This window comes from Methylorubrum rhodesianum, assembly GCF_014199985.1.
GTDB classification, from domain to species: Bacteria; Pseudomonadota; Alphaproteobacteria; order Rhizobiales; family Beijerinckiaceae; genus Methylobacterium; species Methylobacterium rhodesianum.
The window spans coordinates 57,672-113,704 of the sequence record NZ_JACHOS010000017.1 but is presented as its reverse complement, the minus strand read 5'-3'; the positions used below and the strand labels follow the sequence as shown (position 1 = coordinate 113,704).

53 protein-coding genes, 1 tRNA gene and 1 pseudogene (1 of these 55 only partly in view) are annotated in these 56,033 nt (G+C 70.0%); 35 read left to right on the top strand and 20 right to left on the bottom strand.

All coding sequences use genetic code 11. The features are described 5' to 3' along the window. Positions 1-147 precede the first annotated feature (147 nt). Complete coding sequence (locus tag HNR01_RS21885; RefSeq protein WP_183669804.1) at positions 148-447, bottom strand: PilZ domain-containing protein; 300 nt, start codon at positions 445-447, stop codon at positions 148-150. A 216-nt stretch (positions 448-663) separates the two neighbouring features. Between HNR01_RS21885 and HNR01_RS21880 the strand changes: the two genes are divergently transcribed. The 11 genes from HNR01_RS21880 (at position 664) to HNR01_RS21830 (ending at position 10,291) form a co-directional block, all read left to right on the top strand. Further along, on the top strand, positions 664-1,239 hold the full coding sequence (locus tag HNR01_RS21880; protein WP_183669802.1) for a hypothetical protein: 576 nt from the start codon (positions 664-666) through the stop codon (positions 1,237-1,239). Between the two features lie 145 nt (positions 1,240-1,384). Next, positions 1,385-2,641 (top strand): DUF1217 domain-containing protein, encoded by a 1,257-nt coding sequence (locus HNR01_RS21875; RefSeq protein ID WP_183669799.1) that lies wholly within the window; start codon positions 1,385-1,387, stop codon positions 2,639-2,641. A gap of 4 nt (positions 2,642-2,645) precedes the next feature. After that, complete coding sequence (gene flgF, locus HNR01_RS21870) at positions 2,646-3,374, top strand: flagellar basal-body rod protein FlgF (RefSeq protein WP_017487397.1); 729 nt, start codon at positions 2,646-2,648, stop codon at positions 3,372-3,374. Positions 3,375-3,381: 7 nt separating this feature from the next. Further along, entirely contained in the window at positions 3,382-4,710 is a 1,329-nt protein-coding gene (gene fliI / locus HNR01_RS21865) for a flagellar protein export ATPase FliI (RefSeq protein WP_183669797.1), read from the top strand. 82 nt (positions 4,711-4,792) lie between these two features. Further along, complete coding sequence (locus tag HNR01_RS21860; RefSeq protein WP_183669795.1) at positions 4,793-6,004, top strand: flagellar hook protein FlgE; 1,212 nt, start codon at positions 4,793-4,795, stop codon at positions 6,002-6,004. Between the two features lie 78 nt (positions 6,005-6,082). Further along, positions 6,083-7,552 carry a flagellar hook-associated protein FlgK gene (flgK, locus tag HNR01_RS21855; RefSeq protein WP_183669793.1) on the top strand — a complete coding sequence of 490 codons (1,470 nt, stop codon included), beginning with the start codon at positions 6,083-6,085 and terminating at the stop codon, positions 7,550-7,552. A 7-nt stretch (positions 7,553-7,559) separates the two neighbouring features. Further along, positions 7,560-8,612: a flagellar hook-associated family protein gene (locus tag HNR01_RS21850; protein WP_183669791.1), complete on the top strand. Its 1,053-nt coding sequence runs from the start codon at positions 7,560-7,562 to the stop codon at positions 8,610-8,612. Between the two features lie 43 nt (positions 8,613-8,655). Continuing rightward, positions 8,656-9,006 (top strand): flagellar biosynthesis regulator FlaF, encoded by a 351-nt coding sequence (flaF, locus tag HNR01_RS21845; protein ID WP_017487404.1) that lies wholly within the window; start codon positions 8,656-8,658, stop codon positions 9,004-9,006. Between the two features lie 10 nt (positions 9,007-9,016). Next, the gene (gene flbT, locus HNR01_RS21840) at positions 9,017-9,544 is read left to right on the top strand and encodes a flagellar biosynthesis repressor FlbT (RefSeq protein ID WP_183669789.1); all 528 of its coding nucleotides are present in this window, start codon (positions 9,017-9,019) and stop codon (positions 9,542-9,544) included. A gap of 6 nt (positions 9,545-9,550) precedes the next feature. After that, a complete protein-coding gene (gene flgD, locus HNR01_RS21835; protein WP_017487406.1) occupies positions 9,551-9,958 on the top strand; it encodes a flagellar hook assembly protein FlgD in 408 nt (135 codons plus the stop codon). A gap of 66 nt (positions 9,959-10,024) precedes the next feature. Further along, positions 10,025-10,291, top strand: coding sequence for a flagellar biosynthetic protein FliQ (locus tag HNR01_RS21830; protein WP_012452597.1), 267 nt, complete (start codon positions 10,025-10,027; stop codon positions 10,289-10,291). Positions 10,292-10,742: 451 nt separating this feature from the next. On the opposite strand, the gene HNR01_RS21825 is transcribed toward HNR01_RS21830, so the two are convergent. Continuing rightward, positions 10,743-12,440: a methyl-accepting chemotaxis protein gene (locus tag HNR01_RS21825; RefSeq protein ID WP_183669787.1), complete on the bottom strand. Its 1,698-nt coding sequence runs from the start codon at positions 12,438-12,440 to the stop codon at positions 10,743-10,745. A 328-nt stretch (positions 12,441-12,768) separates the two neighbouring features. On the opposite strand from HNR01_RS21825, the gene flhA reads away from it, so the two are divergent. The 8 genes from flhA (at position 12,769) to HNR01_RS21785 (ending at position 19,555) form a co-directional block, all read left to right on the top strand. Further along, positions 12,769-14,850 (top strand): flagellar biosynthesis protein FlhA, encoded by a 2,082-nt coding sequence (flhA, locus tag HNR01_RS21820; protein WP_183669785.1) that lies wholly within the window; start codon positions 12,769-12,771, stop codon positions 14,848-14,850. Beyond that, on the top strand, positions 14,847-15,617 hold the full coding sequence (fliR, locus tag HNR01_RS21815) for a flagellar biosynthesis protein FliR (protein ID WP_017487409.1): 771 nt from the start codon (positions 14,847-14,849) through the stop codon (positions 15,615-15,617). Before flhA ends, fliR begins: the two co-directional genes overlap by 4 nt. A 19-nt stretch (positions 15,618-15,636) precedes the next feature. Beyond that, on the top strand, positions 15,637-16,047 hold the full coding sequence (locus HNR01_RS21810) for a hypothetical protein (RefSeq protein ID WP_183669783.1): 411 nt from the start codon (positions 15,637-15,639) through the stop codon (positions 16,045-16,047). 71 nt (positions 16,048-16,118) lie between these two features. Continuing rightward, a complete protein-coding gene (locus HNR01_RS21805; RefSeq protein ID WP_017487411.1) occupies positions 16,119-16,589 on the top strand; it encodes a rod-binding protein in 471 nt (156 codons plus the stop codon). A gap of 6 nt (positions 16,590-16,595) precedes the next feature. Further along, a complete protein-coding gene (locus HNR01_RS21800) occupies positions 16,596-16,940 on the top strand; it encodes a flagellar protein FlgN (RefSeq protein ID WP_183669781.1) in 345 nt (114 codons plus the stop codon). A 3-nt stretch (positions 16,941-16,943) separates the two neighbouring features. Next, entirely contained in the window at positions 16,944-17,390 is a 447-nt protein-coding gene (locus HNR01_RS21795; RefSeq protein WP_017487413.1) for a hypothetical protein, read from the top strand. Between the two features lie 174 nt (positions 17,391-17,564). Beyond that, positions 17,565-18,458, top strand: a complete 894-nt coding sequence (locus HNR01_RS21790) for a dihydrodipicolinate synthase family protein (protein ID WP_183669779.1) — start codon at positions 17,565-17,567, stop codon at positions 18,456-18,458. A gap of 101 nt (positions 18,459-18,559) precedes the next feature. After that, a complete protein-coding gene (locus HNR01_RS21785) occupies positions 18,560-19,555 on the top strand; it encodes a DUF2336 domain-containing protein (RefSeq protein WP_153874722.1) in 996 nt (331 codons plus the stop codon). An 18-nt stretch (positions 19,556-19,573) separates the two neighbouring features. Here the strand turns inward: HNR01_RS21785 and HNR01_RS21780 are convergent, their stop codons facing one another. The 3 genes from HNR01_RS21780 to HNR01_RS21770 all read right to left on the bottom strand — a co-directional run bounded on the left by HNR01_RS21780 (position 19,574) and on the right by HNR01_RS21770 (position 23,006). Next, positions 19,574-19,915: a DUF1491 family protein gene (locus HNR01_RS21780; protein WP_017487416.1), complete on the bottom strand. Its 342-nt coding sequence runs from the start codon at positions 19,913-19,915 to the stop codon at positions 19,574-19,576. A 255-nt stretch (positions 19,916-20,170) separates the two neighbouring features. After that, positions 20,171-20,920, bottom strand: coding sequence for a peptidoglycan-binding domain-containing protein (locus tag HNR01_RS21775; protein WP_183669777.1), 750 nt, complete (start codon positions 20,918-20,920; stop codon positions 20,171-20,173). Between the two features lie 145 nt (positions 20,921-21,065). After that, entirely contained in the window at positions 21,066-23,006 is a 1,941-nt protein-coding gene (locus tag HNR01_RS21770) for a PAS domain-containing sensor histidine kinase (protein WP_183669775.1), read from the bottom strand. 389 nt (positions 23,007-23,395) lie between these two features. Here HNR01_RS21770 and HNR01_RS21765 point away from each other — a divergent pair, with 389 nt between their 5' ends. Together HNR01_RS21765 and cydB are read left to right on the top strand one after the other, a co-directional pair. Then, a complete protein-coding gene (locus HNR01_RS21765) occupies positions 23,396-23,764 on the top strand; it encodes a hypothetical protein (RefSeq protein ID WP_183669773.1) in 369 nt (122 codons plus the stop codon). 67 nt (positions 23,765-23,831) lie between these two features. Further along, complete coding sequence (gene cydB, locus HNR01_RS21760) at positions 23,832-24,875, top strand: cytochrome d ubiquinol oxidase subunit II (protein WP_017487420.1); 1,044 nt, start codon at positions 23,832-23,834, stop codon at positions 24,873-24,875. Between the two features lie 108 nt (positions 24,876-24,983). Here the strand turns inward: cydB and HNR01_RS27950 are convergent, their stop codons facing one another. Continuing rightward, positions 24,984-25,109: a hypothetical protein gene (locus tag HNR01_RS27950; protein WP_017487422.1), complete on the bottom strand. Its 126-nt coding sequence runs from the start codon at positions 25,107-25,109 to the stop codon at positions 24,984-24,986. After that, positions 25,106-26,341, bottom strand: coding sequence for an MFS transporter (locus HNR01_RS21755; protein WP_309236237.1), 1,236 nt, complete (start codon positions 26,339-26,341; stop codon positions 25,106-25,108). The genes HNR01_RS27950 and HNR01_RS21755 overlap by 4 nt, the downstream gene beginning before the upstream one ends. 244 nt (positions 26,342-26,585) lie before the next feature. Between HNR01_RS21755 and HNR01_RS21750 the strand changes: the two genes are divergently transcribed. Then, positions 26,586-29,090, top strand: coding sequence for a PBP1A family penicillin-binding protein (locus HNR01_RS21750; RefSeq protein ID WP_183669770.1), 2,505 nt, complete (start codon positions 26,586-26,588; stop codon positions 29,088-29,090). A 46-nt stretch (positions 29,091-29,136) separates the two neighbouring features. On the opposite strand, the gene HNR01_RS21745 is transcribed toward HNR01_RS21750, so the two are convergent. Then, positions 29,137-30,006, bottom strand: coding sequence for a LysR family transcriptional regulator (locus HNR01_RS21745; RefSeq protein ID WP_183669834.1), 870 nt, complete (start codon positions 30,004-30,006; stop codon positions 29,137-29,139). Positions 30,007-30,122: 116 nt separating this feature from the next. Here HNR01_RS21745 and HNR01_RS21740 point away from each other — a divergent pair, with 116 nt between their 5' ends. Both HNR01_RS21740 and HNR01_RS21735 read left to right on the top strand, forming a co-directional pair. Next, the gene (locus HNR01_RS21740) at positions 30,123-30,317 is read left to right on the top strand and encodes a hypothetical protein (protein WP_017487426.1); all 195 of its coding nucleotides are present in this window, start codon (positions 30,123-30,125) and stop codon (positions 30,315-30,317) included. A gap of 43 nt (positions 30,318-30,360) precedes the next feature. Further along, complete coding sequence (locus tag HNR01_RS21735; protein ID WP_183669768.1) at positions 30,361-31,065, top strand: YoaK family protein; 705 nt, start codon at positions 30,361-30,363, stop codon at positions 31,063-31,065. Between the two features lie 129 nt (positions 31,066-31,194). Here HNR01_RS21735 and HNR01_RS21730 read toward each other — a convergent pair whose 3' ends face one another. Then, the gene (locus HNR01_RS21730; protein ID WP_017487428.1) at positions 31,195-32,682 is read right to left on the bottom strand and encodes an AMP nucleosidase; all 1,488 of its coding nucleotides are present in this window, start codon (positions 32,680-32,682) and stop codon (positions 31,195-31,197) included. Positions 32,683-32,852: 170 nt separating this feature from the next. On the opposite strand from HNR01_RS21730, the gene tsaA reads away from it, so the two are divergent. After that, a complete protein-coding gene (tsaA, locus tag HNR01_RS21725; protein ID WP_183669766.1) occupies positions 32,853-33,359 on the top strand; it encodes a tRNA (N6-threonylcarbamoyladenosine(37)-N6)-methyltransferase TrmO in 507 nt (168 codons plus the stop codon). 24 nt (positions 33,360-33,383) lie between these two features. Here tsaA and HNR01_RS21720 read toward each other — a convergent pair whose 3' ends face one another. The 4 genes from HNR01_RS21720 to HNR01_RS21705 form a co-directional block, all read right to left on the bottom strand. After that, positions 33,384-34,805 carry a GNAT family N-acetyltransferase gene (locus HNR01_RS21720; protein ID WP_183669764.1) on the bottom strand — a complete coding sequence of 474 codons (1,422 nt, stop codon included), beginning with the start codon at positions 34,803-34,805 and terminating at the stop codon, positions 33,384-33,386. A gap of 159 nt (positions 34,806-34,964) precedes the next feature. Next, complete coding sequence (locus HNR01_RS21715) at positions 34,965-36,035, bottom strand: ATP-grasp domain-containing protein (protein WP_183669762.1); 1,071 nt, start codon at positions 36,033-36,035, stop codon at positions 34,965-34,967. A 243-nt stretch (positions 36,036-36,278) separates the two neighbouring features. After that, positions 36,279-36,707, bottom strand: a complete 429-nt coding sequence (locus tag HNR01_RS21710) for a DUF1810 domain-containing protein (RefSeq protein WP_183669760.1) — start codon at positions 36,705-36,707, stop codon at positions 36,279-36,281. A 99-nt stretch (positions 36,708-36,806) separates the two neighbouring features. Further along, on the bottom strand, positions 36,807-37,703 hold the full coding sequence (locus HNR01_RS21705; protein ID WP_183669758.1) for a histone deacetylase family protein: 897 nt from the start codon (positions 37,701-37,703) through the stop codon (positions 36,807-36,809). A gap of 125 nt (positions 37,704-37,828) precedes the next feature. On the opposite strand from HNR01_RS21705, the gene HNR01_RS21700 reads away from it, so the two are divergent. The 4 genes from HNR01_RS21700 (at position 37,829) to HNR01_RS21685 (ending at position 43,732) form a co-directional block, all read left to right on the top strand. After that, a complete protein-coding gene (locus tag HNR01_RS21700; RefSeq protein ID WP_183669756.1) occupies positions 37,829-38,989 on the top strand; it encodes a ceramide glucosyltransferase in 1,161 nt (386 codons plus the stop codon). Positions 38,990-39,235: 246 nt separating this feature from the next. Next, the gene (gene eat, locus HNR01_RS21695; protein ID WP_183669754.1) at positions 39,236-40,600 is read left to right on the top strand and encodes an ethanolamine permease; all 1,365 of its coding nucleotides are present in this window, start codon (positions 39,236-39,238) and stop codon (positions 40,598-40,600) included. A 217-nt stretch (positions 40,601-40,817) separates the two neighbouring features. After that, positions 40,818-42,851 (top strand): hypothetical protein, encoded by a 2,034-nt coding sequence (locus HNR01_RS21690; protein WP_183669752.1) that lies wholly within the window; start codon positions 40,818-40,820, stop codon positions 42,849-42,851. A 188-nt stretch (positions 42,852-43,039) separates the two neighbouring features. After that, positions 43,040-43,732 carry a glutamine amidotransferase-related protein gene (locus tag HNR01_RS21685; RefSeq protein WP_183669750.1) on the top strand — a complete coding sequence of 231 codons (693 nt, stop codon included), beginning with the start codon at positions 43,040-43,042 and terminating at the stop codon, positions 43,730-43,732. Here the strand turns inward: HNR01_RS21685 and HNR01_RS21680 are convergent, their stop codons facing one another. Further along, positions 43,733-44,758 carry an aldo/keto reductase gene (locus HNR01_RS21680; protein ID WP_183669748.1) on the bottom strand — a complete coding sequence of 342 codons (1,026 nt, stop codon included), beginning with the start codon at positions 44,756-44,758 and terminating at the stop codon, positions 43,733-43,735. A 149-nt stretch (positions 44,759-44,907) separates the two neighbouring features. Between HNR01_RS21680 and HNR01_RS21675 the strand changes: the two genes are divergently transcribed. Further along, entirely contained in the window at positions 44,908-45,819 is a 912-nt protein-coding gene (locus HNR01_RS21675) for an AraC family transcriptional regulator (protein WP_183669746.1), read from the top strand. A 23-nt stretch (positions 45,820-45,842) separates the two neighbouring features. Here the strand turns inward: HNR01_RS21675 and HNR01_RS21670 are convergent. Beyond that, positions 45,843-45,927, bottom strand: a tRNA-Leu gene (locus tag HNR01_RS21670). Between the two features lie 150 nt (positions 45,928-46,077). Continuing rightward, positions 46,078-47,300: pseudogene (locus HNR01_RS28065) on the bottom strand (FAD-dependent monooxygenase). 221 nt (positions 47,301-47,521) lie between these two features. Here HNR01_RS28065 and HNR01_RS21660 point away from each other — a divergent pair. Together HNR01_RS21660 and HNR01_RS21655 are read left to right on the top strand one after the other, a co-directional pair. Next, on the top strand, positions 47,522-48,103 hold the full coding sequence (locus tag HNR01_RS21660; protein ID WP_017487441.1) for a YqaA family protein: 582 nt from the start codon (positions 47,522-47,524) through the stop codon (positions 48,101-48,103). After that, positions 48,100-48,615: a disulfide bond formation protein B gene (locus HNR01_RS21655; RefSeq protein ID WP_183669744.1), complete on the top strand. Its 516-nt coding sequence runs from the start codon at positions 48,100-48,102 to the stop codon at positions 48,613-48,615. The genes HNR01_RS21660 and HNR01_RS21655 overlap by 4 nt, the downstream gene beginning before the upstream one ends. Here the strand turns inward: HNR01_RS21655 and HNR01_RS21650 are convergent. Continuing rightward, positions 48,579-49,196 (bottom strand): ParB-like protein, encoded by a 618-nt coding sequence (locus tag HNR01_RS21650; protein ID WP_183669742.1) that lies wholly within the window; start codon positions 49,194-49,196, stop codon positions 48,579-48,581. The two genes, HNR01_RS21655 and HNR01_RS21650, sit on opposite strands and share 37 nt — an antisense overlap. Before the next feature lie 361 nt (positions 49,197-49,557). Here HNR01_RS21650 and HNR01_RS21645 point away from each other — a divergent pair, with 361 nt between their 5' ends. Further along, entirely contained in the window at positions 49,558-50,748 is a 1,191-nt protein-coding gene (locus HNR01_RS21645) for an acyltransferase family protein (protein ID WP_183669740.1), read from the top strand. A gap of 43 nt (positions 50,749-50,791) precedes the next feature. Here the strand turns inward: HNR01_RS21645 and HNR01_RS21640 are convergent, their stop codons facing one another. Next, positions 50,792-51,214 carry an EVE domain-containing protein gene (locus tag HNR01_RS21640; RefSeq protein WP_183669738.1) on the bottom strand — a complete coding sequence of 141 codons (423 nt, stop codon included), beginning with the start codon at positions 51,212-51,214 and terminating at the stop codon, positions 50,792-50,794. Positions 51,215-51,332: 118 nt separating this feature from the next. Beyond that, complete coding sequence (locus tag HNR01_RS21635) at positions 51,333-52,358, bottom strand: NAD(P)H-dependent glycerol-3-phosphate dehydrogenase (RefSeq protein WP_017487446.1); 1,026 nt, start codon at positions 52,356-52,358, stop codon at positions 51,333-51,335. A gap of 543 nt (positions 52,359-52,901) precedes the next feature. Here HNR01_RS21635 and HNR01_RS21630 point away from each other — a divergent pair. Continuing rightward, positions 52,902-54,377: a methyl-accepting chemotaxis protein gene (locus HNR01_RS21630; RefSeq protein WP_017487447.1), complete on the top strand. Its 1,476-nt coding sequence runs from the start codon at positions 52,902-52,904 to the stop codon at positions 54,375-54,377. Positions 54,378-54,394: 17 nt separating this feature from the next. Here HNR01_RS21630 and tsaD read toward each other — a convergent pair whose 3' ends face one another. Further along, complete coding sequence (gene tsaD, locus HNR01_RS21625) at positions 54,395-55,438, bottom strand: tRNA (adenosine(37)-N6)-threonylcarbamoyltransferase complex transferase subunit TsaD (protein WP_183669832.1); 1,044 nt, start codon at positions 55,436-55,438, stop codon at positions 54,395-54,397. Positions 55,439-55,630: 192 nt separating this feature from the next. Between tsaD and HNR01_RS21620 the strand changes: the two genes are divergently transcribed. After that, positions 55,631-56,033: the 5' portion of a uroporphyrinogen-III synthase gene (locus HNR01_RS21620; RefSeq protein WP_183669735.1), read on the top strand. The gene runs 311 nt beyond the window's last position; only the first 403 of its 714 coding nucleotides appear in the window; it begins with the start codon at positions 55,631-55,633; its stop codon lies beyond the right edge, outside the window.

Below are 56,033 nucleotides of genomic sequence, written 5' to 3'. Positions count from 1 at the left end.
CGATGGGGCGAGAATGGCAGGGACCTGTTACGAACCGATTAAGCCGGTCGGGGCGGCACCGTCCCAACGAGCGCCCTCTACGGGCTGGGGTCGGGTCTGTGGACAAGCGGCGGAAAGGCGCGCCCTCGCGACGCAACCGATACGGTTCTACGCGGCCGGCTCGCCCTCGAAAGTGACGCCGATGAAGTCGCCTCGGCGCCAGCACAGCCGGGCGGTCACGGTGCGCAGATCGTGCGCGGCGATCACCAGGGGAAACGTCTCCGGCAGGACGTGCTCGGGCGCGATGCGGATCTTGGCGCCCTCGGGCGAGAGATCGCGCACGGTGCACGCGATCAGCCGCTCGGGACCGAGGACGATGCGGCCCTGCTGGACCACGCGGTGACGCTTGCTCGCACGGGCGATCGGAATGGCCGAGTTCGGCAAAACAGCATCTTGCGCATCAGCCATGCTTGCCCCCGGCTGCCCTCTCCTGCCCCGGATTAACGACGGTTCGGAACGCTGTCGATCAAACCCGTGAGCCGGCGCGCCCCCCTCGCGCCGCGTCGTTAACCGGGCGTCAAGCATAACCGTTCACGGATCAGGAACCCGACGACCTCGCCCCTGAGGCATCGCCGCGAAGACCATTCCTCCGCAGCGCCCCGGGACCGATCCATCGAGATCCGCATGACGCTCGATCCCGCACGGCGATCCTCCCCCCGCAGCGCGGCACGCCCCCCGAGGCTTCCATCGCGGCCGCTGGCGGGAAGTGTCGTTGCCCGCCGTGCCAGGGAGGCAGCGGGCGAGCGCACCGTGCTCGCCGGCCTCGTCCTGCTCGCCCTGACCGCGAGCGGATTTGCCGGTTACGCCATCTCGACCGGCACCCACGGCTACGATGTACAGGCCGTTCTGCCGGCTGCCACCGCACCCTTCGCCTGGAAGAAGACGCTGGCGCAGGGCCGACTGGCCGATCCGGACTTCGATCCCGTCACCACCGGCTCGCTACCCGACCGTCCCGTGGCCGCCGCCGGCCGTCAGGGCTTGGCGGAGCCGCCAATGCCTCCCCTTATCGGCTCGTCAGCCGGCACTTACGCCCTGCGCGGGGTGGCCGACGGCGTCGCCACCCTGGAGGGCCGCGAGGGGCGACTCACGGTCTCGCTCGGCAGCGTCCTGCCCGGCGCCGGCCGCGTGCTGTCGATCCGCCGGACCGGTGCAGGCTGGATCGTGATCACGACCGAGACGATCATCGGGCCCGGCTCGTGACGCGCCTTCGCATCCCGGCCGGGCGGCGCGGCGCCGACGGGCAAGCCTGGAGCAAGCGTGCCGGCCTAGAGGCGGCATCGGAGGCTGCTCTCGCCCTCGCGCCGATCGGCGCCCTCCCCCCGCGCTCCTACCCAGGCGCCCGCCCGTGACCGACACTCTCACCAGCTACCGCCTGATCGCCAAGGACCTCACCGCCTCCCTCAAGCGGAAGGCGGCGGAGCCCAGCGTGGCCCGGGAGACCGCCTATTACGAGGCCAATATCGGCCGGGTGAAGACGGTCGACGACTTTCTCGGAGATCAGCGCCTCTACGCCTACGCCATGAAGGCCTACGGTCTGGAGGAGATGACCTACGCCAAGGCGTTCATGCGCAAGGTGCTGGAGGAAGGCGCCGCCAGTTCGGCGAGCTTCGCCAACCGGCTGGCGGACGACCGCTACACCGCCTTCGCCAAGGCGTTCAGCTTCGGCCAGGGCGTCACGGCCAGGGGGACCGATCCCGCGAGCTTCGGCACGCCGGGTGGTGCCGCCTTCCTCAGCGCGCCGAAGCGGCTGGCCGACGCCTACGACTTCAGCGGCAGGGCCGAAACGAGCTTTCTCGTGGAATCCCGGATCGACGCCGCGACCACACAATCGGTGACGATCCGGCTCGATGCCAAGACGCTGGCCGGGCAAGTGGCAGACCTCTCGAAGGTGACGCCCTCCGAGATCGCCGCAGCGGTGGCAGCGCAGATCGATGCCTCTGCCCTCAAGGGCAAGGTCCAGGCGGGGCTGGCCGCCGATGGCAGCCTTTTCTTCCAGACCATCGCCCTGACCGATCTCGGCGCCGACGGGCTCGCCGGCGGCACGGGCCTCGATGCCGACACGCTGGTGAACGCGGGCGGGTCGAACCGCACTCTGACGATCCGCAACGCGCCGCTCTCCGCCGCGGACAAGGTTGCCGCGGATGTCGGCTTCGGCACCGATCTCGGACCGGACGCGCTGGCGCAGACCGTGACGCAGGCCTATCTGCGCCAATCGCTGGAGAGCGATGCGGGCGACGCCGACACGGGCGTACGCCTCGCCCTCTACTTCGCCCGCAAGGCGCCGACACTGACCGGCGCCTACGAGATCCTCGGCGATGCCGCGCTGAGCCAAGTGGCCAACACCGTGATCGGCCTGCCGGCGACGAGCGGTGCCGCGACCAGCGAGGCGCTGGCCCGGCGCGCCGACCTGATCGCCAAGAAGATCGACATCGAGAGCCTGAAGGACCCAGCCAAGCTCGACGCCTTCGTGCGGCGCTTCGCGGCGATCTGGGACGCACAGAACAACACCGCCAGCGCGCCTGTACTGGCCCTTTTCACCGGCTCGGGCGGCATCGACGCGGAGATGCTGATGAAGCGGCAAGCGGCTCGGAACGGAGGCTGAGGCCATGCAGAGCAGCCTCTACGTCGCCCTGTCGAGCCAGATCGCCCTCGAGAAGCGGCTGACCACGACCGCCAACAACGTCGCCAACATGGCGACCGTCGGCTTCCGGGCGGAGGAAGTGACCTTCTCGGAACTGCTCGCCCGCTCGAACCGCGGCGAGGTCGCCTTCGTCGGCCCCGGCAAGAACTCCCTCTCGCGGGCCGCCGGTCCGACGACGAAGACCGATTCCGCCCTCGACGTCGCCGTCCAGGGCGATGCGTGGCTCGGGGTCAAGGGACCGAAGGGCGAGACGCTCTACACCCGCGACGGCCGCCTGACGATGGATGCCAACGGGCAGTTGCGCACGGTAGGCGGCCTGCCGGTCGTCGATCCTGGCGGCGGTGCCCTGCTGCTCGATCCGCAGGCCGGCCCGCCGAAGATCGGCCGCGACGGCAGCATCCACCAGGGCGTCAACCAAGTCGGCGCGCTCGGCCTGTTCGCCCTCGATCCGAAGGCGACGCTGACGCGCTCGGGCGAGAACGCGGTCGGCGCGAGCATCCCCGGCCGGCCGGTGCAGGACTTCACCAGGGTCGGCCTGGTTCAGGGCTACGTCGAGGGCGCCAACGTCAACCCGATCCTGGAGATGACCCGGCTCATCGCGATTCAGCGCGCCTTCGAGAGCGCGGCGACGATGACCTCCGAGGCCGACAACACCCTCACCGGCGCCGTCAAGACGCTGGGTCCGCAGGGCTAGCCGGGCGATGACCGTGAACGCCATCGAGCGCCTGGAGAGGGCGATGGAGGCCGGGCGCCGCGACCTGCCGCTGGTGCGGATCGGCGGCCCGGTGCGCGAGGTCACCGCCAGCGCCGCGCGGGTCGCGGGCGTGTCCGCCTTCGTGCGGCTCGGCGACCGCATGGGCTTTTCCGCGGACGGCCGGATGCAGATCGGAGAAGTCGTGCGCGTCGACGCGACCGGCGCCACCGTGAAGCCGTTCGAGAGCCGGATCGAGGCCGGTATCGGTAGCCTCGCCCATTGCATCGGCCCGGCGCAGCTGCGTCCGGACCCGCGCTGGAAAGGCCGTGTGATCGACGCGCTCGGTCGCCCCGTCGACGGGCTCGGCCCCCTGGCCGAAGGCTCCGACAGCGTCCCGCTCGACGCCGACCCGCCCGCGGCGATGACCCGCGCGCGGGTGAAGACGCCGCTACCCACGGGTGTGCGGGCGGTCGACCTGTTCACGCCGCTCTGCGCCGGCCAGCGCATCGGCATCTTCGCCGGCTCCGGCGTCGGAAAATCGACCCTGCTGGCGATGCTGGCAGGCGCGCAGGGCTTCGACAGCGTGGTGGTGGCGCTGGTGGGCGAGCGCGGGCGCGAGGTGCGCGAGTTCCTCGAAGGCCCCATCGCCGCCGCGCGCGAGCGCGCTGTGATCGTCGTCTCGACCGGCGACGAGAGCCCGATGATGCGCCGTCAGGCACCGAAAGTGGCGCTCGCGGTGGCCGAATCCTTCCGCGACCGGGGCGAATCCGTCCTGCTCATCGTCGATTCCGTCACCCGCTACGCCCATGCCGCCCGCGACGTGGCGCTGGCGGCCGGCGAACCGGCGGTGGCCCGCGGCTACCCGCCGAGCGTCTTTTCGGACCTGCCGCGGCTCTTGGAGCGCGCCGGCCCGGGCGCCGAGGGGACGGGCACGATCACCGGCATCTTCTCGGTGCTGGTCGATGGCGACGACCACAACGACCCGGTCGCCGACTCGATCCGCGGCACCCTCGACGGCCACGTGGTGCTCGACCGCGCCATCGCCGACCAGGGCCGGTATCCGGCGATCGACCTGCTCGGCTCCATCTCGCGGCTCTCGGGCGAGGTCTGGACCGGCGATCAGCGCGAACTGGTGCGCAAGCTCAGGAGCATGATGGCCCGCTTCGAGGAGACGCGGGACCTGCGCCTGATGGGCGGTTATCGCGCCGGCAGCGATCCCGACCTCGATCAGGCCGTGACCCTGGTGCCGCGAATTTACGAGGCCTTGCGCCAGGAGCCGGATCAGCCCCCGAGCCGCGACGCCTTCCTCGAACTCGCCCAATCCCTGCGGGGCTGAGCCTGCCCCGCCGAACCTTCAGCCCCGCGCAAGCGACACCCTGTCCACTGCGCCAGATTGTGAAAGTCAACGAGGTGTCCGCATGAGTCTCATCGGCGTGCTCCGCACCGGCGTCTCCGGCATGAACGCTCAGTCGAACCGCATCTCGACGGTGGCTGAGAACATCCAGAACGCCAGCACCACCGGCTACAAGCGCACCTCGGCCGAGTTCTCCTCGCTGCTGCTGGAGTCGGGCGATACCGGCAACTACAACTCCGGCGCGGTCGAGACCACGCTACGCCGGTCTGTGAGCGAGGGCGGCCCGATCGCCTCGACCAATTCCGACAAGGATCTCGCGATCCAGGGCAACGGCTTCTTCGTGGTGAGCGATGCCGGCGGCGCCCCCTACATGACGCGGGCCGGCAACTTCGTGGTCGACGGCAAGACCGGCAACCTCGTCAATGCCGGCGGCTTCACCCTGATGGGCTACAGCCTCGCCAACGGCACGCCGACCCCCATCCTCAACGGCGTGGCCGACCTCAAGCCGGTCAATGTCAGCATCATGGGACAGGAGGCGCGCCCCTCCACCACCGCCACGATCAGCGGCAATCTCTCCTTCGAGACGCCGGTCTACGATCCGACCGCCCCCGGCGCCATCGGCTACTCGAAGAAGAACTCGCTCAAGGTCTACGACAATGTCGGCCAGCCGGTGACCCTCGACGTGCAGATGACCAAGACCGCCGCCAACACGTGGTCGGTGAACTTCTTCAACCCGGCGGCGCCGGCCACTTCGATCGGCTCGACCACCGTGACCTTCGACGGCAACGGCAAGATCAGCGGCGGAGGGTCGGACCTCGTGACCGTGCCGAACGGCCGCAGCGTCACGGTCAACCTGAGCAGCCTCACGCAGCTTTCCGGCGACCACAACCTGTCCGGCACGGCCGACGGCTCGTCGCCGACCGCGGTGAGCGGAACCGCCTTCGGCGAGGACGGCACCGTCTACGCGGTCTATTCCGACGGCACCCGGAAGGCTGCCTTCAAGGTGCCGCTCGCGGACGTGGCGAGCCCCAACAACCTGACACCCCGGGCGGGCAACGTCTTCACGACGAGCGCCGAGTCCGGCGACATCCAGATCGGCTTCGCCGGCCAGGGCGGACGGGGCACCCTGAAGGCCGGGGCGCTCGAACAATCCAACGTCGACGTCAGCACAGAGCTGACGACGATGATCGAGTCGCAGACGGTCTACACCGCCAATTCCAAGGTGTTCATGACCGGCAACGAGCTGCTCGAAACCTTGATGAACCTGAAGCGCTGACGAGGAACGTCGCCGCATCCGGGGGCGCCGGCCTGATCCCGGCGCCCCCACCTCCTCCCGCGTCCCAGGAATCGACCGATGGGTCTCACCCTCGCGCTCAACACCGCGCGCGCCTCGCTGCTCGCGACCTCAAGCCAGATCGCCGTGTCCGCGCGCAACGTCGCGGGCGCGAACGATCCCGGCTACGCGCGCAAGATCGCGACGCTGGTCGCCGGAAGCACGGGCGGCGCCACGGTGACGATCACCCGCGCGGGCGATCCGGCGCTCTATGCCCGCACGCTCGCGGCCTCGGCCGACGCCGCCCGTAGCGACGCGCTGCTGACCGGTCTGACAAAGCTCGCACAGACCGTCGGCGACACGGACGACGCCACCGCGCCGGCCGCGCGGCTCTCGGCCTTCCACGCTGCCCTCCAGTCCGTCGCCAACCAGCCCGACAACACGCAGCTCGCTCGCGACGCGGTCGAGGCGGCCAAGGCGCTCGCCGGAAGCCTGAACCAAGCCGCGGACACGGTCCACGCGGTGCGGGCGGAAGCCGATGCCGGCATCGCGGACTCGGTGGCGCGCATCAACGACCTCCTCGGGCGGTTCGACGCGGCGAACCGCGCCGTCGTCAAGCTGACGGCTTTGGGCGGTGATGCCACAGACGCGCTCGACGACCGCGACCGGATCCTGACCGCACTCTCGCAGGAAATCGGCGTCACCGCCGTGAACCGCGCGGGCGGCGACGTGGCGCTCTACACCGATGGCGGCGTCACGCTGTTCGAGCGCGGTCCCCGCACGGTCGCCTTCTCCCCCACCTCCACCTTCGCCGCCGGCACGGTCGGCGGCACCGTGACGATCGACGGCGTGCCGGTGACCGGGGCCGCCTCCCCGATGCCGCTCAGCTCCGGGCGGATCGCTGGGCTCGCGAGTCTGCGCGACGGGGCCGCACGGACCTACGAGGCGCAGCTCGATGCCCTGGCCGGCGGCCTGATCGGCGCCTTCGCCGAGAGCGATACCGTGGCGCCCGACGACGGTCGGCTGGCGGGTCTGTTCACGGCGGGCGGCGGCGCAGCCCTGCCGGCCGCCACATCCGCCGGACGCACCGGCCTCGCGGCCTCGATCGCGATCAACGCCGCCGTGGATCCGGCGCGGGGCGGCTCCGTCGCCCTGCTGCGCAGCGGCGGCATGAACGGCAGCGACTACGCCGACCCGCAGGCGGGCGGCGACGCGGCCTATGCCGGCCGCCTGCAAGATCTCCTCAAGGCGCTCTCGGCACCGCAGCCCGTCAATCCGGCGCTCGGCCTCGGCACGGCCTCGAGCCTGCCCGATCTCGCAGCCGCCTCCGCGGGGTGGCTCGAGGCGCAGCGCAAGGACGCTTCGACCGACGCCTCCTACCAGAAGACACTGCTGAGCCGCGCCAACGAGGCGCTCTCCAACACGGCGGGCGTGAACGGCGACGACGAGACCGCCCTCGCCCTGCAGCTGGAGCGCTCCTACAGCGCCTCGGCCAAGCTCATCACGGTGGTCAACGACCTCCTCAAGACCCTCCTCGACGTGGTGCGGTGATACGGCAATGATGACGACAGGCTTCATCTCGAGCCTCAATCTCTGGAACGCGCCGCGCACCGGCCTCCCGCGTCTCCAAACCGAGCTCGCCTCCGCGACCAAGGAGATCGGCACCGGCCGCTTCGCCGATATCGGTGCGACGCTCGGCGGCGGCGTGGCCGGAGCCTTCGGCCTGCGCGGGCAGAGCGCGGTTCTCGCCTCTCTGACCCAGAGCAACACCGCGGCCTCGCTTCGGCTTCAGGCCACGCAGGGCGCGCTCCAAGAGATCCAGTCCGCCGCCGAGGCGACGCTCAACGAACTCATCGCGCTGCCCGCCGAGCAGCGTGGGAGCGTGGCCACGGAATCCGCGCGCGGTCGCCTGGCCGCGCTCGCCGGCGCCCTCAACACCAATGCGGGCGGCCAGTTCGTGTTCGGCGGTACGAACAGCGCGACCCCGCCGCTGACGCCCTACGAGGGCAGCCCGACCTCGGCGGCGAAGACGGCGGTGGACGATGCCTTCACGCGCTTCTTCGGCTTCGCCCCCGGCAGTCCTGCGTCGTCCGGCATCACGCCGAGCGAGATCAAGGGCTTCATCGACGGAATGCTCACCGGACGATTCACGGAGGTGAACTGGAACCGGACGTGGTCGGCGGCCTCGAGCCGGACGATCGACAGCCGGATCTCGCTCAGCGAGACCGTCACAACCTCCGTGAGCGCCAATGCCGAGCCGTTCCGCACGCTCGGAATGGCCTACGTCATCGCCTCGAGCCTCGGCGTTTCCGGCCTCTCGCAGGAGGCGCAGGCTGTGGCGACCGGCAAGGTCATGGACCTGCTCGGTCAGGCCACCCGGAGCCTGACGACGATGCGGGCCGATCTCGGCCGCGCCCAGAGCCAGATCACGGAGGCGAATGCGCGCATGGCCAAGCAGACCGCGCTGCTGACCGGGCAGATCCGGGATCTGGAAAGCGTCGATCCGGCGGAGGCCAAATCCCGGGTCGATGCCATCACGACCCAGATGCAGATGTCCTACGGCCTGACCGCGCAGCTGCGCAGCCTCAGCCTGATCAACTTCATCTCCTGAACGCCCGCCCTTCTGCGCAACCGAGTACGGAGCTTAGGCGCCGATGTATCGCCTATCCTATGCCGAGATCATGGAAGACGCGCCCGACCTCGGCCGCGAGCGCGAGCGCGCGGCGTTCGACCGGGCGCTCGGCCTGCTGCGCGCGGCCGAGGCGCGCGGATCTGAGGCCGGTCCGGAGCGGAACGCCGCGGTCGGATCGATCCAGGATCTGTGGAACGTGCTGATCGCCGACCTTCTCGACTCCGAGAACGCCCTGCCGGAGGCCCTGCGCGCCGATCTCGTCGCCATTGGCCTGTGGAACATGCGTGAGGCCGGAGCGGTGCTGAGCACGCCCGAGCGCAGCCTCGCGGCCTTGATCGAGGTCAACACCTCGATCCGCGACGGTTTGCGGTAAGGGACGGGTCATGACGCGCGAGACCGGCCGGGCCGCCGCCCGCACCATGCATCTGAGCCTGAAGGCGGGCGAGCGCGTGTTCATCAACGGCGCGGTGGTGCGCGTCGATCGCAAGGTCGCGCTCGAACTGATGAATGACGCGACCTTTCTGCTGGAGGGTCACGTGCTCCAGGCGGAGGAGGCGACGACGCCACTGCGCCAGCTGTACTTCGCGGCGCAGACCATGCTGATCACGCCCGCGCAGGCCGAACCGGCCCGGACGCTCTACGCCCGCATCGAGGAGGGCATCCTCGCCGCCACGACGGAGCCCGTCATCCGCGAGGGGTTGGCGACAGCGCACACCCTCGTCGAGGCCGGTCGCGCCTTCGAGGCGCTCAAGCTCATCCGCGGTCTCTACCCGGCGGAGGCCAACCTGCTCGGCGCAGGCCAGCCCCTTCCCGAGGTGCCGCCGGCCGCCCTCGTTCCGCCGACCCGATCCGGCTCCCGCCGCCGGTCCCCGCCCCGGGCCCGGCCGGCCCTCCCCTCCGACAAGGCCTGAACGCTCATGGACGTCACCAGCACCGGCACGAGCGCCGGCACCAACACCGCCGCCGCGGCGAAGGCGGCGACGTCGGTCGCCGCCAAGATGAACGCCGATACCTTCCTGAAGCTGCTGATGGCCCAGCTTCAGAACCAGGATCCGACGAAGCCGATGGACTCGACGGAATATGTCGGCCAGCTCGCCACCTTCTCGCAGGTCGAGCAGGCCACCAAGACCAATCAGAAGCTCGATTCGCTGCTGACCTCCAGCTTCCTGAACCAGGCCGACGCGATCATCGGGCGGACCCTCACCTCGGCGGACGGGCTGACGACCGGCACGGTGCAGTCGGTGCGGGTCACCGGCGACGGCGTCATGGCCAAGCTCGCCGACGGTCGTGAGATGCTGCTCGCCTCCGGCATCTCGATCAGCTAGCGCATCGTTCCGGACGGTGGGTTCCGGCTTTCTGACAACGGCGATGCGCCCTTCGAAGACACCATCATGAACGAGGTCGACGCCCTCGAACTCGTCCGCTCCGCGATCTGGACGGTGCTGGTCGCCGCCGGCCCCTCCGTCGGCGCGGCGATGCTGGTCGGCATCGCGGTCGCCCTGCTGCAGGCGCTGACGCAGGTTCAGGAGGTGACCCTCACCTTCGTCCCGAAGATCGTCGCCATCCTGCTGGTGATGCTGGTGACGGGGACCTTCGTCGGCTCGCAGATCTACGCGTTCGCCGAGATGACCTACGGGCGGATCGCGACGGGGTTCTGAAACCACCTCGGCGCCGTAACGCCGATCCCTGCCGACTCTACCGTAACCGGCTCCGATCCTCGTCGCGGAGGCCTTCGCCGCCGACCCTCCCGGCGGGCGGGCTCTCTCCGATGTCGCTCGCAAGGGCGCCGGCCCGCAGCTCGGAACGGCCGTGTTCGGGAATGGGAGACAAGAGGCGGGACCGGACGGAGGAAGCTGTCGAGACTTGACCGCCCGGTCCCTCGCGAGAGCCTTGACCTTGGGAAGGACGAAAGCTTCTGCGATCGGATCCTAGCATCGGTGTTGCCATTTGGCAGCACGGTGCGCGATGGCCTGCCATGCGTCGGTTAACAGTGAACAGGCCGCTGTCACCGGTTGCATATGACAGTGAAATCGATCGGGCGCGGTGCGATATCGCGGCTCCGCGCCCGTAGCCTTTCAGGTTCCGCTCCGCATCCGGCAAGGAGCGGGATCAGGCCGCCCGGACGTTGGCCAGGAAGCGATCGACCTCGCTGGTGAGATGCTCCGACTCGCGCGACAGCTCGGAGGCCGCCGCGAGCACCTGGCTCGCCGCCGCCCCGGCCTCCTCCGAGGCCTGCGCCAGTCCCACGACGTTGCGCGTCACCTCGGTCGTCCCGGTCGAGGCCTGGGAGACGTTGCGCACGATCTCCTGGGTGGCCGCGCCCTGCTGCTCGACCGCGGCCGCGATGGTCGCGGCGACGGCGTTGATCTCGCCGATGCGCCCGGTGATCGAACCGATGGCCGAGACGGCGCGTTCGGTGACGCCCTGGATCTCGCCGATCTGGCCGGCGATCTCCTCCGTTGCGCGGGCGGTCTGGCTGGCGAGTTCCTTCACCTCCGTCGCCACGACGGCGAAGCCGCGTCCCGCCTCGCCCGCGCGCGCCGCCTCGATCGTGGCGTTGAGGGCGAGTAGGTTCGTCTGCGAGGCGATGTTGGAGATCATGCTCACCATGTCGCCGATACGGGCGGAGGTGCGGCTGAGTTCGCGCACGAGCTGTCCGGTCTGGTCCGCCTCCGCGACGGCGTTCTGCGCGAGCCCGGCGGACCCCTGGACCTGCCGTCCGATCTCCTGGACGGAGGCGCCGAGTTCCTCGGCCGCGGCCGCCACGGTGCCGACGTTGCTCGCAGCCTCTTCCGCCGCCGCGGCGACGGTGCCAGACTGGTTCGCCGTCTCCGTGGCGGTCGAGGACATCTGCTGCGCGGTGGCCTGAAGCTCGGTTGCCGAGGACGACACCCGGCCGACGATACCGCCGACCGCGCGCTCGAAGCCGTCGGCAAGTTCGATCATGGTGCGGCGGCGCTCGGCAGCGGCGGCCTCGTCGGCGATGCGGCGCATCTCGGCCTGCTCCGCCGCCTTCTGCGCGACCATCGTCTTGATCCCCTCGACGGCCCGGCCGACCGCGCCGATCTCGTCGCCCCGCGCCGCTTCCCGGATCGTCGCATCGATCTCCCCCTGGGCCATGCGCTGAAGCACGGCGACGAGGCTGGCCAGGGGTCGGGTGATGCCGAAGATCGTGATGATGCCCGCAAGTATCAGGGTGGCGAGGATGCCGATCGCCGACGCGATGCTGAGGATCATGCTCGACCGGCTCGCGGCCTGCTCGGCCCCGTCCCGTGCCTCGGCGAGCTCCGCCGTCAGCAGATCGATCCGCGATGCGATGGCGTCGCGCAGCGTGGCACGGGCCACCGATGCATCGGTGAACAGGATCTTCGTTGCCGCTTCGTTCTCGTTCTTGAGACCGAGTTGGATGACGCGATCATTGGCGGAGCGCAGGGTCTCGGAGATCCGACGAAGCTCCTCATTCGCCCTTCGCCGCTCGGGACTGCCGGACAGGGCAAGCAGCTGATCCACAATCTTCGATTGCGCCTCGACGGCCGCGTCATATCGCTTCTTATAGCCGTCCATTTCCGCTTGGCGCGTCTCAAGGATGATGTTGCGGATCACAATACTGGCTTCGTTGGCATAGACTCGCAGCGACAGGATGCCTTCGAGCCGCTTGACTTGGACATCGACGATCTGCTTCGTCTGCACGGACAGGCCGCTGATCGTCGTATAGGCGTAGAAAATCAAACCGATCGATACTGAAATAGCAAGGATGATGGGTGCGGCCGCTTTGAAGATCAGTCGCGCATTGTCTAAAATTCGCATGTGCCGCTCCAGGGCTTGCTTGAGACGAGCGAGTCAGCCCCCGTCGCACCACCCTTGCGAGAAACACCTTATCAAAGGATAAAAACTTCGTGACAGGTCAAACATTTGTGTGAATCGACAGATCATTGAAGAAGCTGGATATTCTCAGCTCGGACTGCCGCTCCGGGTGAGGGCCTGTCGCTTGACGGAGCCCGGCGGCAGCCGGCTACCGCCCTCCATGTGATCGCAACGGTTGTATCGTGCGTTTCGTCCGGCAAGGCTGCCGCTCCATCCCCGCGCAAGCTTGCCGGTTCACAAGCGCTGCCACCTGAGGGGAATGGTCCACGTCATGGCGGTGAGCGAAGCGCTCGTCCTGGAAAAGCGGTCGCGGCGCGACTTCGGCTTCGCCGCCGGCATCGTCGCGATCCTGGCGGTGCTGTTCCTGCCGGTCCCGGCGGTGCTGATCGATGTCGGGCTCGCCTTCTCGATCGCGCTGTCGGTGCTGATCCTGATGGTGGCGCTCTGGATCCAGAAGCCGCTCGAATTCTCCGCCTTCCCCACGGTGCTCCTGATCGCCACGCTGCTGCGGCTCGCCCTCGGCATCGCCACGACGCGGCTGATCCTGGCCAACGGTCAGAAGGGCGTGGACGCCGCCGGCCACGTCATCCAGGGCTTCTCGCAATTCGTGATGAGCGGCGATTTCGTGATCGGAATCGTCGTGTTCGTGATCCTGATCACGGTCAACTTCCTCGTCATCACCAAGGGTGCGACCCGCATCGCCGAGGTCGGCGCCCGCTTCACCCTCGACGCCATCCCCGGCAAGCAGATGGCGATCGACGCCGATCTCAATGCCGGGCTGATCGACGACAAGGAGGCGCAGCGCCGCCGCCGGGAGCTGGAGGAGGAGAGCGCGTTCTTCGGTTCGATGGACGGCGCCTCGAAATTCGTGCGCGGCGAGGCGGTGGCCTCGCTCATCGTCATCGCCGTCAACGTGTTCGGCGGCGTCATCATCGGCACCACCCGCCACGGCATGCCGCTCGGCCAGGCGGCGGACGTCTTCGTCAAGCTGTCGGTGGGCGACGGCCTTGTCTCGCAGATCCCGGCGCTGATCGTCTCGCTCGCCGCCGGCCTCCTCGTGTCCAAGGGCGGCACCCGCGGCGCGGCGGAAGAGGCGGTGCTCGGCCAGCTCAGCGCCTATCCCCGTGCGCTCCTCGTCGCCGCGGCCCTGATGCTGATGTTCGCGGTCGTCCCGGGCCTGCCGTTTCTGCCCTTCGTCGCGCTCTCGGGCCTGATGGGCTTCGTCGCCATCACCATCCCGAAGCGCCGCGCCGCCCAGGCCGCCCTCGCCGCGGCGAAGGTCAAGCGCGAGGAGGAGGTCAAGCAGGCCGAGGTCAAGGAATCGGTCAAGGAACAGCTGCGGACGCCGGAGATCGAGCTGTGCCTCGGCCGTCAGGTCGCCGCGCAGATCCAGGGCAGCCACGCCGAACTGCACCATCGTGTCGCCAAGATGCGCCGGAAGTTCGCGCGCCAGTACGGCTTCGTGGTGCCCGACATCAAGCTCACCGACAGCCTCAACCTGCCGCCCAAGACCTACCAGATCCGCATTCACGGCACGGTCGCCGCGACCCAGGAGATGCGGCCGGGCGAACTCTTGGTCGTGGTCGGCGACGGGCCGCGCCCCGACGTGCCGGCCGAGGAGGTGCGCGAGCCCGCCTTCGGCATGAAGGCGCTGTGGGTGGTCGACGCCTATGCCGGCGAGATCCGCCGCTCCGGCTTCGAGGCGATCGACGGCGCCTCGGTGCTGCTCACCCATCTCTCCGAAGTGATCCGCAACAACCTGCCCCAGTTTCTGTCCTACAAGGACATGCGGGCGCTGCTCGACCGGCTCGATCCTGAGTACAAGCGGCTCATCGACGAGATCTGCCCGTCGCAGATCTCGTATTCCGGCCTGCAGGCGGTGCTGAAGCTCCTGCTCTCGGAGCGGGTCTCGATCCGTAACCTGCACCTGATCCTGGAGGCGGTGGCCGAGATCACCCCGCATGCCCGCCGGGCCGAGCAAATCGCCGAGCACGTGCGCATGCGCGTCGCCCAGCAGATCTGCGGCGATCTTGCCGAGGACGGGGTTCTGCACGTGCTCAGACTCGGCGCCAACTGGGACCTCACCTTCCACCAGAGCCTCAAGCGCGACGCCAAGGGCGAGGTCATCGAGTTCGACATCGACCCGCGCCTCGTCGAGCAGTTCGGCACGGAGGCCGGGGAGGCGATCCGCGAGCGGATGCGGCAGGTTCACGGCTTCGCCCTCGTCACCGCCCCCGACGCCCGGCCCTACGTGCGGATGATCATCGAGCGCATCTTCCCGACGCTGCCGGTCCTGTCGCACCTGGAGATCGCGCGGGGCGTCGAGATCAAGTCGCTGGGCACCATCTCGTGATTCCGGGCTTCGGCAGCCTGTTCGGCGGCGACGCCTTCCTTGCCACCTTCCTGATCTTCTGCCGCATCGGCGGCTGCCTGCTGATCGTGCCCGGCTTCTCCAGTCCGCGCGTCCCGGCGCAGGTGCGGCTCCTCATCGCCGGCGGCATCTCGCTCGCCGTCACGCCGCTCTTGCTGCCCCTGTTCCAGGGCCGGCTTCCGGGACAGGCACCGACGGAGTCGCTCGTCTGGATCGCCAGCGAGACGGTCACCGGGCTCCTCATCGGCCTGCTCGGGCGCATCTTCGTCTTTGTCCTGGAGACGGTGATGAACGCGGTCTCGACCATGGTCGGCTTCGGCTCGATGCCGGGGACCCCGGTCGAGGGCACCGACGCGATCCCCGCGGTCGAGTCGCTGATCGTCCTGTCCGCGATCGCACTGATGTTCGCCGCCGACCTGCACTGGGAGCTGTTCCGCGGGCTGGTCGATTCCTATGCCCGCATCCCGCCGGGCGAGGGCTTCGGCACGCAAACCGCGCTGGTGCGGATCGCCGATCAGATCGGCGAGGCCTTCAGCCTGGCCCTGCGCATCGCCGGGCCCTTCATCATCTACGCGGTGGCGGTGAACCTCGCCGCCGGTTTCATCAACAAGCTAACGCCGACGATCCCCGTCTACTTCATCGCCACGCCGTTCGTGATGTTCGGCGCGCTGATCCTGCTCTACTACCTCTCCAGCGAGTTCATGACGCAGTTCCTCGCCGGCTATCTCGCCTGGCTGCGCAAGGGCTGAGTGGAAGGGGCTGAACGCCGTGTCCGCCGCCGACATCGCCAAACGTCTGAAGCGGGCCGAACGGCTCACTGCCGTGCAGGAGCAGATGCGCCGCGCCGCCGAGTGGCAGCTCGCCCAGACCCGGCGCGACGCCGAGGCCGTCGAGGCGGACCGGGCGGCGCTTCTGGCGGCGGTCGGTGCGTCAGCCCACGGGCACCTGTTTCTCGAAGCGGCCACCCGTCGCCTGCGCGGGCTGGCCGTGCGGGCGACCGAACTCGAACGGATCGCAGCGGCCCAGAACGACGCGGTGCGCGAGCAGGGCCTCGCCCTCAAGCGCGCCGAACTGAATGCCGAGCGGATCGAGACGCTGCTCGGCCGCGAGCGCGAGCGGGTCGAGGCGATGGAGCGGCTCGACGGCCTCGCGCGAGCCCGCGACGCAAGCCTCCCGTAAGCCAGCGGAGCTAGGGTTCTCCCGATTGTCAGCGGCGCCCCGGTTCGCGCCGCGTCAGGTTCGATGGCGCGATGAGCATCTCCCCCCCTTCCGACATCGTCATGGACGTGGCCCGCGCCGCCGATCCGGCCCGCTATCAGGAAGCGGCGGCCAAGCTGTCGCAGCCCGGTGACCCGGCCGCCTTCGCCAGCGCCGCCGACGAGGCGGCGCGCGAGGTGGGCCTCAGCACCCACATGCCGCTCGACGTCCACGGGACGCTCACCAGCATGAAGAACGACACCGCCCGGAGCGGCGCCGCCGACCCCTACCGGAAGTTCGAGGGGCAGGTGATCCAGCAATTCGTCGAGGCGATGCTGCCGAAGGCCGAGACCGTGTTCGGCAAGGGCAATGCCGGCGGTATCTGGAAGTCGATGCTCTCCGAGCAGATCGGCCAGCAGATCGCCAAGACCGGCGGGATCGGCATCGCCCGGATGCTGAACGCCTCTCACCCGACCGGCACGACCGCGGCCCCGACGGCCACCGGCGTCGCGGGCAAGGTCTGACCGCCGATGCTGCTCGAATCCCTCAAGCGCCTCGAAGCCACCGTCGAGGCCGAGACCGAGGCGCTCGCCGCCAACGCGCCCTTCGATCTGGAAGCCGTCAACCGCGCCAAGAGCCGGAGCCTTCTCGAACTCACTCGCCTCGCCCGCGCCGTCGATGTCACGGCCCTCGACGCCGAGACCGGCATCGTGCTGGCGCGCCTGCGCGACAAGCTGATCCTCAACCAGGAGGCGGTCGCCCTGCACCTGCGCGCGGTGGAGGAGGTCGGCGCGACGCTCGAGGCCAGCCTCCAGGCCGCCGAGTCCGACGGCACCTATTCCGCACGCCTGTCCGCGCCGTCGGGGCGCGACTGAGCGATGCGCGTCCTGTTCTCAGGCCTGTGGATCTGCGCCGTCACCATCGCCTCCTGCTACGCGGCAGTGACCTTCGGCGGCGGGTTCTTCTCGAAGTCGACCGAGCCCTATCTCGAAGGGCTGCAGTACCAGAAGCTCGCGCCCATCAACATTCCGATGGTCGCCGAGGGCAAGGTACAGGGCTACGTCATTGCCGTGCTGGTCTTCACGGCGGACGCCAAGCTGATGCACACGCTGCCCGTCGCCCCCAATGCCTTCGTCGTCGACGAGGCATTCCGCCAGATCTACGGCGACACGACGATCGATTTCCGCAAGCTTGCCCGCTACGACATCAATGGCCGCCTCGCCCAGATCCGTGCCAAGGTGAACGAGCGCCTCGGATCCGACGTGGTCAAGGACGTGCTGGTGGACGAGTTGAACTTCGTGGCCAAGCGCGAGGTGCGCTCGTAGCGAAGTCCGGTCGTCGCGAGGCGGAGCCGAAGCGAACGAAGGGGGAGACCTCGCCGGAACGATCGCGCTCCGGGCTGTCTCGTTCTGCTCCCAGTGATGGGTCGGCCCGAATGCCTCGGCCCGCATCCGCTCCGCGTTGACCGCGATCAACCGCCCGCGCACTCTGCCGCGGCCATGATCTCCTTCACGGGCCTGTCCGCCTTTCCCATCACCCCCGCCTCGCCCGACGGCCGGGTCGATCCGGCGGCCCTGCGCGCCCTGATCGCCCCGCTCGTGACCGCAGGGGTGGATTCGATCGGGCTTCTCGGCAGCACCGGAACCTACGCTTACCTGTCCCGCGAGGAGCGCCGCCGTGCCCTCGACGCCGCCCTCGACGAGGCCGGCGGCCGGGTGCCGATCATCGTCGGAATTGGCGCGCTGCGCACGGACGAGGCGGTCGCCCTGGCGCAGGATGCGCGGGCGGCGGGCGCTGCGGCGGGGCTGCTGGCCGCGATGTCCTACACGCCGTTGACCGACGAGGAGGTGTTCGAGCATTTCCTCGCCGTCGCGACGGGCAGCGGGTTGCCGATCTGCATCTACGACAATCCCGGCACCACGCATTTCCGGTTCACGCCCTCGCTGGTCGGTCGGTTGGCGCAGGTGCCCGGCATCCATGCGCTCAAGAGCCCTGCGCCGGATCCGATTTCAGTGGCCGGCCATCTCGATGCCTTGCGTCGGGCGGTGCCCGCCGATTTCCGGCTGGGCTTCAGCGGCGACTGGAACGCGGCGGAGGCGCTGCTCGCCGGCGGCGAGGCTTGGTACAGCGTCGCGGCCGGACTGTTCCCGAAACCCTGCCTCGCGATTCTGCGGGCCGCGCAGGCCGGGGATGCGGCTCGGATGCGGGCGCTCGACGCGCGGGTGCAGCCGCTCTGGGACCTTTTCAGGGAATTCACCAGCCTGCGGGTGATCTACGCGGCGGCCGAGCATCTCGGCCTGTGCCGGACCGATCCGCCCCGGCCGATCCTGCCGCTTCCGGAACCGGTCCGGCACCGCGTGGCGGAGGTCGTGGACCGTCTCGGGTTGGCCTGATCCGGCCGCTGCGGGACAGTCGCCGCCCGACGGTCTTAAAGGTCGATTCACGCAGAACTGTTTGACTCTCCCGCAGAGTAAGTTCTGCGTAATCGAGTGCCATGTCCTCATCGGTCGCCGGCGCGCCGGACCTGTCCGGCCTCATCGAGCTCTCGCGCGATCCCGCGCTGGACCTCAAGCCTGTGATCCTGCGGGTGCAGACCGACCTGTTCCTCACGGCCCCGGTCCATGACCGGGCGATCCTTCAGGCCTTCGAATCCCTGGCGACCGGTCTGATCCCGACGGTGGACGAGGACACTCTGCGCATCGTCGCCGAGAAGCTCGACGGCTGTCCCGACGTCCCGGCCGGCGTCCGCGCCGCGCTGGACGCGCGCGGCTTTCCCCTCGCGCCGCCGAGCGAGCCGGAAACGGAGGCGGAAGCCGACCGGGGGATCGCGGAGAATCCCGGCGCGCTGATCGGCACCCGCGCGCTGGAGCGCCTCCTGGCCCGCGGCCGCACCGACGCGGATCTCGCCCGCACCCTGCTCGGCCGGCCCGACATTCCGCCCGCCGATCTCGCACCGCTCTGGCTCTATGCCGAGCCGGAGCAGCGCCGCGCGATCACCGAGGCCGTCGAGGCCACCGCGGCCCTGCGCCCCTGCCCGCCCGCGCCGCGCAGATTGGCGACGAGCCTCGTCGAGCATTCCCATGCCCGCGACGTGCAGGCCTTCGTCACCGCGCTCGGAAACGGGCTCGGCCTTCCCCCGAACTACCTCAGCGCCGCCGTCGATCCGGCGGCCCGCTACGATCTGCTGACGCTCGCCCTGCGGGCTGCTGACCTGCGCGAGGGCGAGGCCGTCTTCGTCTTCCTCACGCTCAACGACAGCGTGGCGCGCTCGGTCGATCGGGTGTTCTCCCTCGTCACGCTGTTTCGCGAAACCAGCCGGGCCACCGCCCGCGACCTGCTCTGCGCGATCCTCGGCGTGCCGGTGATGGAGCGCGCGGGCGGTGAGCACCAGCCGCTGCACGGTCCCGAAGCCCGGCGCCCCACCCCGGCCGCGGCCGAGCGGGGCGGCTTGCGCACCATCCTTCCGACACGCCTGCGCCGCACGAGCTGACGCGCTTCGGGCGAGACGCTACTCCGCGAGCGGCAGGCCGTGCCGGCCCTCGCGGTCGTCGATCTCGACGATCCAGAGATCGGAATCGAAGCGGATCTCGCGGGCAAGCCGCTCCTCCACATCCGGCGACGGAGCGGCGGTGAGGATCGCCGCGAACAGGCGCTCGCCCGAATCCTCCGCCTCGATCAGCGCCTGGGGCGCCGGGCCGTAGAGGTCGGCGGTGCCGTCGAGCCGGTCGATCTTGACGAAGATCGCTCCCGCCTCCGCCGAACCGCGGCGGCGCTGCACCGCGGGGATGCCCTCGCCGTTGAGACGGCGCAGCTGCGCGGAAACCCAGAAATCCGAGCGAAGGCGTGGCATGCCCGGTTCATAGGCGCCCGCCGTGTCGATGGCGAGGGTGGCGGACCATCCTCAATGCGGGCGCAGGATGTCATCCGGGTTCCGGGTGTACTTTTCGGCCCCCGTCATCCCGGGGCCGCCTAGCGGAACCCGGGATCCACCGGTGGCGCTAGAAACGCGGCCATATCGAAACCCAGCGTGGATTCCGGGTTCGCCTTCGGCACCCAGGGATGACGGTTATGGCGCCGAACCGAACGATTTCGGCCGGACCCTGTATCACCCGTTCGCCTTGGCGGTCATCTCGCGGGTCAGGGCGCGCAGGGTCGGTCCGGCGGCCTCACCCTTCACCGGCAGCTTGCGATCGCGTTCGAACCGCTCGATCGCCGCCTTGGTGCCGGGTCCCATCAGGCCGTCATCCTTGAGCGGACCGTAGCCGAGCTTGGTCAATGCGCGCTGAACACGGATCACGGACGGATCCGGCTTCGCGGCCTCGGGCTTGCCGGCCTCCGTCTTCGCAACCTCGGTCTTCTCCTTCGCGGCCGGCTTCGGCTCGGGCCTGCGCTCGGCCCTCGGGGTGACCGAGGCGGTCGTCTCACCGGAACGGATCATGTCGGCGATCGCGTCGCGGGGCGCAGCCGCCACCTCCCGCGCGGGCGCGGGCTTCGGCGGCTCCACCGCGCGGACCTCCCGCACCGGCTGCGGCGCGGGCTTCGCCGCCACCGGCTTCGGCTCGACGGTCGGCAGGATCGGCGCCGGATGCGGCCCGGCCTGAAGGCCCATGGCGTTGACGCAGACATAAATCGCCGCCCCAGCGCCGAGCACGGTGCCGAAGACGCCGCCCGGATAGCGCAGGCAGAACCGACCGGCCCCCGTCGCCGCGGAGAGGACGGCGGCCTGCCAGCCGGCCGCGGCGGGCCCGCGCGGAGCCGACTTGCGGCGCGGGGACTTGGCCGGGCTCCGGCCGACGCGCATGTCACCGGGGACGACGATCTCGCGCTGATCCCGGCGGGCGGGCGGCTCGCGCATCATTTCGCTCCTTCAGAACATCGTCCCGAAAGCGGGCGTCCGGCTTTCGGGGAAAAGACGATGCGAAAACAGGATTCCTGGGCATGGCCCCGGATCGGACCTCCGGAGCCGGGCTCCGGAATGTTCGGGGCTCCTCGCGAACGACTCATCCGGCGCGGCGCATCGGGGTGTCCGCCGAAGGCGGCGTGGGATCGAACAGGCCGACCGGCAGGCGGATCGGCTCGGGAGCCGGCTCCGGCATCGCCGCGCCCCGCACCGATGTCCGGATCGGCGCCGGCTGGTGCTGCGCGGGGGCGACCTTCACGCCGCCGGAACCCGCCTTGCCGGCGGTCGCGGCGGCGGCCTTGGCGCGGCTGCAATCGAGCGGCAGCGTCACGGTGACGGCGGTGCCCTTGCCCGGGGCGCTCTCGACGGAGACGGCACCGCCGTGCAGCCCGGCCAGGCCGCGCACCACGGAGAGGCCGAGCCCGGTGCCCTCGTGGTTTCGACCGTAGCCGCCGCCGACCTGGAAGAAGGGGTCGCCGAGCCGCGGCAGGTCGGCCTCGGTGATGCCGATGCCGTTGTCGCTCACCACGAGGTCGAGATAGGCTCCGCCCCGGCGCACCATCACCTCGACCCGACCGCCGCGCGGCGTGAACTTCACCGCGTTGGAGATCAGGTTGATCAGCATCTGGCGGCAGGCGCGGGCATCGGCCACGAGGGCGCAGCCGGCGGGCACGGGAGCGATCACCAGGGTGACGCCCGAGGCATCGGCCTTGAGCCGCATCAGGTCGCAGCAGCCGCGAAGCAGCGCTTCGACATCGACCGGCTCGGGCTGGAAGTCGAAATGCCCGCCGCGGATGCGTGAGATGTCGAGCAGGGTGTTGACCACGTCGAGCAGGTGACGCCCGGACTGGGCGATGATCCCGGCATATTCGCGCGAGCGCTCCGGCGAGAGGCTCACCGCGCCCTCCCCGCCCAGCACGTCCGAGAAGCCGATGATGGCGTTGAGGGGCGTGCGCAACTCGTGGCTGACGGTGGCGAGGAGGTGGGTCTTCACCTCGTCGGCGCGCTCGGCCTCGGCGCGGGCGCGGTCGAGTTCCAGCGCGTGGCGACGATGCTCGGACACGTCGCGGGTGACGGCGACGACGGTCGAACCGTTGGCGCCGGCCAGCCCCGCCTCGATCCGGTGGGCGCGCATCTCGGCGAAGATGGTGCGGCTGCCGTCGGCGCGGGGCGCGTCGAGATGCAGGCGGAAGGGGACGATCGCGGGCGCACCGTGAGCGGCGACGTCGCTGATCGCCTGAAGCAGGGCCGGCCGGTCGCCGATATGCACCCGGTCGAGCAGGCCGTGGCCGCGCAGCCGGCTCGCCTCGGCGCCGATGAAGCGGGCGGCCGAGCCGCTCGCCTCCAGCACCCGGCCGTTGGCGTCGTGCCACGTCACGAGGTCGTCGATGGCCGAGAGCAGCAGGCGGTCGCGGGCCTCGTTGTCCTGCATGCGCGCGCGCCACTCGCCCTCCCGGCGCATGTGCTCCATGGCCTGAGCCGCGATGTGGCCGATGGCGGTCACGGCGAAGACCGGCATGGCGACGGCATTGGGCCAATCGAGGGCGAGGCTGCCGACGGGCAGGTAGCCGCTCAGCGCGATCGCGAAGGCGCCGGCGACGGCGATCACGGAAGCCGCGATCGTCGCCCGGCGCGAGCCGGAGATCATCGCCTCCAGCGGCACCGCCACGAGCCAGATCGCGGCGGCCGAGCTCGCACCGCCGGTCAGCGCGGCGAGGCAGACGACGATGCCGGTCAGGCCGAGCGAGGACAGGGCATGGGCAACCCACAGCGAGCCGGTGCGCGACAGGACGACGGCGGCAAACAGCGGCAGGAACAGGCTCGCGATGGCGATCGCCTCGATGCCGCTCGGGACCCCGCGCCAGACGAGGTAGGGCGGGAGACCCGCCATCATCACGACGCCAGTCGCCAGCCGCGAGATCAGGAAACGCTCGTGGCGGAAACGCACGCCCGGCTCGGCCACGACGGAGGCGTGGACCAGCCCGGCGAGGCGGGCATCGAAGAGGGAGGCAAGGGCACCGTCTTTACGCAACACCACCACGCACAGCGCGAAACTCGACCCGAAAACCGGGTGTCCCGCGCCCCTCGACTACTCGTTACGATCTTCAGGCAAACCGTCGCAGAGGCGGTTTAAGCGAGGATGAAAAGGGTCGCTCACTTGCCGCCGACCACGGCGGTGAGCGTCGCTTCTCCGGGGCCGACCGGGGTGCGGATCCCCGCTCTTCACAGCCACCGGAAACGGCGGGACCGACGCTCCGCACAGGGTAAATCGGCCGCCGAGAAGGGGAGGCACTCCGGGAAAAGGCTTCGTTCACCACGTCGGCGTTTTGCGGCCTTGCGCTTCATCCGGCGGTGCCGCGACGGTGGCAGGATCGAGCCACCGTTCCCCGCCGGCCGCGCCGGCGAAGCAGCGTCCTCGGAACCGGATCGATGTCGTTTCTCCTGCGCGCCGCCCTCGTGATCGGCGCTCTCTCCTACCTCGCGCTCCAGCGCCAGGACGGGTCATCGACCGCCCCGCCCCGGACCGTTGCGGCAGCGGTCTCAAAGGGGAGCACGGTCGGGATCGCGGAGGGCGACGCGTTGGACCGCCTGACCACCGGCGGCATCGGTGCGCTGGTGAACGCCCTGAACGCGCTGCCGCCCGAGACCCGGGAGGAGATGGTGCGGGCCGGGGCGGACGCCGTCGTCCGGCGCGTCACCGGAAACGCCATCGGAGCGGCCACGCCGCCACGTCCCTCCGCCGACACCCTCTCGGTCAGCGACCGTCAGCCGTCATGGGGCGGACCCACATCGCATTGAGTGTGGTTCTGGCCTGTTGAGGCGGTGCTCCTGTAAGACGGACGCGACTCACGAGGAAGGAGCGACGATGTTCGGCTTCGGGAACGAGTACGAGGGGCTGGCCTTTTGGCTGCCGCTCGTCTGGGCCGGCCTGCTGGCGCTCGCGGTGGCGATGTACGTCGTCATCGACGGGTTCGACCTCGGGGTCGGCATCCTCTTCACCGCCGCGCGGCCCGGCAACTGGCGCGACCGCATGATGCTTTCGGTGGCGCCGATCTGGGACGGCAACGAGACCTGGCTCGTGCTCGGCGGCGGCGGGCTGTTCGCGGTGTTCTCGGTCGCCTACGCGATCCTGCTGCCGGCGCTCTATCTGCCGATCATCCTGATGCTGATCGCGCTGATCTTCCGTGGGGTCGCCTTCGAGTTCCGCTTCAAGGCCGAGCGCTCGCAGGTGGTCTGGGACAACGCGTTCCACTACGGCTCGCTGATCGCGACCTTCGCACAGGGCATGGTGCTCGGCGCCTTCGTCCAGGGCTTCCAGACCCAGGGACGCGAATTTGCCGGCGGCACCTTCGACTGGCTGACCCCCTTCAGCATCATGACCGGCATCGGCCTCGTCTGCGGCTACGGGCTGCTCGGCGCGACATGGTGCGTGATGAAGACTTCCGGCGAGTTGGAGATCTGGTCGCGGATCAAGGCCAAGCAATTCCTGATCGGCACCGTCGTCTCGATGGCGATCGTCAGCGCCTGGGTGCCGTTCCTGGGGCTCCACATCCAGTGGCGCTGGTTCTCCTGGCCGAACCTGCTGTTCGTCGCGCCCGTGCCGCTGCTGACGGCCTTCGTCTGCTGGCGGATCTGGAAGGCGATCGAGGACGGGCGCGAGGTGGCGCCGTTCCTCCTCTCGATCGCCCTGTTCCTGCTCGGCTTCCTCGGGCTCGCCATCAGCCTGTTCCCCTACATCGTGCCGCCGAAGCTCACGATCTGGCAGGCGGCCAACGCGACCTCGGCCCTGCAATTCGCCCTCGTCGGCTACGCCGTGGTGATGCCGCTGACGCTGGCCTACACGGCCTATGCCTACTGGGTCTTCCGGGGGAAGATCGAGGAGAACCCGAACGCGGCGAGCTATCATTGAGCGCCCGGCGCATCCTCTGGTTCGTCGTCCTCTACGGCCTGAGCCTCATCGCCTTCACGGCGCTCGTCTACTTCATCCGCGCCATCGCGCGGTGAGATGGGCGCCGGCTCAGAGGCAGAGCGTCAGGGCGGCGTGAAGCCAGAGCGTCACCCCCTCCCGGGCCCAGAGCAGCGCGCCGACCAGCGTCAGCGCGCCGAGAAGGGCGAGGACGACGAGTTCGTCCCGTCCGCTCATGCCGGACTCGCCTGCGCGTTCCGGGGCGCCAGCGAGACGTCGCGGATCGGCAGGTTGAGGAGGCCGGCGAGGAGCGCGAGGCCGATCGAGAGGCTCCAAGCCACGTCGTAGGACCCGGTATGGGCGAAGATGAAGCCCGCGCCCCAGGCGCCGAAGAAAGCGCCGACCTGATGGCTCATGAAGACGACGCCGAACAGCGTCGAGAGATAGCGCACGCCGAAGATCTGCCCGACGAGACCGCTCGTCAACGGGACGGTGCCGAGCCAGAGAAAGCCGATGGCACAGGCAAACAGCGTCGCGGTGAGCGGGGTAAAGGGGCTCACGAGAAACAGCCCCATTACGGCGGCGCGGGCGAAGTAGATCCAGGACAGCACGTATTTCTTGCGCAACCGGTCCGCGGCGACGCCGAAGGCGTAGGAGCCGAGAATGTTGAACAGGCCGATCAAGGCCAGCGCGCGGGCGCCGATGCCTGCGTCGAGGCCGGCATCGGTCAGGACGGCCGGCAGGTGTGTCGAGACGAAGGCGATGTGGAAGCCGCAGACGAAGAAGCCGGCATTGAGCAGCCAGTAGCCGCGATGGGCCGCCGCCTGCCGCAGGGCGATACTGAGCGGGATCTCCTCGGGCGTCGCGGTCGTCCGCACCGCGCCGGAGGCGGCTCGGCGAGCGATGCCGAGGGCGAGCGGCACCATCAGGACGGCGAGGCCGGCCGCAGCGAGGAGCGCCCCGCGCCATCCGAGCTCGTCCACCGCGATCTGCGTGGCCGGAACCAGCAGGAACTGCCCGACCGATCCGCCGGCCGTGACGATGCCCGCGGCAGCCCCCCGGCGGCCAGGCGGCATCAGCGGCACGACCGCCCCGAGCACGACGACGAAGGTGACGCCGGTCATGGCGAATCCAACCAGGAAGCCCAGCGTGACGGTGAGGCCGAGCGCCGAGGACACGGACGCCGCCAGCGCGAGGCCGACGGCGTAGAGGAGGCCTCCGCCGGCGGCGACGCGGCCGGGGCCGTACCGGTCCGCCAGCGCGCCGATGAAGGGCTGAGCGAGGCCGAAGATCAGGTTCTGCACGGCCATGGCGAGGCCGAAGCTCTCGCGCCCAACGCCGAGATCCAGCTCGACCGGTCGCATGAACAGGCCGAAGCCCTGCCGGATGCCCATGGCGATCGTCACGATCACAGCGCCGCAGGCGAGCGCGATCCAGGCAGGGGGGTGGCGAAACGGAGAAGGGATCACGGTCGCGTATCCAGCGGTCTTAGCCGGTTGATCCTCGGGCTTGCCACGCTTCGAGGCGCCGAACCAGACCGGCGCAGGGAACGCCCGTCGCGTATCCGGCCCGCAGCAGCGGGAGCGTGTCGCGGAGGCCACCCCTCGGCTTCCTTCTTCGCTGCCTCCGGCGCGCGCGTAGCCTTGCGGCCCCCCGCTCCGCTAAGGTCCGGCCCATGACGCGTGATTTCCGGCGGGCGGCGAACGGTTCGCGATGACGGCGCAGGGACCGGACAGGCCGAGCGAGGAAGGGGCCGAGACGAGGGCCGCGGCGCGCGAGGCGGCGCGGGCAGCCGCCCTGCTCGCCCGCCAGCTCGGCCGCCTCGCCGGCAGCGCGGGACGCAGCGCCTGGCGCAGCGGTGCGGCCGCGGCCAAGGGATTGGCCAAAAGTGCGCCCAAGGGTGCAGGCAAGGGCTCCGCGCCGGTCGTAGCCCGGACCGCGGACCGCCCCCGCCCGACCGGGCATCGCACCGCGCCGACGATTCCGGCTGCGGATCCGGCGCCGATCGTCGGATCGGGCGGGCGAGGCCGGCGCCTCGGCCCTCTCTCCGGTCGCGCTTCCCGCCCCCGTCGCCCCTGGCTCATCGCAGGGGCCGTTCTCGTCGCCCTGCCGCTGGTGATCCTGGCCGGATACGTCCTCGCCGCCTTCGCGACGCTGCCTCCGCTCGGCGGCGTGGCACCGGAGGCCGCCCAGCGCGCCCTCGTGGTCGAGGCCGAGGACGGCCGCTCGTTCGCCACCCGCGGCGCGTTCCAGGGCGAGAAGCTGACTGAGAAGACGCTGCCGCCCCGGCTCGCCCAGGCCATCGTCGCGATCGAGGACCGGCGCTTCTACAGCCACTGGGGCATCGACCTGCGCGGCATGGCCCGCGCCGCGTGGCGCAACGCGACCGGCGGCGGCGTGCGCGAGGGCGGCTCGACCCTCACCCAGCAATATGCCCGGCTGACCTCGCTCAACCAAGAGAAGACGCTTCGGCGCAAGATCCAGGAAGCCTTCCTGGCGCTTCGTCTGGAGAGCACGCTGACAAAGCCCGAGATCCTCGTCGGCTATCTCAACACCGCCTATTTCGGCGCCGGCGCCTACGGAGCCGATGCGGCGTCGCGGCGCTATTTCGGGCACGGGGCCGCGAAGCTGACCCTGCCGGAGGCGGCGATGCTGGCAGGCCTCGTGCGCGCCCCCTCTCAGCTCGCCCCGACGCGCAATTTCGGCGGCGCCAAGGAGCGGGCCGACCTCGTGCTCCAGGCGATGGTCGAGACCGGCGCGATCAGCCAGGCCGAGGCCGACAAGGCGCGGGCCGAGAAGCTGACCCTGCACACCCCGCCCGAGACGCCGCCGGGCACCAACTATTTCCTCGACGTGGTCCAGGGCGAGGTGAAGCGGCTGACCGAGGCCGCCGGTGACGTCACGGTGCGTTCGACGCTCAACCTCGATCTCCAGAGCCTCGCCGAGGGCGTGCTCGCCCGCCGCCTCGACGCCGAGGGGAGCAAGAAGAAGGTCGGCCAGGGTGCGCTGGTGGCGATGGCCCCGGACGGGGCGATCCTCGCCATGGTCGGCGGGCGCGACTACGAGGACAGCCAATTCAACCGGGCGACCCAGGCCAAACGGCAGGCCGGCTCTCTGTTCAAGCTGTTCGTCTACCTCGCCGCCTATGGAAAGGGCTACTTCCCCGACAGCGTGCTCGTCGACCGACCCACCCAGATCGGCGAGTGGGAACCGCAGAACTCCAACAACCGCTTTCGCGGTGCGCTGCCGCTGCGCTCGGCCTTCGCATTGTCCGTCAACACCATCGCGGCGCAGCTCGGCGAGGAGGTCGGCCTGGCCGCGATCATCGCCGAGGCGCGCCGCCTCGGCGTGCAGTCGGACCTGCCGGAGGTGCCGAGCCTCGCGCTCGGCACGGCGGACGTGACGCTCATCGAGATGACCCGCGCCTATGCCGGGGTGCTCGGCCCGGGCGTGCCGGTGGAGCCCTACCTCGTCCGAACGGTCCGGGGGAACACGCCGCAGCCGCTCTACCAGCGCTCGGCCCCGAAGCCCGGCACGACGATGGACGCACAGGTCCAGTCGATGATGCTCGACTCACTGCAGGCGGTGGTGGAGTCCGGCACCGGCAAGGCGGCGCGGGTCAACGGCCTCGCCGTCGGCGGCAAGACCGGCACCAGCCAGGACTACCGCGACGCGTGGTTCGTCGGGCTCACACCGGACATGATCGTCGGCGTCTGGGTCGGCAACGACGACAACGCGCCGATGAACCGGGTCACCGGCGGCGACATCCCGGCCCGCGTCTTCCACGATTTCGTGGAGCGGGCGCAGAAGATCCTGAAGGGCCGTAAGCGCCCCACTCCCTCCGCCGCCCGGGCCGAGCCGACCCCGGCCGCCGCCGTGGCCCCCGCTTCCACGCCCGCCACGGGCGAGGTGCGCGGCGTGCCCGAGGTGGTCGATACCGGCACGCTGACGATCCGCGGCCGCACCATCCACCTGCTCGGCGTCGTCGGCGAAGGCGGCGCGCTCGCGCGCCAGCTCGCCCGCTACCTGCGCCGCCGCGAGGTCGTCTGCTCCGGCGACCCGGCCTCCTCGCGCTGCCGCCTCGACGGCGACGACCTCGCCGCCCTGATCGTCACCGCCGGCGGCGCGCGGGCGAGCGAGGATGCGCCGTCCGATCTGATCGAGGCCGAGGATCAGGCCCGGGCCGAGCGCGCGGGCCTGTGGCAGCGGGAGCGTTGAGACAGAGTGCCAGGGACGCGCGACGCGGCGTGAGGCAGCCACCCGCTCACGGCTCTGGAACAGCCTGAAGCTCCGCCGTGCTGGCCAGGATCGTCTCCTTCAACGCCGTTGCGACGGCATGCTGGTGGCCAGAGCCGAGCACCACGAACTCGACCTCGCCGATCGGAGGCAAGCCCGCCGATTTCGGAATCGGTGCCAGTCCCGGCGGCATGACCCTCGCCGAGTGCGGCGCGAAGCCCAGACCCGCTTCGACGGCGGCGCGCAGCCCCATCAGGCTGCCGCTGGTGCACGCAATTCGCCAGGACCGCCCTGCCGCTTCGAGCGCATCGAGCGCCAGAGCGCGCGTCATCGAGGGCGGCGGATAGAGGATCAGAGGGACCGGCAGCGTCGGATCGGGCGTGAAGCCGGGCCGGCCCGCCCAGATCAGCTCCTCCGCCCAGGCCAGCTCGCCGCGCGGATCGCCGCGGCGGCGTTTGCAGAAGATCACGTCCAGTTCGCCCGCATCGTAGCCCTGGTAGAGGACCCGGCTGAGCCCGACCGTCAGCTGCAGATCCACGGAAGGGTGGCGTTCCGCGAAGCGCGCCAGGACCTGGGGCAGGGCCGACAGGGTGTAGTCCTCGGAGACGCCGAGGCGGATGCGACCGCGCAGGCCGCCGGGCGAGAAGAAGGCGCGAAGCCGGTCGTGCGCCTCCAGCACGTCGCGCGCGAAGCCGATCATGGCTTGGCCGTCCGGCGTCGGGGCGACTCGGTGCGTGTCCCGCATGAGGAGAGGGCGCTCCAGCGTCCGTTCGAGCCGCGCGATATGCCCGCTGACCGTGGATTGGCGTAGGCCCAGCACCTGCGCAGCGGCCGTGAAGCTGCCGCTCTCAAGGACGGCCAGGAAGGAGCGGATCTGATCGACGTTCAGGTTGCTCATCATGATTCGTGATAGCCGATATCCCTACCGACTCGGAGTCCGACGGGCTTAGAATCCCGGCCGAACCCGCCCTCCAGCTCAAGCCTGTGCCGATGACCGCTCCGGTTGCCATAACCATGATCTTCATCAGCGGCTTCGTCGCGATCCCGGCCTTCGGCAAATGGGCCAGTCAGGTCACGGAAGGACTTGCCTTCCTTCTGGCGACCGTCCTGCTGGTGCTTGCGATCATGTACCTCTGCGATCGATGGCCGGAATACTTCGCCAACCCGCGGGCTCCGGTAGCGGTCACTGTGACGCCGTTCGACGAGTAATGCATCGCGCTGCCTTCGTCGCTCGCCAATCAGGAAGAGTTTCGTGAAGCTGCAGATCACGGGTGGCGGCACGTCCGCCGGAACCGGCCTCGCCTTCGTCGCCGGCTTCGTCGATGCCGCGGCCTTCATCGCGCTGACCGGCCTGTTCACGGCGCATGTCACCGGAAACTTCGTCCTGATCGGTGCCGAGTTGGTCGCGAGTTCGACCGGCGTCCTGGCGAAGCTCCTGGCGCTGCCCGTCTTCATGGGAGCGGTGGCGGGCGCCCGCATCCTCGCGCTGTTCCTGGAGCGACGGGATGCCGATCCGCTGCCCTGGCTGCTCGCGGCCGAGGCGGGTCTTCTCGCGGGCTTCGGCCTGTGCGGAACCCTATGGTCGCCGCTGGCCGCGCCGGACGGCGCCCCGGCCCTGATCGTCGGCATGCTCGCCGTCGCGGCCATGGGCGTGCAGAACGCGATCGGCCGTCTCTCGCTCGGCCATCTTGCCCCGACCACGGTGATGACGGTGAGCGTGAGCCAAGCGGTCATCGACGCGACGGATCTCGCCCTGAGAATCTCCGGGAATCCCGCTCAGACCCGCGCGCGGCTGCTGCGCGTCCTGCCGGCCATCGCGGCCTTCGCCGCGGGTGCCCTGTTCGGCGCCTTCGGCATCGCCTACCTGGCCTTCGGCTGCATCGCACTGCCGATCGCGATCTTGATCAGCCTGATCGTCCTCGCGACCGCGCCTGCCGGAGCGAAGGCGGCGACATGACCCGCGGCAACGGCGAACCGCTTCGAGGATTGCCGCGAAGGGCGCGGGGCGCGACCTCCGCGCCTGAGCGATAGCGACCTCGCCCACCCGCCGGTCGCGGCGCGCCGCGACCGGTCCGATCGGACCCGCCTATCGGAACGGCGGCTCGTCGAAGCTCCGGAGCTTCCGCGAATGCAGGCCCGCCCGGTCCGCGCGCAGGGCGTCGAGGGTCGCCAAGCCGATCTGGAGATGCTCGGCCACCGCTCGCTCGTAGAAGGCGTTGGCCGCGCCCGGCAGCTTGATCTCGCCGTGCAGCGGCTTGTCGGAGACGCAGAGCAAGGTCCCGTACGGCACCCGCAGGCGAAACCCCTGCGCGGCGATGGTGCCGCTCTCCATATCGACCGCGATCGCCCGCGACAGGTTGATCCGCCGCCGTTCCTGGCTGAAGCGGAGTTCCCAGTTGCGATCGTCGTAGGTGACGACCGTGCCGGTGCGCAGACGGCGCTTGAGGGCGTCGGCCCGCTCGCCGGTGACGGCGGCGGCGGCCGATTGCAGGGCGATCTGCACCTCGGCCAGCGCCGGAACCGGGATTTCCGGCGGCACGAGGTCGTCGAGGATGCGGTCGCGGCGCAGGTATCCGTGGGCGAGCACGTAGTCGCCGATGGTCTGCGATTGGCGCAGGCCGCCGCAATGGCCGACCATCAGCCAGCAATGCGGGCGCAGCACGGCGAGATGGTCGGTGATGGTCTTGGCGTTGGAGGGGCCGACGCCGATATTGACGAGCGTCGTGCCCTGGGGTGCTCCGTCCGGCCCACGCCCGACGAGGTGATAGGCCGGCATCTGGTACTTGTGCCAGGGTGAGGCGGCGATCAGCGCCGCCGGATCGGCCGAGACCGCCTCGGCCTGCTTGACCACGATCCCGCCGGGCAGCACCAGCCGTTCCCCCTCCCCCGCCGCCAGACGCTCCAGCCCGTGGCGGACGAAGCCGTCGACGTAGCGGTGATAGTTGGTGAGCAGGATCCAGGGCTGGATCTCGCGCCAGTCCGAGCCGGTGTAGTGGACGAGCCGGCGCAGCGAGTAGTCGGTGCGCACCCCGTCGAACAGAGCGAGCGGGCGCGGATCGCCCGGGTTCTCCAGCCACAGCCCGTCGGCCACCTCGTCGCCGACGACGGAGAGCAACGGCACCGGAAATAGAGTAGCGAGGTCGCTGGCGCTGACGCCGCTGCCGCCGAGATCGGTGCCGGGCTCGACGATGTAGGGGTAGGGAATCTCCTGGCCCGAGAGACCGACCTCGATGCCGGCGCCGTAGTCGCGCACCAGCGGGCGCAGTTGCTCGAGGAGGTAGGCGCGGAAGTAGCCGGGCTGCGTCACAGTGGTGGCGTAGAGCCCCGGCGCCTGGAACTTGGCGGTGGCGCGGTTCAGCCGGGGCAGCGGCCCTGTCGGCTGGTAGGTCAGGCGCAGTTCGGGATAGCGGAACTGGAGCCGCTCGGTCGCATCCGGCGGGATCCGGTGTTCGAGATAGCGCGCCAGCGCCGTCTGCAGAGCCTGGGTCGCGCCGGCGTGGAGCGCTTCCAGCCGATCGACCGCCGTCTCCGCGTCGGGAACCGCCTCCATCGGCCGCAACTCGTCGATGACCATTTGCCCTCCCCGTTCACCCCAGGGTGTCTACACCGACCCGGACGGCGAGACGAGCAAGCGCCATGCGAGGGATCGGCCTGCCTGTCTTCTCTCCTGCCGTTCCGCCTGCCTTGCGGCGTCGGCGCACCGGGGCGACAAGGCATCGTCGGCGAACAGGAGCGCGAGGGCGGATGAACGAGGATGTCGAGCGGCGCCCCGGCGAGGAGGCGATCCCGCTGCCTGCCGACTACGATGCCGGCCTCTACTTCATCGGCCGGGTTCGCACGCCCTGGAAGACTCGCACCGAGTGTCCGAAGAACGGCACCCAGACGGACGCGGTCTGCACGCTCGAAGTCGATGCACCCTATCGGCCGGCCCTGCAGAACCTGGAGGGCGCAACCCACCTGATCGTGCTCTACTGGATGGACCGGGCGGCGCGCGACCTCGTGCGGCAGCAGCCGCGCCATGCGACGGGCAGCCGCGGCACCTTCTCGCTGCGTTCGCCGGCGCGGCCGAACCCGATCGCCCTCGCCGTGGTCGAGCGGCTCACTGTGGCCGACGGCAGCGTGAGCGTGCGCGGGCTCGACTGCATCGACGGAACGCCGCTCCTCGACATCAAGCCCTACTACGCCTCGACCGACAGCCGACCGGAGGCACGGGTCGACCGCGCCGCGACCGAGACGCGGACGGCCTCCTGATCCCGCACTCCGACCGATCGGAGCTCATGGCGCATCGGCTCGCCCGCGCGGCGCTCGAGCGACGGGCGAGACCCGCTCGGCGCGGCCTTCGACCGGATCGGAGGACGTTGGCTCAGGGCCGGGGGGCGATTGCTCGCCCCCTTCCTGTCGCGCAGCCGCGGCGCCGGTCTTCGTCAGCCGAGCCAGCACGCGCAGGTAGACCGGTTTGACGTGGGCCTTGTAGGTCCGCCGGGCCACGCCGCGCCCGTGCCGGAAGACGCGTTCGACAAGCGCCGTCAGCCGGCCGCGCAGGGAGCCGCCGGGGGAGACGTCGATCAGAAAATCCGCGATCTCGCGGCGCTCCGGCCAAATCTGCGCCAGCGCCGCCGAGGTGTCCCGGTTGCAGGAATCGATGGTATCGATGTCCCCGTTCGCGAACACCGTCTCGGGCATCGCATCCATCAGCAGGGAGCCGGGCCCCCATTTCGCGTAACCCTCGTCGTAGGCCATCTTCCAGCCGAAGGCCGTGCGGCCGGATCGCAGCCAGATGTTCATCGCGATCGCCCGGCCGTCCAGGCGCAGGGCCTCGATGCCGGCGCAGGCGTCCCGCGCCAACCCGACGATCATCGTCTCGGCGAAGGCTCGGAGCGGCGGTGCGTTGCGGATCGCCCGCCCGCGCCGGCTCGCCCGGCCCTTCCAGCCGGCGGCCTCCAGGTCGAGGAATTCCTGGAACGCCGCGCTGATCTCCTCCGGCTTGCGATAGCTGACGTGACGCAGGTCGCCGCGCTCCGCGATCCGCTTGCGGTGCCGCCGCAGTTCGGCGCGCCGCTTCGATGAGAGGATCTGGGATGATGCGGTCTGCCCCGGCCTCGGCGCGTTGAGCTGGGCGCGTTGCCGGTGCTCGATGGCGACGAGGCGCCCCCCCTGTCGTTCGACCGCAGCGACGAGTGCGGGGTAGACCGTCCCGTCGGTCGGAATCTGGTTGGCGCAGATCAGCGTCGGCAGGGCGGGATGGCGCGCGACGGCCTCCAGCATCGCCGACAGGGCCTCGACCGCGCGGTCGCGATCGAGCACGGGCGAGCCGAGGAACGTCAGCGCGTTGCAGGGGGCTTCCAGCGTCCGGATCGGCAGGCCCGACGAGGGACGGGCGGTCACGAGGAGCCACACGCCGATCAGGTCGGCCCCTCCCCCGGGGTGACGGGCCCAGGCGAGAAGAACGAACAACGGTGTCTCGGTCACCGTGAACATCGCACCGGCGACGGCGGGATCCATGAACACGTTCGGCTCGGCGCAGTGCTGAACCAAGCGGCGCCAATCCGCGGCGAGCGAGCGGAACCGCGGCGCTGCGGCGACCTCGGCAGTGATTTCGGCGAGGGCCGGTGATCGAAGTGAAGTCGCATCGTCCGTGACCGGGACGGAGGCGCTCTCGGCCGAATGCCCCCGCTTGAAGTCGCCGCTCGAATCCATGGACGGCCCCTTCCCTCGCCTCGCCGCCGCGGCGACGTCATCTCTGTCCCGTCCGAGAACGACGACAAAGCCGCGCTCGAAGCACGCGTTCTTGCGGGGTACATCCGGAAGAGCAGACCACAAGTTGCGGTGGGGCGGGGGGTGACCCGCCTGGCGCCGTCACAGCAACTGCCCGCCGGCGAGGCGGTAGCGGCCGATCGCGCTCTGGAGTGCGGCCCAGCCGGAGATGGCCGGATCGCGGATGATGTAGCGGAGATAGGCGCGCTCGGCCCGGTTCAGCCGCCAGGGCGTGAGCAGATTTCCGCACAGGCGGCGCGGTGAGCGGATCTTGAGCGTCTCGGGATCCGCCAGACCTCCCTCCGCATCGCGCAGGCGGCAGCCGAGGGTGACGAAGTTCAGGCCCGCCAGCATCGCCACCTCCATGTGGTACCAGAAGCGCGGGTTGCACTCGATGAAGGCGATCCGGCCGTCCGGCTGCCGCCGGATGTCGAACCCGATCACGCCGCGATAGCCGAAGTGCTCGATCAGTCTGCGGGCGTGCTCGTCGATGAGCGGAACCCGGATCTCCTCCAGTTTGGTGAGGGTCCGGCGGTAGGAAAACGACGCCACGATGCGCCCGGCATCGCACAGGTAGAAGCTGCTCAGCTCCTCGCCTGGAATGTATTCCTGGCAGATGATGGGCGAGTAGTTGAGATGTTCCGGCAGTGCGTCGGCCGAGTCGATCCTCCGCACGCCGTAGCCGCCCGACATCGCCGCCGGCTTCAGGATCAGGGGGAAGCCGACGCGTTCGAGTTCAGGGTCGCGGTGCAGATCCGCCATGGTCTCGAACCGACGCGTCACCGGAACAGGCAGATCGAGATCTTTGCAGACGCCGGCGAAACGCCACTTGTCGTCGAGCGCGTCGAACGTATCCTGCGCCGGCACCGGATAGAACGGCGCCCCGATCTGCGCACCGTGGATGGTCAGGAGGCGCGTCGTGCGGCTGCAACTCGGCAGCACCATGTCGATGTCGTGGACGGCACAGAGACGGCGTATTTCGGCCAAGTCGGCCTGCTGCAGATTGGAGAAGTCACCAGCGAACGCAATGAATCGTTCGCAGAACCGGGATCGTTTCAAAAGATACGCATCATCCTCACCCAGGATATAGACTTCATCAAAGCATTCGCTTGCGCATCGCAAAACTCGATACTGGATGCGCGGGCCACTGGCCAGAACAAGCGCGCGCTTCATTGCAAAGCCTCATGTCCGACCAATCTCTGTGCAGGCAGAGAACGGACTCATGATTGTGTTTTATGATCGTCGGTTTCAAACCATCTATAATTATGTGAAACATAGCGTCAACAAATCTTCGTTAGCGAAGAAGGATTTTGCATCGGTTCTATACTGATGCGCATGGGTAATAAATTGGATTAAATCCCAATTGCCGCTTCCCGGTCCCCGCGAGAGCGGGGCGGATCGGCCGCCGGGCCTCGATCAGCGCTCCGACAGCCTCTCCAGGGTCAGCGGGTCGGCCTGTCCGCCGAAGAACGTTGCGAGCGCGCGGGCGAAGTCCGGCGCATCCGGGTCGGCCCGCGCGAACAGGGTCATGGAGGAACGGAACTTGATGTCGTCGGGCGCACCGAACAGGGCGTGGGCCGAGCGGTCCTCCCAGGCGTTCGCAGCCTGCGTGCAGACCAGCAGCCTTTCGCCAAGCAAGGGGTGGGCCAGATAGGCCCGCGCCTCGGCCAGCGAACCGATCGCATAGCGCCGGGCCATGGCGCTGGCGCCGAGCCCGGCGATCTGGGGGAAGACGAACCACATCCAGTGGGTCCGCTTGCGCCCGTTCCGCAATTCGGCAAGCGCGTTCTCGTGGACGCCGTCCTGGGCCTCCACGAAACGGTTCAGGTCGAACACGTCGCTCATCGTCTGCACCTCACGCCACGGAACGCGGGCGATCGGCCGTCCGTCGCCGTGCGATCGCCTCGTGAGGCAGGACAAACCGGCCGAGAGCGGCCGCGTTCCTCAGACGGACGCCGCCATCGCCTCGAAGACGAGGGCGTGGCGCGCAGCCAGGGCGTCGACGTCGCCGCCGTATCCGCCGCCGATCACGGCGCAGAGCGGAACGTTCCGCGCCCGCGCGAGGCCGACGACGTACCGGTCGCGGGCACGAAGACCGTCATCGGTCAGGCAGAGGCGGCCGAGCCGGTCGTCGCGGTGCGGATCGACGCCGGCATTGTAGAAGATCAGGTCCGGGGCGAAGTTCTGGACGAGGCCGGGCAGGCGCGCCTCCAGCATCGCGAGATACGCCACATCCCCCAGCCCGTCGGGCAGGCCGATATCGAGGTCGCCCGGCACCTTGTCGTGCGGATAGTTGCGCTCGCAGTGGATCGAGAGCGTGAACAGGTCCGGCTCGCGGGCGAGGCAGTCGGCGGTGCCGTCGCCCTGATGCACGTCGAGGTCGATGACGAGCGCCCTCGTGATCGCCCCCTCGCGCCTCAGGGCGAGGGCGGCGATCGCCACGTCGTTGAACACGCAGAAGCCCGCTCCGCCGGCCCGCCGCGCGTGGTGGCTGCCGCCGGCCGTGCTGCCGGCGAGGCCGTGGCTCAGGGCGAGGCGCGCGGCGCGCAGCGTCCCCCCGGCCGAGGCGCGGGAGCGGGCGGCGACCGCCTCCGTGACCGGCAGGCCGATCGCCCGCTCGATCGCGCGCGGCACCCGAAGGCTCAGCACGGCCTCGACGTAGCCCGGATCGTGCGCGCCCGACAGCAGGGCGGCATCGGCGGGTTCCGGCGTGACGAACCCGTCGGGCGCGAGGCCGCGCGCGCGCAGGATCTCGGCGAGCCGGCTGTATTTGCGCATGGGGAAGCGGTGGCCCGCCGGCAACTCGGCCTCGTAGGCCGGATGGAACACGATCGGGATCAAAGGGGACGGCCCGGGACGGCGTTTGAAGTGTCACACGCCTGATAAGGCGGCGCTGCTAGGGGCGTGATGGGACGCGCCGTCGCGCCCAGACACGTCAGACACACGATCGACGGGAGACGCCGCGCATGATCGCCCTGCCGGAGAGCGGCGCCTCCGCCGCCCTCGCGCTCTGCGCGGCCCTCGTTGCGGTCAACCTCGCCAGCCTCGCGGTGGCGGGCCTGCGCATCGGGCGCAAGGGAAAGCCGTCGGCCTTCCCCCCGGGCGCCCCGGTCTCGGTGGTGCGGCCCCTGCGCGGCCTGGAAGCGTTCAGCGAGGAGACCCTGCTGGCGAGCTTCCGGCTCGACTATCCGGCCTACGAGTTGATCTTCTGCGTGGCGGATGCGGGCGACCCGATCCTGCCGCTTCTGGAGCGGATGCGGGCGGCCCATCCACGGATTCCCTCACGCCTGATCCTCGGCGACGAACGCATCGGCGGCAACCCGAAGCTCAACAACTGCGTGCGCGGCTGGGACGCCGCCCGGCACGACTGGGTGATCCTGGCCGATTCCAACGTGCTGATGCCGCCCGACTACATCCAGCAGATGCAGGCGGCGTGGCGCGCCGACAGCGGCCTCGTCTGCTCGACGCCGATCGGCTCGCGGCCGGCCAATTTCTTCGCCGAGGTGGAGTGCGCCTTCCTCAATACCCTGCAGGCCCGCTGGCAATATGCCGGCGAGGCGCTCGGCCTCGGCTTCGCTCAGGGCAAGAGCATGCTCTGGAACAAGCCGTTCCTCGAAGCGCAGGGCGGCATCCGCGCGCTGAACGCCGAGATCGCCGAGGATGCCGCCGCGACGAAGCTTGTGCGCGCCGCAGGCAAGCGGGTCCACCTCGTCGCCGCCCCTTTCCGGCAGCCGCTCGGGCACCGTGACCTGGCGGAGGTCTGGTCGCGGCAGGTGCGCTGGGCGCGGCTGCGGCGGGTGACCTTCCCGCTGTTCTTCGCGCCCGAGATCGGCATCGGTGCCCTGCTGCCGCTGGTGCTGACGGGACTTGCGGCGGGGACCGCCGAGGCCGCGCTCTGGCTCATCGCCGCCGGGACGCTGTGGTACGGAGCGGAGATGGCGCTGGCCGTCCGCGCCGGCTGGCACCGCTCGCCGCGGATGCTCGCAGCCTTCCTCGTCCGCGACACCCTTCTGCCGGCGATCTGGGCGAGCGCCTGGGCCCGCACCGCCATCGTCTGGCGCGGCAATGCCATGGACATCCGCACCCGCGACGCGGCTCCGCTGGAGACCGGCCCGAGCGCGGCCTGAGCGGATCCGCCTTCTCGCGACGGCAGGGTCCGGCTCCTTCCCTGGTCTGCGGCCCGCAAAGACACCTCGCCTGAGGGGCTGCCCCGGCCGCCGCTTCGGTATCGGCGACGACGTTCGGCCCTGAGGGGCGGAATGGAAACGGCAACGCTCTTGCTTGGCATCGGCCCGCGGACCCTTGTCCTGCCCTTTTCCCGCGCGGATGCCGCATCGGGGGCGGCAGCTCGGGTCCGGAATGCGGAGACGACGATGCCGAAGCCTGCGACCACGCTCGACAAGAGCCTCAACGCCTTCCATCTCTGGGGAATCGCCGTCGGGCTGGTGATCTCCGGCGAGTATTTCGGATGGAGCTACGGCTGGGCTCAGGCCGGCACCCTCGGCTTCCTCGTCACGACGCTGTGCGTGGCCGCGATGTACGTGGCCTTCATCTTCAGCTTCACCGAACTCACCACCGCGATCCCGCAGGCCGGGGGACCGTTCGCCTATTCCCTGCGCGCCTTCGGTCCCACCGGCGCGGCGGTTGCCGGCTACGCCACGCTGATCGAGTTCGTGTTCGCCCCGCCCGCGATCTCGCTTGCCATCGGCGCCTATCTCAACGTCCAGTTCCCGGGTCTCGACCCGAAGCACGCGGCGCTCGGCGCCTACCTGCTGTTCATGGCGCTCAACATCGTCGGGGTGCGCATCGCCGCCACCTTCGAGCTCTTCGTCACCGTGCTCGCGGTCGGCGAACTGCTGGTCTTCATGGGCGTCGTGGCCCCGGCCTTCAGCCTCGCGAGCTTCACCGCCGGTGGCTGGGCGGGACAGGACGCGTTCGGTCCGGCGGCCATCGGCGGGATCTTCGCGGCGATCCCTTTCGCGATCTGGTTCTTCCTGGCCATCGAGGGCGTCGCCATGGCTGCGGAAGAAGCCAAAGATCCCAAGCGCACCATTCCGATCGCCTACATCACGGGCGTTCTGACGCTCACCGTGCTCGCCTTCGGAGTGATGCTGTTCGCCGGTGCGGCCGGGGACTGGAAGAGCCTGTCCGATCTCAACGATCCGCTGCCCCAGGCCATGAAGCGGGTGGTGGGCGAGTCGAGCGGCTGGCTGCACATGCTGGTCTGGCTCGGCCTGTTCGGCCTCGTCGCCTCCTTCCACGGCATCATCATGGGCTATGCCCGCCAGATCTTCGCGCTCGCCCGCGCCGGCTTCCTGCCGGGCGTGTTCGCGCGGGTGCATCCGCGCTTCCAGACACCCCATATCGCCACGGTGGCGGGCGGGATCGTCGGCATCGCCGCGATCTACAGCGACAACCTGATCAGCGTCGCCGGCCAGTCGCTCACAGCCAGCATCGTGACGATGGCGGTGTTCGGCGCGCTCACCATGTACGTGATGAGCATGGCGGCCCTGTTCCGGCTCCGGCGGCGCGAACCCAATCTCGCCCGTCCCTACCGGGCGCCGCTCTATCCCTACGCGCCGGCCTTCGCTCTGGTCATGGCGCTGGTCTGCCTCGTGGCGCTCGTGGTCTACAATCCGCTGATCTTCTCGATCTTCGCCGCGACCATGGGCGCGGCCGTGCTCGCGGTGCGGCTCGTCGCGAAACCCGCGGTTCCGTCACCGGCTCCCGCCGCCTGACCCGGTGCGCGACGGTGCCGGACAGCTCCGGCGCACGCGTGAAAAGTGGTTTCAAAGGCGCCGCGACGTTTGTCGTCCGGCGCAGCACCATTTGCACAGGCGACACAAAACCAGTTTAGCCTAGAGATCATCCGGCCAGAGACGATATCCGACGGCCGGAATTCGGACGAGATCTCCCGGGCCATCAATGCAAGTTCACACAGGGGCCTTTGCCGCATTGCTGTTTGCGAGCGTCATCGCAGCGCCGGCGATAGCGGACGAAGCGACCTTCTATCGCGGCACGCACATCTGCAACGGCAACCGCTCGCTCGACGACTGGGCCTTTGAGCCGAGCGCGGCGCGCTTCAGGGTCTTCTATCGAAGGATCGACGGAACATCCTTCGAGACGCTGGAGCTGATCGCTTCGTCGGCGGGTGACGAGGTGATCCTGTCGGACCCGCGCGGCCGCCCCTGGGTCGCGGCGCGGATCGCGTCGGACGGCGGGCGGCTTCAGGGCCGATGGCTGACCTATCAGGGTCGCCCCCAGAGCGAGTGCGAGCCGTTCACGCTCGAACGCACGACGAGCGCCAAGGCGCGCATGGACGAGTTGTTCACGCTCCTCGGCACCGCCGATCCGACGGTCGAAACGGCGCGGAAGGTCGCCGCCGAGCAGCAGCGCCTGCCGCCGATCGCGCTATTGCCCGAACTCGATCAGCAGAGCGACCGTCAGCGCTACGCCGAATCCGCCCCGGCCTTCTGGAAGCGCTTCTACGAAGCGGAACAAAAACGGCTCGCGGAGGGTCGGATCGAGACGCCGACCGACCGCAAGCGGATCGTGGCGGCGATGCGAGCGGCGACCAGCGTCGAGGTGACGCCCCATGCCTCGCTGGACAGGGACGGCGCCGCCCGCGAGGCCGCCCTCGGCTTCCTCCGCACCGTCGCGGACCGACTCGCCACCGGCGACCGCTCCTTGGAAGCCCTGCCCGCGGACGGCCTGTGCGAACGGCTCGCCGGCTTCAGCTACATCGACACCGACCGGCTCGAACTCGCGGTCGGCCTGCCCGCCGAGTACTGGGACCGCGCCTTCGCCGAGGATCTGATCCGCAAGGCGCAGGCCTGCCGGGACGGCCGCACCGTCGTCCAGCTCTTGACCCAATCCTATCCGGAGATCGAGCGGCGCCGGAAGATGGCGACCTGGCTTCGGGAGCAGCGCGACCGCCTGCTCGCTCTACCCCTGTCGCTGGCGAGCTTCCGCGAGTCGAGCGGGCTGAGCCTGAGCCAGGAGGAACTGAGGCGCAACGACGTCACCCGGGCCGCCTACGAGCGCTTCATCGGCGCCTCGCTCGAGCCGCGCCGCGCCGCGATGGAGGAGGCTGCGGCCCGGGAGATCCGGGCCTCGTTCGCCGGGGAGAGTTCGACGAGCCTTCCCCCCGGACAGGCACGCGCCCGCTGCGAGCCGTGGGTCGGCCGGCAATGGGGCAACGATGCGCTGGCCCGGCTCTACAAGACCTGCACGAACGCGGCCGACGCCTATGTCGAGGGCGCGATCCGCCGATCCTTCCAGACGCAGCTTGAGCGGATCGAGGCCGCCCCGAAAACCTTCGAGGGCCTGCGCACCCATCACTGGTTCCAGATGGAGACGGGCGATTTCGGCGGGGTCTATCCCCCGGCCGCGCTCTCGGCGGAGTTCAACGGCAAGGTCGCCACCGCCCGGGCAGAAGCCGCCCGCACGGCCAAGGGCGAGGTCGAGCGGGCCTTCGCCTCGGCCGACGCTCTGGCGGAGACGCCGGACGCACCGATCCTGCAATGCGGGCGCGACCTGCCGACCTCCGACGAGGCGCTGCGGCCCCTCGTGCAGGCCTGCCGGGAGGGCAACCAAGCCTTCTCCGCCCGCCGCGAGGAGGCGCGCTGCAAGCAGGTGCTCGCGGCCTCGGGCGCCGGCGACGGCCTCTCGGCGGGCACGATCCGCGCGTCGGCGAGCGCGCAGACCGGTGTTCCGGTGCGCAAGCTGGTCTGCGGCGGTGCGCAGCAGAGGGTGTCCGTGACCTTCCCGACTTCCGGGATGCTGTGGTGGTCCAAGCAATACATGGAGATCCGCCTGCCGGAGGAGCCCCGGCACGCCGAGTCCGGCACCATCCGCTGGCTGATGGAGCCCGTGGGCGGCAGCAAGTCCGATTGGGCTCTCGCCAGGATCGAGTCCAAGACGATCGAGTTGCCGGCTCCGCAGGAAATGATGCTGTCCTGCCTCGCCCAGCACGGCTTCTGTCGATGACGTCTCTCACACCGGCCGCTGCGTCCGCCGATGGGCTGAACCGATCGGATTGGAGGCGAGAGGGCCGATGAGAGGCGGATGAGCACAACGCGCGCGTAGAGGTGGCCCGGGCACAGCGCGCCTGCCTCGCCGAGGCGCGCTGACGGGCGCGCTTCTTCGCGGCCCCATCCTTGCGGTAGAGATGGCCCATGAACATCGCCATCCTTGAGACCGGCCACCCGCCCGAGCGGCTCGGCGGACGCTTTCCCTCCTACGGAGCGATGGTGGAGGCGCTGATCGGCGACGGTCACCGCTTCGCCCGCTTCGACGTGACGGCAGGCCACTGGCCGGAGGCGCCGGACTCCTTCGATGCCTTCGCCATCACCGGTTCGCCGGCCTCGGTCTACGATCCGATCCCCTGGGTCGAGGATCTGCTCGGCTTCCTGCGCGACCTCGATCCATCGAAGAAACTGATCGGCCTCTGCTTCGGGCATCAGGCCCTGGCCCAGGCCCTCGGCGGGCGGGTCGAGCGGTCCGAGCGCGGCTGGGGCCTCGGACTGCACCGTTACGACGTCGTCGAGCGTGCGACCTTCATGGACGATGCGCAGCCGATCGCGGTTCCCGTGAGCCATCAAGACCAAGTCGTTGCCCTGCCGCCCGGCGCACGCGTCCTCGCGGGCAGCTCCTTCACGCCCTACGGCGTTCTGAACTGGAGCGACCGCCCCGCCCTCTCCTTCCAATGCCATCCTGAATTCGCGCCGGACTATGCCCGCGCGCTCACCGACGGCCATCGAGCCGGCACCGCCGACCCGGCCCTGGTGCCGGCGGCTCTGGCCTCACTGGAAGCGCCGCACGACAGCGACCGCGTCGGCGGCTGGATCCGGCGCTTCCTCCAAGAATAGTCAGGTCCGGTAGGCGCCCTGCCGCTCAAGCATCCAACCGGGATATTCCGGCGGCAATCGCGTCGCCGCATCGAGCCGCGCGAGGTCGTCGGCGTCGAGTTGCACCCGCGTCGCGCCGATATTGTCCTGAAGCTGCCCGACGCGCTTGGCTCCGACGATGACGCTGGTGACCACATCCCGGTTCAGGAGCCACGCCAGCGCCACCTGAGCGACGCTGCACCCCTCCGCGCCCGCGATCCCCCGCATCGCATCGAGCGTGCCGGCACCTCGGACACGGTCGACCGGCGGGAAATCGAAGGTGTCGCGCCGCCCGTCCGCCGCGGCCTCGCCGGGAGACTTTCCGTCGTACTTGCCCGAGAGATAGCCACCGGCGAGCGGGCTCCAGACCATCAGTCCGATCCCCTCCGCGGCCAGCATCGGTGCGATCTCGCGCTCGAGATCGCGGCCGACCAAGGTGTAGTAGGCCTGCAGCGAGACGATGGGGGCAAGCCGCCGCATCTCGGCGATACCCACCGCCTTTATCACCTGCCACGCCGCCCAGTTCGAGAGGCCGAGATAGCGGACATGGCCGTGGCGCACGAGGGTGTCGAGGGCCTCCAGCGTCTCGCTGATCGGCGTCGCCGGATCGAAGCCGTGGATCTGGTAGAGGTCGATATGGTCGAGGCCGAGCCGGGCGAGGCTCGCCTTGCACTGGCTGAGGATGTGCCCGCGCGAGGCGCCGCGGGCGTTGGGCCCCTCGCCCATCGGTCCCAACACCTTGGTGGCGATCACCACCTCGTCGCGGGGCACTCCGAGATTCTTGAGCGCCTGGCCGAGGATGCGCTCGCTCATCCCGCCCGCGTAGACATTGGCGGTGTCGATGAAATTGATGCCGGCATCGAGCGCGGTCTTCACGAGACCATCGGCCTCGTCCTGGCCGAGCCGGCCGATCTGGCCCCAGAATCCTTCGCTTCCGCCGAAGGTCATGGTTCCGAGGCAGAGTTCGGACACGAACAGGCCGCTCTGGCCGAGGGGGCGCATGCGCATGGAGGGAGTCTCCATCTGAAGGGACGGCTCCTGTTACGGCCTTCACGGCGCTGCGTGCGCGGCCGATCCTCTCAAACTCTTGCCTGATCCTCTCAAAAAGGACGTTTCGCCCCTGCGCGGGCGCGTCGCGTAAGCTAGGATCCTGAGCCATGACGACGGACCTCCCCGGCCTCGCGGCGCTGATCGAACGGCAATGGCATCGCTTCGGCCGGGAGACACCGGCCGACGGGCTGCTCCTCAACCGCGCCGAGATGCCGAGCGGCCCGATCCGCGCCGTCTACCGTCCCTCCTTCTGCGTCGTGGCGCAGGGCGCCAAGGCGACGCTGCTGGGCGACTCCGCCTACCGCTACACGGCCGGCCAAGCGCTGTTCGCCTCCCTCGATCTCGCCGTGACCGCCCGGATCACCGAGGCGAGCGCGGCCCGGCCCTATCTCGCGCTCAGTCTCGCGATCGATCTCGATGCCCTGGCCGACCTGCTCAGCACCCGGGCGGACACCCTCACCGAGGGGCCGGCGCCCGCCCTGCCCTTCGCGCCCCTGCGCACCGTCGCGCTCGACCCCGCCTTGTGCGATCCTCTCGCGCGCCTCCTGGCCCTGCTCGATCACCCCCGCGATCTTCCGGTGCTGGCGCCGCTGATCGGGCGCGAAATCGTCTGGCGGCTGCTCGGCGGACCTCTCGGCCCCGCCCTGCGGCAGCTGGGCCTGCCCGAGAGCCACGCTGCGCGGATCGGCCGGGCGACGGCCTGGATCCGCGGACACTACGCCGAACCCCTGCGCGTGGCCGATCTGGCGGCGCTCGCGCATATGAGCCCCGCGAGCTTCCATCGCCATTTCAAGGCCGTGACGACGATGACGCCGGTTCAGTTCCAGAAGCAGGTCCGGCTCCACGAGGCACGGCGCCTGTTGCTCGCCGCCGGAGACGTGGCGGGCGTGGGCTACGCCATCGGCTACGAGAGCCCGTCGCAGTTCAGCCGCGACTATCGCCGCCTGTTCGGCGCGCCGCCCGGGCGGGACGGCGCCGCGATCCGCGCGCGCCTCACCGCCGAGCCGACGCTGCCGTGATCGATCTCGAAATGGGGGATGCCTGGTGCGGGTAGAGGGAATCGAACCCCCACGCCTTTCGGCTGGCGATTTTGAGTCGCCCGCGTCTACCAATTCCGCCATACCCGCGACGCTCCCGCCTCTTGGCACAAGCCGGGGCGACGGGCCAGAGCGAATTTTTTCCCGAGCCGAGCCGGCTGCGAACGGTTCGCAGATGACCGGGGGCCGCGCACGCGCCCGGCGCCCTGACGTGGGGCGTGACGGGCCGGCCGGCGCCCTTCAGCCGGACAGTTTTTCCGGCAGGCGGCCGGCTTCCAGGGCCCGGTAGGGTGACAGGTCGGGCTGGACGGGCGGTCGGGCGAAGGCCTTGACGGCGAGGTTGCGCAGGCCCGGATGGCTCGCCGCGCGCAGCACGGCGTGCAGGAGGCGGATGCCGAGCCGGCTGTGCGGGTTCATCACCCGCGGCGCGATCTTCGGCACGCCCTGAGCCTTGTCCACCATCGCGCGCATGGCCCGCTCGTAGGCGGCGAAGGCGCTGACGACGTCGCCGTTGCGCACCATCTCGCCGGCCAGCACGTAGGCACCGGTGATCGCCAGGGTCGTGCCGACCCCCGCCAGCGGGGTGGCGCACCACGCGGCATCGCCCGTCAGAACGACGCGCCCCTTCGACCACACCTTCATCCGCACCTGTCGCAGAACGTCGAAGTAGAAGTCGTCCGTCTTGTCCAGGGCGGCGAGCACGCGCGGCGCCTCCCAGCCCGCATCCGCGAACCGCGCGCGCAGAAAGGCCCGCTGCCGGTCGGGCGACCAGTCCTGCTCGCCGCCCGGCGGCTGCTGGATCATCAGCATCGCCCGCGTCGTGCCGTGCCGGTCGGGACGCAGCGAGACGCCCCGGCCTTGCGTGGCGTTGTACCAGCGCCACATCCTGTCGTCGTCGGCGGTTCGGGGAATCGTGAGATAGGCGATGGTCAGATCCATCCAGCGCGGGGTGTTCTCGCCGGGGAAGACGCGCTCGCGGGTCGATGACCCAACGCCCTCGGCGACGATCACCGCGTCGTAGCGCTCGGATCCTCCTCCGGCGAAGCCGACGGTCACTCCCCCTCGTCCTCATCGACGCGTTCCACGCGGTCGCCGAAGCGGAAGGCGGCATGCCCCCGGGCGGCCTCGAAGAGCAGACGGGCCAGATCGCCGCGCAGGATCTCCATCTCGGCGGTCGGTCCGTCACCGTCGATATCCGCGGCGGCGAAGCGGGCGACGACCCGGCCGCCGCCGTCGACCCATGTGGTCCCCTCCTCGCCGGTCCCGCGCTCCAGCGCCGCCTGCTCCAGTCCCATCCGCCGCAGCACCTCGCGCCCGACCCCGCGCAGGTCGACGTTCTGGCCGCCATCGCGAAATCCGGGCGCGCGCTCAACCACGGTGACGTCGAACCCCGCACGGCCGAGCCAGAACGCGGCGGTGTTACCGGCCACACTGGCCCCTGTGATCAAGACGCGGCGCGGCATCGACGAGACCCGGTTGCAAGCGATCCGCGGCGCTCCCCGCCCCGGCACCGGCGATATGTGCGGCCGCGGCCGGAGGACCAGCGGAGGGGTGCCGCAAGTCGGCACACGAGATCGCGACGGGCCCGGCCGCGGGGAGTTCGGCCGGCCGCACTCCTCGACCCTCGCCTCGGAGCCGCATCTGTGCTGAAAGGGCACCGCTTCCCGGACCGCAACGAGGCCCCATGCTCCGCCGGCTCTACGAGTGGATACTCGCGCTCGCCGCCAAGCCGTCCGCGCCGTGGGCGCTCGGGGCGGTGGCCTTCGCCGAGAGTTCGTTCTTCCCCGTCCCGCCGGATGCGATGATGGTGCCGATGGCGGTGAGCCGGCCGGACCGGGTCTGGCTCTACGCCACCATCGCCACGGCCGCCTCGGTGCTCGGCGGCTTGCTCGGCTACGCCATCGGCGCGCTGCTGTTCGACTCGGTCGGGCAATGGCTGTTCAACCTCTACGGACTGGCGGACAAGGCGGCGACCTTCCAGGCGTCCTACGCCACCTACGGGCATTGGGTGATCCTGCTGAAAGGCCTCACGCCGATCCCCTACAAGCTCGTCACCATCACCTCGGGCTTCGCCCACTACTCGCTGTTCTGGTTCACGCTGCTCTCGGTCGTCACCCGCGGCGCGCGCTTCTTCCTGCTGGCCTGGCTGCTCGGGCGCTACGGCATCGGCATCCGCGCCGTGCTCGACCGGCACCTCAACGTGGTGGCCGGTCTGTTCGCCGCCGTGGTGATCCTGGGCTTCGTCGCCTTCAAGGTGATGCTGTGACCCGCCTTCTCACCCTGCGGAGCGCCGCGCTTGCCGTGGCGCTCGGGGCCGCCCTCACCGTCGGCGGCGCCCTCGTGTTCGAGCACGGCCTCGGCTACGTGCCGTGCAAGCTCTGCCTGACGGAGCGGGTGCCCTACTACCTCGCCGCGCCGCTTGCGCTGGCCGCCGCCCTGCTCCCGCCGCGGCCCGCCCGCTTCCTCCTCGGCCTCGTGGCCCTGATCCTGATCTACGGGGCCGGTCTCGGCGTGTACCACGCGGGGGCGGAATGGGGGTTCTGGCCGGGCCCGAACGATTGCGGCGGCGGGTCCGGCGCCGGCCCGGCGGACGTGGCCGACTTCCTGAAGAACCTGGAAACCGTGCGGCCGGTCGATTGCACCGCCGCCGCGTGGCGCTTCCTCGGCCTCTCGCTCGCCGGGTGGAACGCCGTGATCGCGGCCGCCCTCGGCCTCTTCGCCGCGGCGGCCGCAGGTCTGGCTCAGCCGTCGAGCGGCCCGCACCAGCCCGGCAGGTAACCGGCCTCCGGCGCCTTCGCGAGGCGCAGCGCGCTCTCGACGGCCTTGGTGAAATCGCGCTCGACCGCCTTCCGCTTCAGGTTGCGCCGGAGGTAGTCGGCCCAGAGGAATTCGCTGAAGGGCGTCGTGTCCTTGGCGAAACCGCCGGCCCGGCGAAGTTCGCCCGCGAGGCTGCGGAACGGGTCGTCGGCGAGATCCGCGATCGCCTTCGGAATGTCGTCGAAGCCGACCCTCACGCCGGTGACGTCGTAGGGATGGACCCAGGCCTTGTGGTCGGCCACCGTCCAGAAGGCATCCTTGTCGAGCCGGTGCAGGTCGGCGACGACGGTCACCAGCACGCTTTCCTCCCCCTCCTCCTGCAGAGCGCGGGCGAGGTGGTGATGGTCGATCACGTAGTGCTTCTTCTTCGGCCCGAGCAGCACCGGGATCATGTGCGAGCCGAGGAAGGCCGCCTTCTTCTCGGAATCGTGCTCCCGCCAGCGTCGGCGCTTCTCCTCCACCTCGCGGTAGCCGACCGTGATCTGCGTCGGGCGCAATTCCGCGATCGGCACGGAGATGAGCAGGGGTTCGCGCGGCGCCATCGGTGTCTCCCATCCTGTTCGGGTCATGTCCGTGAAGCGCCGTCGCACCGGTTCGGCCCGCCGTCCGGATCCGGACAGCCCAGGGACGGGCTGCCGGAAGGATGACGGGCAGCCGCCGCTCACACCGCCGGGCGTGCGGGAGCCGAGCGTCGCCGACCCGACTCGATGGATCGACCGCACTTTACCGTGCCCCGGGAACTAGAGCCGCATTGTCAGTGTCAAGGCCGATGAAAGAGCAGAAAAAGGCAGATCTCGGTATTCTAATCCCGTTGTCCCGAAGAGGGATTTGCCGGAAGACAAGTTACGCGCGCCGCAACGCCGAGCGACAGCACGGCAGCGTCCCTGCGATGGGAAAACAGGCATGGCATCCGTCTCGACCGGGATCGAACCATCGGCGGCCCTGCGCTCGCACGCGCCGCGTCCCCTGATCGGCCTCGACCTGCTGCGCTTCGGCGCGGCCTGCCTCGTCATGCTGTATCACCTCGCCTGCACCGCCTGGATGGTCCCGTCGAGCGAGGCGGCCACCCTGCTCGGATCGCCGATCCCGTTTCCGGCCCTGCTGCCCGTCAGCTCGGAGGGATGGGTCGGCGTGCAGATGTTCTTCGTGATCTCGGGCTACGTCATCGCCTACTCCGCCTCGCAGGCGAGCGCGTCGCGCTTCCTCGCCGGGCGCATCCTGCGCCTGATGCCGGGCGTCTGGTTCTGCGCCACCGTCTCCTTCGGCCTCGCGCTGCTGTTCTTCCCCGAGACGGTCTGGGTTCTGTTCGAGCGCTACGTCCGTACCCTCATCCTGTTCCCGGCTCCGCGCTGGATCGACGGCGTCTACTGGACGCTCGGGATCGAGATCGTGTTCTACGGGCTGGTCTATCTCCTGCTGTGCCTGAACCGGTTCGAACGGCTGGAACCGGTGATCCTGGCGGTCGGCGTCGTCAGCGCGACGGCATGGCTGCTGGCGGCGGCACCGGTCTGGCCGGATCTCGACCGGATCATCAGCACACGGATCGCCAAGCTCCTCCTTCTCACCCATGGCTGCCACTTCGCCCTCGGCGTCCTGCTGTGGGGCGCGGTGCGGCAGGGTCTAACCGGATCCCGCCTGACCGGCCTCGCCGTGTGCCTGACGGGAGCCTTCCTGCAGATCCGCTACGATGCCGGCTTCGTCGGCGCCTCGCTCGACCTCGACCGGAGCCCCGCGATGCCGTGGCTCCTCTACGCCGTCTTCCTGCTCCTGTTCTGCCTGTCGATCCGCGTGAACGCCGCGCTGAGCGAGGCCCTTCCCGGCCTCGGGCGGCGTTTCCGCGATCTCGGCCTCGCGACCTATCCGCTCTACCTGCTGCACACCTTCGTCGGCGCCCTGACGATGCGGTTCCTGGCCGCCAACGGCCTGCCGCCGGCCGCGAGCCTCGCGGGCGGCATCCTGTTGGCCGTCGCCGCATCCGTCCTGGTGTCGCGACGGATCGAGCCGCCTCTGCGCGTGGGCCTCGCCCGCGCCATCAGCGCAGTGAGCGCGCGACGGCGCAACCGTGAACCGATGTCCGGCGCGCTCACCCGCTGACGAGCCGGCCGGCTCTTTGCACCGTCTCTGCGCGGACCGCCGATCAGCGGGCGTCGAAGCCGCCCATGGCGCACACCGCGGCCCATTCCGCCTCCGTCACCGGCTGGACCGAGAGACGCGAATTGGTGACGAGGGCCATATCCTTGAGCGCGGCCTCCGCCTTGATGGCGTCGAGGGTCACCGGGCGCGGCATCGGCGCCACGGCCCTCACATCCACCATGCCGAAGCGTCCGCTCTCGTCGGTGTGGTCCGGATAATAGGGCCTGATGACCTCGACGATGCCAACGACGGCCTTGCCCTCGTTGGAATGATAGAAGAAGCCGCGCTCGCCGACCTGCATCGCCTGCATCTGCTTCTTGGCGAGGTGGTTGCGCACGCCGTTCCAGAAGGTCCCCCCCTCCCCCGCTTCGACTTGCTGATCCCATGACCAGGTCGAGGGTTCGGACTTGAACAGCCAATAGGCCATGGCGCAGGACGGCTCCGTCGGAAAGGCGCCCTCGCTTATCGAAAATCCGGCCGCGCTTGAAGGGCGCACACCGCTCCGCCCTCGGCCGGCCGTCAGATCGCCGGGCGTGAGCGGCCGCTCACGCCGTCTCCGCCTTGAGCGGCCGCGACAACAGGCGGGCCATCGCCGCATCGACCGTGAGCGCGCCGGCCACCACCGCGGCCACCGCCTCGGCCACGGGCATCTCGATCTCCCGCGTCCGGGCGAGCCCGACCAGTGCCTGCGCGGTGAAGGCGCCTTCCACGAGCTTGCCGCCTGCGGCCTCCTCGGGCGACGCGCCCTTCCCCAGGCGCTCGCCGAAGGCGAAATTGCGCGATTGCGGCGAGGACGCCGTGAGCACGAGGTCGCCCAGGCCCGACAGGCCCATCAACGTCTCCGCCCGGCCGCCATAGGCGCGGGCAAAGCGCATCAACTCGGCGAAGGCGCGGGCGATCAGCGCGGCGCGGGCGCTCTCGCCGAGGCCGCGACCGGCGACGATGCCGGCGGCGATCGCGAGCACGTTCTTGCCTGCGCCCCCCACCTCTACGCCGCGCACGTCGTCGGTGTGGTAGAGCCGGAAGGCAGGCCCCGAGAGCAGGCCGGCGAGCCGCGCCGCCGTCGCACCATCCTCCGCGGCGAGCGTCACGGCCGTGGGCAGGCCGCGGGCGACGTCGGAGGCGAAGCTCGGACCTGACAGAACCGCGATCGGCGTACCCGCCGGCAGCACCTCCGCCGCGACCGCGCTCATGAAGGCGTCGCTGCCCCGCTCGATCCCCTTGGCGCAGAGCACCACCGCGGCATCGGGCGCGAGCGTGGGGGCTAGCGCGGCGAGCACGCTGCGCAGGGTCTGCGCCGGCACGACGAGCAGCACCGTCCCCGCCCCCTCCAGGGCCGCGGCCTCGGCGGTCGCTCGTACGCCCGGATGCAGGGCGACGCCGGGCAGATAGCGCTCGTTGGTCCGCTGCTGCTCCATCCGTGCGGCGGCCTCGGGATCGCGCATCCACAGTATGACCGCGCGTCCCGCAGCGGCGGCGGCGTTGGCCAGCGCCGTACCCCAGGACCCGCCGCCGATGACGGCGACGACCTCGTCCCGCCGCTGCGTGCCTGACTTCATGTCCGCCTCCATCGGGAACCCGGTTCATCCCGGCCGGTGACAGCCAAGGTGTCGGCCCGGCGCCACATCGTCAGACCCGCGATAACGACCTGTCGGCGGAAGAGCGAGCACCGATCCACGATCCTGCGCGATCCGTGCCCGCACCGCCGATGCGCGTTCCATCGCAGGCATGGAAGCAGATACACATCGGTTTCCAGCCGTGACCGCATCGATGTGCGACAGCATTTTCCGTTACGGACCTGCGCCGAAAGGTCTTCGCGGCACATCCCCGGCCAGAGCTGGCAATTGGTTCCCTGCGATCGCACCGGTTCGATCATCGCTGTCGAGCCGCATACGATCAGAGGCCTGTTCTCAACTCAGGATTGATCTTCAAATCATAAAACTCATCATAACAAATGCCGGAAACGATTTATGGTCTTATTCCAACGGATTTCTTGATTTTTGACTAGTGTCATTCCGTCGCATACTGGTCGAAGATTGCGAAATTAACGGTCAGTTAACAACATTCTGCAAGAACATTTTTGCCGAAACACATGATGCCTGGGACATTCAGCCGTGGCGATCTTCCAATCCGAACAAGATTCGGTCCTTGCCGCCGTCGACCGTGCTCAAGGCCGTATCGAATTCGCGATGGACGGAACCATCACGAACGCCAACGCCAACTTCCTCAATCTCGTCGGCTACACACTCGATGAGGTGCGCGGCCGCCCGCACGCGATCTTCATGCCGCCGGAACAGCGTGAGAGCTCGGAATACAAGGCCTTCTGGGAAGCGCTTCGCCGCGGCGAGTTCCAGGCTCGCGAGTTCCGCCGGATCGCCAAGGGAGGCCGGTCGGTCTGGATTCAGGCCTCCTACAACCCGATCCTCGATCGACGCGGGCGGCCCTACAAGGTGGTGAAGTTCGCCAGCGACATCACCGCCCAGACCCAGCGCAACGCGGGCTACGAGGGGCAGATCGCCGCGATCAACCGTTCCCAGGCGGTGATCCATTTCGGCCTCGACGGCACGATCACGGATGCCAACGAAAATTTTCTGAACGCGATGGGCTACAGGCTCGACGAGATCCGCGGCCGGCATCACAGCCTGTTCGTCGATCCCGAGGAGGCCAGGGGCGCCGCCTACGCCGAGTTCTGGAAGTCGCTCGCGAGCGGCACCTTTCAGGCGGGCGAGTTCCGGCGGTTCGCCAAGGGCGGGCGCACGATCTGGATCTACGGCACCTACAATCCGGTCTTCGATCGTGACGGTCGCCCCTGCGGAGTCGTGAAGTTCGCCAGCGACGTGACCCAGGTCGTGGCCGACCGGATGCGGCGCGCCACCGGCCAGCGCGCCATCGAGGACGATCTCGGTGCCATCACCGGCGCGATGTCGAATGTCAGCCGTCAGGCCAGCGAGACGGCGGCGGCGGTCGCCGTCACCTCCGACAACGTCCAGTCCGTCGCCGCGGGCGCCGAGGAATTCGCGGCCTCGATCTCGGAATTGAGCCGCCACGCCTCGCAGGCCAAGACTGCCGCCGACGCGGCCGTGACCCGCGCCGAGGAGGCGGGCGGCATCGTCAGCGGCCTGACCGCCACGGCCGAGCGCATCGGCGAGGTGGTCTCCGTGATCCGCTCGATCGCCGACCAGACCAACCTGCTCGCCCTCAATGCCACGATCGAGGCGGCCCGCGCCGGAGCGGCCGGACGCGGCTTCGCGGTGGTCGCCACCGAGGTGAAGGCGCTGGCCAGCCAGTCGTCGCGCGCCACCGAGGATATCGGCCAGCAGATCGCCGCCGTGCAGGACTCCTCCGCCCGGGCGGTCGAGGCGATCCGCGCGATCGTCTCGACCATCACCGATCTGAGCGAGATCTCGATGAGCGTCTCCTCCGCCGTCACCGAGCAGGCGGCGGTCACGCAGGAGATCGCGACCAACATGCAGACCGCCGCGCGCAGCGTGGACGCCGTCCGCCGCAACGCCGACGGCATCGCCTATGCCGCGAGCGAGGTCGATCAATCCGTGCAGAAGGTGACCGCCTCCGCCCGCGCGCTCGCCTGATCTCGGATCGCCTGATCTCAGGCGGCCGGCGCGGCCTCCGCGAAGGGCCAGCGGGCGCGGGCCGGCACGGTGAGGTCGTCGACGAGGCCGAGCCGCAGGCGCTCCAGCCCGGCCCAGGCGATCATCGCTCCGTTATCGCCGCACAGCGGCAGCGGCGGGGCGACGAAGCTCAGCCCGACCTCTCCCGCCTGCGCGGCGAGAGCCCGGCGGATGGCCCCGTTGGCGGCCACGCCGCCGGCGGCGACGAGCGCGGTCGGATGCCCGGCGACGTCCGCGAAGGCGCGCAGGGCGACACGGACGCGGTCCACCACCACATCCACCACCGCCGCCTGGAAGCTCGCGCAGAGATCCGCCACGTCCTGCGAGGCGAGCGGCTCGAGCCGTTCGGCCTCGATGCGCAGGGCCGTCTTGAGCCCCGACAGCGAGAAATCCGCCTGCCGCCGCCCCAGCATCGGCCTCGGCAGCGCGAAACGCTCCGGATCGCCGCTCTGGGCCTGCCGCTCCACCTCCGGGCCGCCGGGATAGCCGAGCCCCAGCAGCTTGGCGACCTTGTCGAACGCCTCGCCGATGGCATCGTCGATGGTGGTGCCGAGCCGGACGTAGTCGCCGACGCCCTTCACCGCGACGAGCTGCGTGTGCCCGCCGGAGGCCAGCAGCAGCAGATAGGGGAAGGCGAGCCCGTCGGTGAGCCGCGGCGTCAGCGCGTGCGCCTCCAAGTGGTTGACCGCCAGGAGCGGCTTGCGGGCGACGAGGGAGAGAGTCTTGGCCGTGACGAGGCCGACCAGGACGCCGCCGATCAGGCCGGGCCCGGCAGCGACCGCGATGCCGTCGATCTCGGCCAATGGGGTCCCCGCCCGCTGGAGTGCCCGGGCGATCAGCCGGTCGAGCACCTCGACATGGGCGCGGGCGGCGATCTCGGGCACGACACCGCCATAGGCCGCGTGCTCGGCGATCTGGCTCAGCACCTCGTTGGCGAGGATCTGCCCGCGCTCGTCCTCGCCGAGCGTCACGACCGCGGCGGCGGTCTCGTCGCAGGTGGTCTCGATGCCGAGGATCTTCATGAGTGTCACGCTGACGTCCACGCACCGTTGCGCGCCGGGGGCCGGCCCGCCTACTCCATGTCTCGCGAAAGCCGGCTCGGACCGCTCGCGCCGACACGTCTACGACGAAATCGGCAGCGGATACAGTTGATGCGCCCGGCCGGCGGTTTCTGGGGAAGGCGTCATGTGGATGACGTGAGGGGAGGCGCTCGCATGCGGATCTGGGTGTCGCGGCCCGAGCCGGGCGCGGGACGCACGGCGCGGCGGTTGACCGAACTCGGTCACGAGGCGCTGCTGGCGCCCGTGCTCAGGATCGGGCCGGGCGATGGACCGCCACCCGCCGGCCGGTTCGACGGACTGATCCTGACGAGCGCCAACGCCGCCCTGCCCCTGGCCGAAGCGGGCCTGCCTGCCGCGCCGGTCTTCGCCGTTGGCCGCCGCACGGCCGAGCGGGCGGAGCGGGCGGGGCTGCGATCCGTCCTCTGCGCCGACGGTGACGCCGCCGACCTGGCCCGGCTGGTCGCGGCCTACGTGAAGCCGGGCGGCGCCCTTCTCCACGCCGCGGGCGAGGATCGCAAGGCGGAGCCCGCCGCGAGCCTCGCCGCCGACGGCTACC

Bases quoted from the DNA above. Each gene is read 5' to 3' on its own strand.
- HNR01_RS21885 (WP_183669804.1), bottom strand. From the start codon at position 447: ATGGCTGATGCGCAAGATGCTGTTTTGCCGAACTCGGCCATTCCGATC.
- HNR01_RS21880 (WP_183669802.1), top strand. From the start codon at position 664: ATGACGCTCGATCCCGCACGGCGATCCTCCCCCCGCAGCGCGGCACGC.
- flgF (WP_017487397.1), top strand. From the start codon at position 2,646: ATGCAGAGCAGCCTCTACGTCGCCCTGTCGAGCCAGATCGCCCTCGAG.
- fliI (WP_183669797.1), top strand. From the start codon at position 3,382: ATGACCGTGAACGCCATCGAGCGCCTGGAGAGGGCGATGGAGGCCGGG.
- HNR01_RS21860 (WP_183669795.1), top strand. From the start codon at position 4,793: ATGAGTCTCATCGGCGTGCTCCGCACCGGCGTCTCCGGCATGAACGCT.
- flgK (WP_183669793.1), top strand. From the start codon at position 6,083: ATGGGTCTCACCCTCGCGCTCAACACCGCGCGCGCCTCGCTGCTCGCG.
- HNR01_RS21850 (WP_183669791.1), top strand. From the start codon at position 7,560: ATGATGACGACAGGCTTCATCTCGAGCCTCAATCTCTGGAACGCGCCG.
- flaF (WP_017487404.1), top strand. From the start codon at position 8,656: ATGTATCGCCTATCCTATGCCGAGATCATGGAAGACGCGCCCGACCTC.
- flbT (WP_183669789.1), top strand. From the start codon at position 9,017: ATGACGCGCGAGACCGGCCGGGCCGCCGCCCGCACCATGCATCTGAGC.
- flgD (WP_017487406.1), top strand. From the start codon at position 9,551: ATGGACGTCACCAGCACCGGCACGAGCGCCGGCACCAACACCGCCGCC.
- HNR01_RS21830 (WP_012452597.1), top strand. From the start codon at position 10,025: ATGAACGAGGTCGACGCCCTCGAACTCGTCCGCTCCGCGATCTGGACG.
- HNR01_RS21825 (WP_183669787.1), bottom strand. From the start codon at position 12,440: ATGCGAATTTTAGACAATGCGCGACTGATCTTCAAAGCGGCCGCACCC.
- flhA (WP_183669785.1), top strand. From the start codon at position 12,769: ATGGCGGTGAGCGAAGCGCTCGTCCTGGAAAAGCGGTCGCGGCGCGAC.
- HNR01_RS21805 (WP_017487411.1), top strand. From the start codon at position 16,119: ATGAGCATCTCCCCCCCTTCCGACATCGTCATGGACGTGGCCCGCGCC.
- HNR01_RS21800 (WP_183669781.1), top strand. From the start codon at position 16,596: ATGCTGCTCGAATCCCTCAAGCGCCTCGAAGCCACCGTCGAGGCCGAG.
- HNR01_RS21795 (WP_017487413.1), top strand. From the start codon at position 16,944: ATGCGCGTCCTGTTCTCAGGCCTGTGGATCTGCGCCGTCACCATCGCC.
- HNR01_RS21790 (WP_183669779.1), top strand. From the start codon at position 17,565: ATGATCTCCTTCACGGGCCTGTCCGCCTTTCCCATCACCCCCGCCTCG.
- HNR01_RS21785 (WP_153874722.1), top strand. From the start codon at position 18,560: ATGTCCTCATCGGTCGCCGGCGCGCCGGACCTGTCCGGCCTCATCGAG.
- HNR01_RS21780 (WP_017487416.1), bottom strand. From the start codon at position 19,915: ATGCCACGCCTTCGCTCGGATTTCTGGGTTTCCGCGCAGCTGCGCCGT.
- HNR01_RS21775 (WP_183669777.1), bottom strand. From the start codon at position 20,920: ATGCGCGAGCCGCCCGCCCGCCGGGATCAGCGCGAGATCGTCGTCCCC.
- HNR01_RS21765 (WP_183669773.1), top strand. From the start codon at position 23,396: ATGTCGTTTCTCCTGCGCGCCGCCCTCGTGATCGGCGCTCTCTCCTAC.
- cydB (WP_017487420.1), top strand. From the start codon at position 23,832: ATGTTCGGCTTCGGGAACGAGTACGAGGGGCTGGCCTTTTGGCTGCCG.
- HNR01_RS27950 (WP_017487422.1), bottom strand. From the start codon at position 25,109: ATGAGCGGACGGGACGAACTCGTCGTCCTCGCCCTTCTCGGCGCGCTG.
- HNR01_RS21750 (WP_183669770.1), top strand. From the start codon at position 26,586: ATGACGGCGCAGGGACCGGACAGGCCGAGCGAGGAAGGGGCCGAGACG.
- HNR01_RS21745 (WP_183669834.1), bottom strand. From the start codon at position 30,006: ATGAGCAACCTGAACGTCGATCAGATCCGCTCCTTCCTGGCCGTCCTT.
- HNR01_RS21740 (WP_017487426.1), top strand. From the start codon at position 30,123: ATGATCTTCATCAGCGGCTTCGTCGCGATCCCGGCCTTCGGCAAATGG.
- HNR01_RS21730 (WP_017487428.1), bottom strand. From the start codon at position 32,682: ATGGTCATCGACGAGTTGCGGCCGATGGAGGCGGTTCCCGACGCGGAG.
- tsaA (WP_183669766.1), top strand. From the start codon at position 32,853: ATGAACGAGGATGTCGAGCGGCGCCCCGGCGAGGAGGCGATCCCGCTG.
- HNR01_RS21720 (WP_183669764.1), bottom strand. From the start codon at position 34,805: ATGGATTCGAGCGGCGACTTCAAGCGGGGGCATTCGGCCGAGAGCGCC.
- HNR01_RS21715 (WP_183669762.1), bottom strand. From the start codon at position 36,035: ATGAAGCGCGCGCTTGTTCTGGCCAGTGGCCCGCGCATCCAGTATCGA.
- HNR01_RS21710 (WP_183669760.1), bottom strand. From the start codon at position 36,707: ATGAGCGACGTGTTCGACCTGAACCGTTTCGTGGAGGCCCAGGACGGC.
- HNR01_RS21700 (WP_183669756.1), top strand. From the start codon at position 37,829: ATGATCGCCCTGCCGGAGAGCGGCGCCTCCGCCGCCCTCGCGCTCTGC.
- eat (WP_183669754.1), top strand. From the start codon at position 39,236: ATGCCGAAGCCTGCGACCACGCTCGACAAGAGCCTCAACGCCTTCCAT.
- HNR01_RS21685 (WP_183669750.1), top strand. From the start codon at position 43,040: ATGAACATCGCCATCCTTGAGACCGGCCACCCGCCCGAGCGGCTCGGC.
- HNR01_RS21680 (WP_183669748.1), bottom strand. From the start codon at position 44,758: ATGCGCATGCGCCCCCTCGGCCAGAGCGGCCTGTTCGTGTCCGAACTC.
- HNR01_RS21675 (WP_183669746.1), top strand. From the start codon at position 44,908: ATGACGACGGACCTCCCCGGCCTCGCGGCGCTGATCGAACGGCAATGG.
- HNR01_RS21660 (WP_017487441.1), top strand. From the start codon at position 47,522: ATGCTCCGCCGGCTCTACGAGTGGATACTCGCGCTCGCCGCCAAGCCG.
- HNR01_RS21650 (WP_183669742.1), bottom strand. From the start codon at position 49,196: ATGGCGCCGCGCGAACCCCTGCTCATCTCCGTGCCGATCGCGGAATTG.
- HNR01_RS21645 (WP_183669740.1), top strand. From the start codon at position 49,558: ATGGCATCCGTCTCGACCGGGATCGAACCATCGGCGGCCCTGCGCTCG.
- HNR01_RS21640 (WP_183669738.1), bottom strand. From the start codon at position 51,214: ATGGCCTATTGGCTGTTCAAGTCCGAACCCTCGACCTGGTCATGGGAT.
- HNR01_RS21635 (WP_017487446.1), bottom strand. From the start codon at position 52,358: ATGGAGGCGGACATGAAGTCAGGCACGCAGCGGCGGGACGAGGTCGTC.
- tsaD (WP_183669832.1), bottom strand. From the start codon at position 55,438: ATGAAGATCCTCGGCATCGAGACCACCTGCGACGAGACCGCCGCCGCG.